This window comes from Streptococcus oralis, assembly GCF_022749195.1.
GTDB lineage: Bacteria > Bacillota > Bacilli > Lactobacillales > Streptococcaceae > Streptococcus > Streptococcus oralis_CI.
In genome coordinates this window covers 1,130,416-1,188,086 of the sequence record NZ_CP094226.1, presented here as the reverse complement: position 1 = coordinate 1,188,086, position 57,671 = coordinate 1,130,416, and the positions used below count along the sequence as shown (strand labels likewise).

At 40.3% G+C, this 57,671-nt stretch carries 53 protein-coding genes, 1 tRNA gene, 2 pseudogenes, 1 CRISPR repeat array and 2 other annotated features (1 of these 59 running past the window's edge); of the genes and pseudogenes, 48 read left to right on the top strand and 8 right to left on the bottom strand.

The window, feature by feature from the left end; all coding sequences use genetic code 11:
- Positions 1 to 148 precede the first annotated feature (148 nt).
- Positions 149 to 913, bottom strand: a complete 765-nt coding sequence (locus tag MP387_RS05810; RefSeq protein WP_242745711.1) for a lantibiotic ABC transporter permease — start codon at positions 911 to 913, stop codon at positions 149 to 151.
- 107 nt (positions 914 to 1,020) lie between these two features.
- On the bottom strand, positions 1,021 to 1,965 hold the full coding sequence (locus tag MP387_RS05805; RefSeq protein ID WP_242745709.1) for a DHH family phosphoesterase: 945 nt from the start codon (positions 1,963 to 1,965) through the stop codon (positions 1,021 to 1,023).
- A gap of 103 nt (positions 1,966 to 2,068) precedes the next feature.
- Here MP387_RS05805 and MP387_RS05800 point away from each other — a divergent pair, with 103 nt between their 5' ends.
- The 13 genes from MP387_RS05800 to MP387_RS05740 all read left to right on the top strand — a co-directional run bounded on the left by MP387_RS05800 (position 2,069) and on the right by MP387_RS05740 (position 12,604).
- Positions 2,069 to 2,512 (top strand): flavodoxin, encoded by a 444-nt coding sequence (locus MP387_RS05800; RefSeq protein WP_001162125.1) that lies wholly within the window; start codon positions 2,069 to 2,071, stop codon positions 2,510 to 2,512.
- A gap of 117 nt (positions 2,513 to 2,629) precedes the next feature.
- Complete coding sequence (locus MP387_RS05795) at positions 2,630 to 2,896, top strand: chorismate mutase (RefSeq protein ID WP_242745707.1); 267 nt, start codon at positions 2,630 to 2,632, stop codon at positions 2,894 to 2,896.
- Complete coding sequence (gene crcB / locus MP387_RS05790; protein WP_242745705.1) at positions 2,893 to 3,267, top strand: fluoride efflux transporter CrcB; 375 nt, start codon at positions 2,893 to 2,895, stop codon at positions 3,265 to 3,267. The genes MP387_RS05795 and crcB (MP387_RS05790) overlap by 4 nt, the downstream gene beginning before the upstream one ends.
- The gene (gene crcB / locus MP387_RS05785) at positions 3,261 to 3,590 is read left to right on the top strand and encodes a fluoride efflux transporter CrcB (protein WP_242745704.1); all 330 of its coding nucleotides are present in this window, start codon (positions 3,261 to 3,263) and stop codon (positions 3,588 to 3,590) included. Before crcB (MP387_RS05790) ends, crcB (MP387_RS05785) begins: the two co-directional genes overlap by 7 nt.
- 118 nt (positions 3,591 to 3,708) lie before the next feature.
- Positions 3,709 to 4,056 carry a 50S ribosomal protein L19 gene (rplS, locus tag MP387_RS05780; RefSeq protein WP_001068669.1) on the top strand — a complete coding sequence of 116 codons (348 nt, stop codon included), beginning with the start codon at positions 3,709 to 3,711 and terminating at the stop codon, positions 4,054 to 4,056.
- A 42-nt stretch (positions 4,057 to 4,098) separates the two neighbouring features.
- A tRNA-Arg gene (locus MP387_RS05775) sits at positions 4,099 to 4,170 on the top strand.
- Between the two features lie 218 nt (positions 4,171 to 4,388).
- A complete protein-coding gene (cas9, locus tag MP387_RS05770) occupies positions 4,389 to 7,811 on the top strand; it encodes a type II CRISPR RNA-guided endonuclease Cas9 (RefSeq protein WP_242745702.1) in 3,423 nt (1,140 codons plus the stop codon).
- Between the two features lie 177 nt (positions 7,812 to 7,988).
- Positions 7,989 to 8,897: a type II CRISPR-associated endonuclease Cas1 gene (gene cas1 / locus MP387_RS05765; protein WP_242745700.1), complete on the top strand. Its 909-nt coding sequence runs from the start codon at positions 7,989 to 7,991 to the stop codon at positions 8,895 to 8,897.
- A gap of 4 nt (positions 8,898 to 8,901) precedes the next feature.
- Positions 8,902 to 9,225: a CRISPR-associated endonuclease Cas2 gene (gene cas2 / locus MP387_RS05760; RefSeq protein ID WP_001268300.1), complete on the top strand. Its 324-nt coding sequence runs from the start codon at positions 8,902 to 8,904 to the stop codon at positions 9,223 to 9,225.
- Entirely contained in the window at positions 9,222 to 10,265 is a 1,044-nt protein-coding gene (gene csn2-St, locus MP387_RS05755) for a CRISPR-associated protein Csn2-St (protein WP_242745697.1), read from the top strand. Before cas2 ends, csn2-St begins: the two co-directional genes overlap by 4 nt.
- Positions 10,266 to 10,335: 70 nt before the next feature.
- Positions 10,336 to 11,096: a CRISPR direct-repeat array (repeat unit 36 nt; unit sequence GTTTTTGTACTCTCAAGATTTAAGTAACTGTACAAC).
- A gap of 120 nt (positions 11,097 to 11,216) precedes the next feature.
- Positions 11,217 to 11,546, top strand: a complete 330-nt coding sequence (locus MP387_RS05750) for a 50S ribosomal protein L7/L12 (protein WP_423218894.1) — start codon at positions 11,217 to 11,219, stop codon at positions 11,544 to 11,546.
- 56 nt (positions 11,547 to 11,602) lie between these two features.
- On the top strand, positions 11,603 to 12,097 hold the full coding sequence (locus tag MP387_RS05745) for an Imm6 family immunity protein (RefSeq protein WP_242745695.1): 495 nt from the start codon (positions 11,603 to 11,605) through the stop codon (positions 12,095 to 12,097).
- Positions 12,098 to 12,130: 33 nt separating this feature from the next.
- Positions 12,131 to 12,604, top strand: coding sequence for an Imm6 family immunity protein (locus MP387_RS05740; RefSeq protein WP_242745693.1), 474 nt, complete (start codon positions 12,131 to 12,133; stop codon positions 12,602 to 12,604).
- 91 nt (positions 12,605 to 12,695) lie between these two features.
- Here MP387_RS05740 and yidA read toward each other — a convergent pair whose 3' ends face one another.
- Positions 12,696 to 13,502: a sugar-phosphatase gene (gene yidA / locus MP387_RS05735; RefSeq protein ID WP_242745691.1), complete on the bottom strand. Its 807-nt coding sequence runs from the start codon at positions 13,500 to 13,502 to the stop codon at positions 12,696 to 12,698.
- 9 nt (positions 13,503 to 13,511) lie between these two features.
- Entirely contained in the window at positions 13,512 to 14,819 is a 1,308-nt protein-coding gene (locus MP387_RS05730; protein WP_242745689.1) for an HD domain-containing protein, read from the bottom strand.
- Positions 14,820 to 14,890: 71 nt separating this feature from the next.
- Here MP387_RS05730 and MP387_RS05725 point away from each other — a divergent pair, with 71 nt between their 5' ends.
- On the top strand, positions 14,891 to 15,268 hold the full coding sequence (locus MP387_RS05725; RefSeq protein WP_242745688.1) for a YwiB family protein: 378 nt from the start codon (positions 14,891 to 14,893) through the stop codon (positions 15,266 to 15,268).
- Between the two features lie 23 nt (positions 15,269 to 15,291).
- On the opposite strand, the gene MP387_RS05720 is transcribed toward MP387_RS05725, so the two are convergent.
- Complete coding sequence (locus MP387_RS05720; RefSeq protein ID WP_242745680.1) at positions 15,292 to 16,374, bottom strand: DEAD/DEAH box helicase; 1,083 nt, start codon at positions 16,372 to 16,374, stop codon at positions 15,292 to 15,294.
- Positions 16,371 to 17,348 carry a Gfo/Idh/MocA family protein gene (locus tag MP387_RS05715; protein WP_242745678.1) on the bottom strand — a complete coding sequence of 326 codons (978 nt, stop codon included), beginning with the start codon at positions 17,346 to 17,348 and terminating at the stop codon, positions 16,371 to 16,373. Before MP387_RS05715 ends, MP387_RS05720 begins: the two co-directional genes overlap by 4 nt.
- 155 nt (positions 17,349 to 17,503) lie before the next feature.
- On the opposite strand from MP387_RS05715, the gene MP387_RS05710 reads away from it, so the two are divergent.
- The 4 genes from MP387_RS05710 to rpmA all read left to right on the top strand — a co-directional run bounded on the left by MP387_RS05710 (position 17,504) and on the right by rpmA (position 19,394).
- Complete coding sequence (locus MP387_RS05710; RefSeq protein WP_242745676.1) at positions 17,504 to 18,190, top strand: YoaK family protein; 687 nt, start codon at positions 17,504 to 17,506, stop codon at positions 18,188 to 18,190.
- A 64-nt stretch (positions 18,191 to 18,254) separates the two neighbouring features.
- Positions 18,255 to 18,375, top strand: a sequence feature (ribosomal protein L21 leader region).
- Between the two features lie 34 nt (positions 18,376 to 18,409).
- The gene (rplU, locus tag MP387_RS05705) at positions 18,410 to 18,724 is read left to right on the top strand and encodes a 50S ribosomal protein L21 (RefSeq protein WP_000109141.1); all 315 of its coding nucleotides are present in this window, start codon (positions 18,410 to 18,412) and stop codon (positions 18,722 to 18,724) included.
- 15 nt (positions 18,725 to 18,739) lie between these two features.
- Positions 18,740 to 19,084, top strand: coding sequence for a ribosomal-processing cysteine protease Prp (locus tag MP387_RS05700; protein WP_000613705.1), 345 nt, complete (start codon positions 18,740 to 18,742; stop codon positions 19,082 to 19,084).
- A gap of 16 nt (positions 19,085 to 19,100) precedes the next feature.
- The gene (rpmA, locus tag MP387_RS05695; RefSeq protein WP_000916509.1) at positions 19,101 to 19,394 is read left to right on the top strand and encodes a 50S ribosomal protein L27; all 294 of its coding nucleotides are present in this window, start codon (positions 19,101 to 19,103) and stop codon (positions 19,392 to 19,394) included.
- 166 nt (positions 19,395 to 19,560) lie between these two features.
- On the opposite strand, the pseudogene MP387_RS05690 reads toward rpmA, so the two are convergent.
- Positions 19,561 to 19,635: pseudogene (locus MP387_RS05690) on the bottom strand (AraC family transcriptional regulator); the annotation flags it as partial.
- On the opposite strand from MP387_RS05690, the gene MP387_RS05685 reads away from it, so the two are divergent.
- From MP387_RS05685 to MP387_RS05585, 22 genes and pseudogenes are all read left to right on the top strand, one after another.
- Positions 19,628 to 20,536, top strand: coding sequence for a LysR family transcriptional regulator (locus MP387_RS05685; RefSeq protein ID WP_001025717.1), 909 nt, complete (start codon positions 19,628 to 19,630; stop codon positions 20,534 to 20,536). The pseudogene MP387_RS05690 and the gene MP387_RS05685 overlap by 8 nt on opposite strands.
- On the top strand, positions 20,533 to 21,000 hold the full coding sequence (lspA, locus tag MP387_RS05680; protein ID WP_242745675.1) for a signal peptidase II: 468 nt from the start codon (positions 20,533 to 20,535) through the stop codon (positions 20,998 to 21,000). The genes MP387_RS05685 and lspA overlap by 4 nt, the downstream gene beginning before the upstream one ends.
- The gene (locus tag MP387_RS05675; protein ID WP_242745673.1) at positions 20,984 to 21,883 is read left to right on the top strand and encodes an RluA family pseudouridine synthase; all 900 of its coding nucleotides are present in this window, start codon (positions 20,984 to 20,986) and stop codon (positions 21,881 to 21,883) included. The genes lspA and MP387_RS05675 overlap by 17 nt, the downstream gene beginning before the upstream one ends.
- Before the next feature lie 100 nt (positions 21,884 to 21,983).
- A complete protein-coding gene (gene proB / locus MP387_RS05670) occupies positions 21,984 to 23,093 on the top strand; it encodes a glutamate 5-kinase (protein WP_242745671.1) in 1,110 nt (369 codons plus the stop codon).
- A gap of 9 nt (positions 23,094 to 23,102) precedes the next feature.
- Positions 23,103 to 24,365: a glutamate-5-semialdehyde dehydrogenase gene (locus tag MP387_RS05665; RefSeq protein WP_242745669.1), complete on the top strand. Its 1,263-nt coding sequence runs from the start codon at positions 23,103 to 23,105 to the stop codon at positions 24,363 to 24,365.
- A 3-nt stretch (positions 24,366 to 24,368) separates the two neighbouring features.
- The gene (proC, locus tag MP387_RS05660; RefSeq protein ID WP_242745667.1) at positions 24,369 to 25,166 is read left to right on the top strand and encodes a pyrroline-5-carboxylate reductase; all 798 of its coding nucleotides are present in this window, start codon (positions 24,369 to 24,371) and stop codon (positions 25,164 to 25,166) included.
- Between the two features lie 120 nt (positions 25,167 to 25,286).
- Positions 25,287 to 25,925 (top strand): dTMP kinase, encoded by a 639-nt coding sequence (gene tmk / locus MP387_RS05655; RefSeq protein ID WP_070568849.1) that lies wholly within the window; start codon positions 25,287 to 25,289, stop codon positions 25,923 to 25,925.
- Positions 25,922 to 26,812: a DNA polymerase III subunit delta' gene (locus MP387_RS05650; RefSeq protein WP_242745665.1), complete on the top strand. Its 891-nt coding sequence runs from the start codon at positions 25,922 to 25,924 to the stop codon at positions 26,810 to 26,812. The genes tmk and MP387_RS05650 overlap by 4 nt, the downstream gene beginning before the upstream one ends.
- A gap of 39 nt (positions 26,813 to 26,851) precedes the next feature.
- The gene (yabA, locus tag MP387_RS05645; protein WP_000358229.1) at positions 26,852 to 27,169 is read left to right on the top strand and encodes a DNA replication initiation control protein YabA; all 318 of its coding nucleotides are present in this window, start codon (positions 26,852 to 26,854) and stop codon (positions 27,167 to 27,169) included.
- A 2-nt stretch (positions 27,170 to 27,171) separates the two neighbouring features.
- Positions 27,172 to 28,041 (top strand): 16S rRNA (cytidine(1402)-2'-O)-methyltransferase, encoded by an 870-nt coding sequence (gene rsmI / locus MP387_RS05640; RefSeq protein WP_242745664.1) that lies wholly within the window; start codon positions 27,172 to 27,174, stop codon positions 28,039 to 28,041.
- Positions 28,042 to 28,128: 87 nt separating this feature from the next.
- Positions 28,129 to 29,076 carry a hypothetical protein gene (locus tag MP387_RS05635; RefSeq protein WP_242745663.1) on the top strand — a complete coding sequence of 316 codons (948 nt, stop codon included), beginning with the start codon at positions 28,129 to 28,131 and terminating at the stop codon, positions 29,074 to 29,076.
- 157 nt (positions 29,077 to 29,233) lie between these two features.
- Entirely contained in the window at positions 29,234 to 30,568 is a 1,335-nt protein-coding gene (gene trmFO / locus MP387_RS05630; protein WP_242745661.1) for a methylenetetrahydrofolate--tRNA-(uracil(54)-C(5))-methyltransferase (FADH(2)-oxidizing) TrmFO, read from the top strand.
- An 83-nt stretch (positions 30,569 to 30,651) separates the two neighbouring features.
- Positions 30,652 to 31,389: a UMP kinase gene (pyrH, locus tag MP387_RS05625; protein ID WP_000002996.1), complete on the top strand. Its 738-nt coding sequence runs from the start codon at positions 30,652 to 30,654 to the stop codon at positions 31,387 to 31,389.
- 7 nt (positions 31,390 to 31,396) lie between these two features.
- Positions 31,397 to 31,954 (top strand): ribosome recycling factor, encoded by a 558-nt coding sequence (frr, locus tag MP387_RS05620; RefSeq protein ID WP_001262235.1) that lies wholly within the window; start codon positions 31,397 to 31,399, stop codon positions 31,952 to 31,954.
- 59 nt (positions 31,955 to 32,013) lie between these two features.
- On the top strand, positions 32,014 to 32,868 hold the full coding sequence (gene cvfB / locus MP387_RS05615; protein ID WP_125414489.1) for an RNA-binding virulence regulatory protein CvfB: 855 nt from the start codon (positions 32,014 to 32,016) through the stop codon (positions 32,866 to 32,868).
- 11 nt (positions 32,869 to 32,879) lie between these two features.
- Positions 32,880 to 33,485, top strand: a complete 606-nt coding sequence (locus tag MP387_RS05610; protein ID WP_125414488.1) for a GrpB family protein — start codon at positions 32,880 to 32,882, stop codon at positions 33,483 to 33,485.
- The gene (locus MP387_RS05605) at positions 33,482 to 33,697 is read left to right on the top strand and encodes a YozE family protein (RefSeq protein WP_001232084.1); all 216 of its coding nucleotides are present in this window, start codon (positions 33,482 to 33,484) and stop codon (positions 33,695 to 33,697) included. Before MP387_RS05610 ends, MP387_RS05605 begins: the two co-directional genes overlap by 4 nt.
- An 80-nt stretch (positions 33,698 to 33,777) precedes the next feature.
- Positions 33,778 to 34,764, top strand: a complete 987-nt coding sequence (locus tag MP387_RS05600) for a PhoH family protein (protein ID WP_125414487.1) — start codon at positions 33,778 to 33,780, stop codon at positions 34,762 to 34,764.
- 329 nt (positions 34,765 to 35,093) lie between these two features.
- Positions 35,094 to 35,681 carry a TlpA family protein disulfide reductase gene (locus MP387_RS05595; RefSeq protein WP_242745659.1) on the top strand — a complete coding sequence of 196 codons (588 nt, stop codon included), beginning with the start codon at positions 35,094 to 35,096 and terminating at the stop codon, positions 35,679 to 35,681.
- Positions 35,682 to 35,742: 61 nt separating this feature from the next.
- Positions 35,743 to 42,177 (top strand): annotated as a pseudogene (padA, locus tag MP387_RS05590) (LPXTG-anchored isopeptide-forming adhesin PadA); the annotation flags it as partial.
- A 36-nt stretch (positions 42,178 to 42,213) separates the two neighbouring features.
- A complete protein-coding gene (locus tag MP387_RS09165) occupies positions 42,214 to 44,835 on the top strand; it encodes an isopeptide-forming domain-containing fimbrial protein (protein WP_480988411.1) in 2,622 nt (873 codons plus the stop codon).
- Between the two features lie 75 nt (positions 44,836 to 44,910).
- On the top strand, positions 44,911 to 46,743 hold the full coding sequence (locus tag MP387_RS05585; protein ID WP_242745657.1) for a G5 domain-containing protein: 1,833 nt from the start codon (positions 44,911 to 44,913) through the stop codon (positions 46,741 to 46,743).
- Positions 46,744 to 46,931: 188 nt separating this feature from the next.
- Here the strand turns inward: MP387_RS05585 and ald are convergent, their stop codons facing one another.
- Positions 46,932 to 48,044, bottom strand: coding sequence for an alanine dehydrogenase (gene ald, locus MP387_RS05580; protein WP_242745655.1), 1,113 nt, complete (start codon positions 48,042 to 48,044; stop codon positions 46,932 to 46,934).
- Between the two features lie 175 nt (positions 48,045 to 48,219).
- Here ald and MP387_RS05575 point away from each other — a divergent pair, with 175 nt between their 5' ends.
- From MP387_RS05575 to MP387_RS05540, 8 genes are all read left to right on the top strand, one after another.
- Positions 48,220 to 48,789 carry a GNAT family N-acetyltransferase gene (locus MP387_RS05575; RefSeq protein WP_242745654.1) on the top strand — a complete coding sequence of 190 codons (570 nt, stop codon included), beginning with the start codon at positions 48,220 to 48,222 and terminating at the stop codon, positions 48,787 to 48,789.
- A gap of 66 nt (positions 48,790 to 48,855) precedes the next feature.
- The gene (locus tag MP387_RS05570) at positions 48,856 to 49,506 is read left to right on the top strand and encodes a helix-hairpin-helix domain-containing protein (RefSeq protein WP_242745652.1); all 651 of its coding nucleotides are present in this window, start codon (positions 48,856 to 48,858) and stop codon (positions 49,504 to 49,506) included.
- On the top strand, positions 49,490 to 51,730 hold the full coding sequence (locus MP387_RS05565) for a DNA internalization-related competence protein ComEC/Rec2 (RefSeq protein WP_242745650.1): 2,241 nt from the start codon (positions 49,490 to 49,492) through the stop codon (positions 51,728 to 51,730). The genes MP387_RS05570 and MP387_RS05565 overlap by 17 nt, the downstream gene beginning before the upstream one ends.
- 72 nt (positions 51,731 to 51,802) lie before the next feature.
- Positions 51,803 to 51,934: a sequence feature (ribosomal protein L20 leader region), on the top strand.
- A 15-nt stretch (positions 51,935 to 51,949) separates the two neighbouring features.
- Positions 51,950 to 52,480, top strand: coding sequence for a translation initiation factor IF-3 (gene infC / locus MP387_RS05560; protein WP_007521573.1), 531 nt, complete (start codon positions 51,950 to 51,952; stop codon positions 52,478 to 52,480).
- A 32-nt stretch (positions 52,481 to 52,512) separates the two neighbouring features.
- Positions 52,513 to 52,713 carry a 50S ribosomal protein L35 gene (rpmI, locus tag MP387_RS05555; protein WP_001125942.1) on the top strand — a complete coding sequence of 67 codons (201 nt, stop codon included), beginning with the start codon at positions 52,513 to 52,515 and terminating at the stop codon, positions 52,711 to 52,713.
- 51 nt (positions 52,714 to 52,764) lie between these two features.
- Positions 52,765 to 53,124: a 50S ribosomal protein L20 gene (gene rplT / locus MP387_RS05550; protein WP_000124830.1), complete on the top strand. Its 360-nt coding sequence runs from the start codon at positions 52,765 to 52,767 to the stop codon at positions 53,122 to 53,124.
- Between the two features lie 175 nt (positions 53,125 to 53,299).
- Positions 53,300 to 54,964, top strand: a complete 1,665-nt coding sequence (locus MP387_RS05545; protein WP_242745648.1) for a molecular chaperone HscC — start codon at positions 53,300 to 53,302, stop codon at positions 54,962 to 54,964.
- Positions 54,965 to 54,977: 13 nt separating this feature from the next.
- Positions 54,978 to 57,671: the 5' portion of a J domain-containing protein gene (locus MP387_RS05540; protein WP_242745646.1), read on the top strand. It continues 312 nt past the right edge of the window; only the first 2,694 of its 3,006 coding nucleotides appear in the window; it begins with the start codon at positions 54,978 to 54,980; its stop codon lies beyond the right edge, outside the window.

Genomic DNA, 57,671 nt, shown 5'->3' with positions numbered 1-57,671 from the left:
TTCTGCCATGGTCTCTTTGCGAGCCATAGATTGTTACCATACTAGTCTATCAGATTCTGATAAGTTTGGCAAGTCTTTTCCCTGATTTTATTAAAAATCTTGATAAAAAATCACTCCAGTGTTTACTGGAGTGAGGGTAGAAGAATGATTAGCTCTCTTGGATTGGAGCTTTTTCTTCTTGTTGATTTTTTACTTCTGTTTCTTTTACTGGTTCTGTGTTTTCTGCTACAGTTTCAACTTCTTTTTTAGTTTCAGTAGTTTCTTCTTTTACTGGTTCTGCATTTTCTTCTGCTGATTCAGCTTCTACATTGGCTGGTTCCTTAGCTTCTTCTTTTTGCTCGATTTCCTCTTTAACAGTCTCTGTTTTTTCAGCTGTAGTCTCTTCTTTTTTATGTTCTTGAGATTCTTTTTTAATTTCTTCTACTGCAGTTTTAACGGTAGAGCTTGTTACACGTCCGACAGTTTGAGCAAAATCTTTACCAGACTCAGCTAATTCAGTAAATGATTCTTTTGTAATTTTACCACCTGACATCGCCAAGAGACCAGTTACAACTAGTGCAATGCTAGCAAGAAGAGCCAAAATCAAACCAAAGCCGATTGAAACGCCATATCCACCAAAGTTAGACACGTACTTGTTTACACTAAAAAGATTAATTAGTGTGACGAGAGATGCAATTGCACCCGCAACAATGACACCAATTGAGAAACCTTTAGGCATTGCTTTATTCATATTATTCAAGCACGCAAGAACAATAGACACAATAGCAGCGATAATGATAAACCACCCATCTCCTTGGTAACCATTCACACTATAGGACCCAAAAGCACCTGCATTTAAACTAGCCCATGGCAATAGTGAACCAAGAATGGCTACTCCAGCAGAAATGAGGATAAACAAACGATTTTTTTCCATTATTAAGTCTCCTTTTATTCAGTTTGATTTATTATACCATAAACTGAGGTACAAAGAAACCGTATATTTTAAGAATCTAGCATATAAAAGGCCAAGAAAATTCTTTCTTAGCCTTGGTGAATCTGTAGAGCCTCTTTCAGTTCTTTATATATTTGTTCGTTTTCTTCTAGACTATAGGAATTGGCACCACTGGCTAATGGATGCCCTCCCCCGTCGTGTTCTTTGGCTATCTCATTGATAGGAGTGATTTTACTACGCATTCGCACACGGAAGTGGCCATCAGCTTGTTCAACAAAGATAGCCCAAGCCTTAACAGTATCAACTCGACCAGGTGCCCCAACAATCGCTGCTGTTTCAGCATCCGTAACCTTATACTTTTCCAAGATGTCTTGAGTAAGCAGAACGCGTGCAGCTCCATTCTCATCAACTTCCAAATGATCATAGACAAAGCCTTGCAGTTTTGCAATCTTGAAGCTCATGGTATCCATTTGACGAGACAATCCAGCAAAGTCAAAATCAACTTCTCGGAGCTGGCTAGCTATTCTAAAGGTACGGGCACTAGTTGAAGGGTAGAGAAAACGCCCTGTGTCTCCAACAATTCCTGCATAGAGAAGTTGTGCGGCTTCACTAGACAAAGTTAGCTGATTTTCTTGAGCAAATAATGCAATCATCTCACTGGCGCTGCTTGAACTTGTATCCACCCAAGATAGGTCACCATAGATATCATCATTTGGATGGTGATCGATTTTGATGGTGAAAGCAGCTTGTTCGTAGCGTTTATCATCGATACGAGGACGATTCGCTGTATCACAAATAATAGCAAGAGCTCCTTGGTAGTCACTGTCTTGGACAGTATCCATTTCCGCCATCCAGGTTAGAGTTGGTTCGTTATAACCGACTGCTTTGATGGTCTTTTCTGGAAAATGGTGTGTGAGAAGAGCTTTCAAGCCCACTTGACTCCCTAAGGCATCTGGATCTGGTTTCATATGACGGTGAATGATAATCGTGTCGTATTCTTTGATTTTCTCTAATATTTGCTGGCAAATTTCCATAAATAACCTCAATTCTTTCTCATTTCATTGTAGCACAAGAATTTTTATTTTTAAAATGAAAAAGATATGATATAATGGAGAAAGATAAATTGAGGAGGACGATATGGCATTAGCAAAAATTGTATTTGCCAGTATGACCGGTAATACCGAAGAAATTGCAGATATTGTAGCAGATAAATTGCGTGACTTGGGCTTGGATGTCGATGTGGATGAATGTACGACTGTTGACGCTTCAGACTTCTTGGAGGCGGACATCGCAATCGTTGCGACTTATACTTACGGTGATGGAGAATTGCCAGATGAGATGATGGACTTCTACGAAGACCTAGCAGATCTCAACTTGAATGGCAAAATCTACGGAGTGGTCGGTTCAGGAGATACCTTCTACGACGAATTCTGTAAGGCTGTTGATGACTTTGATCGCGTTTTTGTAGCGACAGGAGCAGAAAAAGGTTCGGAGTGTGTTAAAGTAGACCTTTCTGCCGAAGAAGAAGACATCGAACGTTTGGAACAATTCGCAGAAGAATTGGCTGCAAAAGTAGGATAAGAATCAAACTGCGCTGACTGGAAGGAGTCAGTGCGTTTTTTTATTAGTTTTTTTGGGATTTTACTAGCCTATTTAGAGGCTTTTTGATACAATAATTCAAATAAAGGAGGAGATGCCATGGATTTAGATATTATTCGGCAAGAAATTGATCAAATCGACGACCAAATCGTCAAGCTCCTAGAAGAACGGATGCATTTGGTTGAGGGAGTAGTTGCCTATAAGAAAGCATCTGGTAAGCCAATCTTAGATACCAAGCGAGAAGCAATCATTTTTGAAAAAGTCAGAAATCGAGTAGAAGATAAGCGCTATCAGGAGACCATTGTTGCGACTTTTTCAGACATTCTCAAACGTTCGCGTGATTATCAGGATCAAAATATCAAATGAAAAAAGAACAATTCTATCCGCTCGGAATTTTTCTGGCTGCAATGGTGGGAGGCCTTATCCGCTATCTCATTTCCATTTGGTTACCAGCTAGCCCAGACTTTCCTTTGGGAACCCTTCTCGTCAATTATCTGGGAATATTCTGCCTGGTCTATCTGGTGAAAGGCTATCTGGTCTATAAGGGAACTAGTAAAGGCTTGGTTTTGGCGCTGGGGACGGGTTTTTGCGGAGGTTTAACAACCTTTTCTAGTCTACTCTTGGATGCTGTGAAATTGCTCGATACTGGGCGTTATCTTAGCTTAGGCATCTACTTATTTTTGAGCATTGGTGGAGGTCTACTCTTGGCTTATGTTCTAGGGAGGAAGAAATGGTAATCGTCTATCTTGCAATCGCCTGCGGGCTTGGAGCCCTGGTGCGTTATTTCTTTTCCCGCTATAATCAAGCTTCTAAATTGCCATTGGGCACTCTCATTGCCAATCTTCTAGGATGTTTTTTGATCGGCCTACTCTACAATCATGTGGAGTCCAAGGAAGTCTATGCTATCCTAGCGACAGGTTTTTGTGGAGGGTTGACGACCTTTTCAACCTTGAATGATGAGCTACAAAGACTGTTAAGTGACAATAAGGTATTTTATAGCTATTTTCTCTTAACTTACATAGGCGGTTTTCTAGCGATTTTTTTAGGAATTCTGCTATAAATTTCTTTACTTTTAGGTGGAAATTTGGTAAACTGTATCTTGTGTGTAATGGACGCACAAAAATACAGTTTATCCGCTGAGGAAGGTTCCTCAAGATTGACAAAGATAGGAGAATAAAATGAATCCATTAATCCAAAGCTTGACTGAAGGTCAACTTCGTACAGATATCCCATCATTCCGTCCTGGTGACACTGTTCGTGTACACGCGAAAGTTGTCGAAGGTAACCGTGAACGTATCCAGATTTTTGAAGGTGTTGTTATCGCACGTAAAGGTGCTGGCATCTCAGAAAACTACACAGTTCGTAAAATCTCTAACGGTGTAGGTGTTGAGCGTATCTTCCCAATCCACACTCCACGTGTTGAAAAGATTGAAGTTGTTCGTTACGGTAAAGTACGTCGTGCGAAATTGTACTACTTGCGTGCTCTTCAAGGTAAAGCAGCTCGTATCAAAGAAATCCGTCGTTAATTCGACTAAAAAACTCTGCTCATCCAGCAGAGTTTTTCTCTAGCTCCCTTAGTTCAATGGATATAACAACTCCCTCCTAAGGAGTAGTTGCAGGTTCGATTCCTGCAGGGGGCAGTAAACGAGTAATTTTAAACAGAAATTACTCAAGTTAAAATAGAACTCCAAAAGCGTGAGATCACGCTTTTTTGTTTGTGATGAATGATTTAAGTGGGAGAATTTGCATATAATTATAAAAAGACAGGATATTTTAGTTAATTGCATATAATGATTTGATTTTTTAGGTAGTAAGGAGTAAAATTTAATTAATATTATAATGAGTTAGGAGCTTGACTATGAACGGTTTAGTTTTAGGATTGGATATTGGTATTGCATCCGTAGGAGTGGGAATTCTAGAAAAAAATTCTGGAAAGATTATTCATGCGAATTCACGACTTTTTCCAGCTGCAACAGCTGATAATAATGTTGAAAGAAGAAAAAATAGACAGGCTAGACGATTAAATCGTCGGAAAAAACATCGTGGTGTTCGCTTTCAAGATTTATTTGAAGACTATGGTTTGTTAACTGATTTTTCTAAGGTATCCATTAATCTTAATCCATATCGACTTCGTGTAGATGGCTTGAATCAGCAACTAACGAATGAAGAGCTGTTCATAGCTTTAAAGAACATTGTTAAGAGACGTGGTATTAGCTATTTAGATGATGCTTCTGAGGATGGTGGTGCAGTATCTTCAGATTATGGCAAGGCTGTTGAGGGAAATAGAAAATTACTTGCTGAACAAACACCAGGTCAAATCCAACTAGAGCGTTTTGAAAAATATGGTCAATTAAGGGGAGATTTTACTGTTGAAGAAAATGGTGAGAAATGCCGATTAATCAATGTTTTTTCAACATCTGCATATAAAAAGGAAGCTGAAAGAATTTTAAGAAAACAGCAAGAATTTAATAATCAGATTACGGATGAGTTTATAGCCGATTATTTAACAATTCTTACCGGTAAAAGAAAATACTATCATGGACCAGGTAATGAAAAATCTCGGACGGATTATGGACGGTATACTTCTCATAGAGATTCTAAAGGGGAGTACGTAACATTAGATAATATTTTTGGTATTTTAATCGGTAAATGTACATTTTATCCTGAGGAATACAGAGCTTCTAAAGCTTCCTATACTGCTCAAGAGTTTAACTTACTAAATGATTTAAATAATTTAACAGTTCCTACAGAAACAAAGAAACTTAGTGAGGAACAAAAGAAAACAATCATTGAATATGCGAAATCGGCTAAAACATTAGGAGCCTCAACCTTATTGAAGTACATTGCCAAAATGATTGATGCTTCAGTAGATCAGATACGTGGTTATCGAGTTGATGTAAACAATAAACCTGAAATGCATAGTTTTGAAGTCTATCGAAAGATGCAATCTTTAGAAACGATAAAGGTTGAAGAATTGCCTAGAAATGTTCTAGATGAGCTTGCCCATATTTTAACTCTAAATACTGAACGAGAAGGTATAGAAGAAGCAATTAACTCGAAGTTAATGGGTGTATTTAGTCGAGATCAAGTACTTGAATTAGTTCAATTTAGAAAAAATAATAGTAGTCTATTTAGTAAGGGATGGCATAATTTTTCTCTTAAACTCATGATGGAGTTGATACCAGAACTTTATGAAACTTCAGAAGAGCAAATGACAATTCTCACACGATTGGGAAAACAAAGATCTAAAGAGACATCAAAACGAACTAAGTATATTGATGAAAAAGAATTAACAGAAGAAATCTATAACCCTGTAGTAGCAAAATCTGTCAGACAAGCTATAAAAATAATCAACGAAGCAACTAAAAAACATGGTATCTTTGATAATATCGTTATCGAAATGGCGCGTGAAAATAACGAAGAAGACGCTAAGAAAGATTATATAAAACGTCAAAAGGCAAACCAAGATGAGAAAAATGCAGCTATGGAAAAGGCTGCATTCCAATACAATGGGAAAAAAGAGTTACCAGATAGTATTTTTCATGGGCATAAGGAATTGGCTACTAAGATTCGTTTATGGCACCAGCAGGGAGAGAAGTGTCTCTATACTGGGAAGAATATTCCAATTTCAGATTTAATTCACAATCAGTACAAGTACGAAATTGACCATATTTTACCTCTATCTTTATCGTTTGACGATAGTCTATCTAATAAAGTATTGGTTCTTGCCACAGCAAACCAAGAAAAAGGCCAACGTACTCCGTTTCAGGCTTTAGATAGTATGGATGATGCCTGGTCCTACCGTGAGTTTAAATCTTATGTAAAAGATTCGAAATTACTAAGTAATAAAAAGAAAGATTATCTTTTAACAGAAGAAGACATTAGTAAAATTGAAGTAAAACAGAAATTTATCGAACGAAATTTGGTTGATACTCGATATTCCTCTCGCGTTGTTTTAAATGCTCTACAAGATTTTTATAAAGCTCATAAATTCGATACAACTATTTCGGTGGTACGTGGACAATTTACTTCTCAGCTAAGAAGAAAGTGGGGGCTTGAAAAGTCTCGTGAGACTTACCATCATCATGCTGTTGATGCCTTAATTATTGCCGCTTCGAGTCAATTAAGATTATGGAAAAAACAGAATAATCCTCTGATTACTTATAAAGAAGGACAATTCGTTGATTCAGAGACTGGAGAAATTATTTCATTAACTGATGATGAATATAAAGAGTTAGTGTTTAAAGCGCCTTATGACCATTTTGTTGACACATTGCGTAGCAAGACATTTGAGGATAGTATACTATTTTCTTATCAAGTAGATTCAAAATTTAATCGAAAAATTTCAGATGCTACAATTTATGCAACAAGAAAAGCGAAATTGGATAAAGAGAAAAAAGAATACACTTATACTTTGGGAAAAATTAAAGATATCTATTCTTTAGGGACTAAAACCCCTTCTAAAACTGGGTTCTATAAGTTTTTAGATTTATACAATAAGGATAAATCCCAATTCTTAATGTTTCAGAAAGATAGAAAAACTTGGGATGAAGTAATCGAGAAGATAATGGAACAATATCGACCATTTAAAGAATACGACAAAACTGGAAAATTAGTCGATTTTAATCCATTTGAGAAATATAGACAAGAAAATGGGCCAATCTGTAAGTACAGTAAAAAAGGCAATGGTCCAGAAATTAAAAGTCTGAAATATTACGATATTTTATTAGGTAAACACAAAAATATAACTCCTGAAGGGAGTCGAAATACTGTAGCTTTGTTATCTTTAAATCCTTGGAGAACAGATGTGTATTACAATATGGAAACTAAAAAATATGAATTTTTAGGATTAAAGTATGCAGATTTGCCTTTTGAAAAAGGTGGTGCTTATGGTATTTCTACAGAGACGTATAGTAAATTAAGAGAGAAAGAGGGAATTGGCAAAAATTCTGAATTTAAGTTTACTCTATATAAAAATGATTTAATTTTAATTAAAGATACTGAAACGAATTGTCAACAAATTTTTAGATTTTGGTCTCGTACTGGGAAAGATAATCCAAAAAGTTTTGAAAAACATAAAATAGAATTGAAACCTTATGAAAAAGCAAGATTTGAGAAAGGTGAAGAACTGGAGGTATTAGGAAAGGTACCACCTTCCTCTAATCAATTCCAAAAAAATATGCAAATAGAAAATCTTTCTATTTACAAAGTTAAAACAGATGTTTTGGGTAAAAAACATATCATTAAAAAAGAGGGTGACGAACCAAAACTCAAATTTTAAAAAATATTTAAAAAAGAGTTGCAAACGCTTGTACAATGTATTATAATAGTAACCGTAAGGGACGCCTTACACAGTTACTTAAATCTTGCAGAAGCTACAAAGATAAGGCTTCATGCCGAATTCAACACCCTGTCATTTATGGCTGGGTGTTTTCGTTTTGTGAAAGAGGAAAATACGATGACTTGGAGAATTGTGCATGTCTGTCAGAGTGAAAAAATGCAATTGAAGTTAGATAATCTTCTGATTAAGAAAATGGGTCAAGACTATGTTATCCCACTGAGTGATATTTCGATAATTGTAGCAGAAGGAGGGGAGACTGTTGTAACTTTAAGGTTATTAAGTGCTTTAAGTAAGTATAATATTGCTTTAATTGTCTGTGATAATGAGCACTTGCCTACAGGAATTTATCATTCTCAAAATGGCCATTTTAGAGCCTATAAAAAATTACAGGAGCAATTATTGTGGACGCAGGAACAGAAAGATAAATTATGGCAGATAGTTACTTATTTCAAAATAAACAATCAGCAAGATGTTCTTGCAATGTTTGAGAAGAATATTGATTGCATTCAATTATTAGCAGACTATAAAGATCATATTGAATATGGAGATAAAACCAACCGCGAAGGTCATGCTGCAAAAGTCTATTTTAACGAACTCTTTGGAAAAAAATTCGTACGTCTTACACAACAGGAAACGGATGTCATCAATGCTGGTCTAAATTATGGTTATGCAATCATGAGAGCGCAAATGGCACGTATTATTTCTGGGTATGGTTTGAATCCCTTAATAGGAATTTTTCATAAGAATGAATATAACCAATTTAACCTGGTTGATGATCTAATGGAACCTTTTCGGCAGATTATCGATGTCTGGGTTTATCAAAATTTACGAGATGAAGAGTATTTGAAATATGAATTTCGTCTTGCGTTGACGGATACACTGAACGCAAAGATTCGTTATGGGAAAGAAACGTGTTCTGTAACGGTAGCAATGGATAAATATGTCAAGGGTTTTCTAAAATGTATCTCTGATAAGGATTCCAGTAAATTTTACTGTCCAATGGTGTCGAGTGTAGAATGGAGCTAAAGAAATGAGGTATGAAGCATTGAGATTATTGTGTTTTTTTGATCTACCAATGGAAACAAATCAAGAAAAAAGAGTCTATCGTAATTTTCGAAAAGACTTAATAGCAAATGGTTTTGAGATGTTACAGTTTTCTGTCTATTATCGAACCTGTCCTAATCGAAGTTTTGCGAGCAAATTCTATAAAAAATTAAGTCAAAGTAATTTACCAAGTGGGAATGTCCGTTTGCTAGCAGTGACTGAAAAACAATTTTCTGAAATGGTTTTGATTATAGGTGGAAAAACAAAGCAAGAAGAAGTAGTCAGTGATAATAAGTTGGTAGTTATATGAAAATGAACATTAGTCATCCGTATAAGGATAATATTTCATTAAGTTTTGGTCAATTTACTCAAATTGTAGGTCAAGATCAGCAATTAAAATACTATATTTGGCAGATACTATTGTGGTATTTTGGAGGAAAAAAATATAGTGAGGAAGATTTAGTTCTATTTGAACAAAATGAGCCTAAAATACTAATAGACGATACAATGGTTTCACGGTCAGAATTTAGTGTAATTCAAGTGTCCAATATCAATGATTTGATTGAACAAATGGAATATAAAAAAGGGACAGTAGCTTATGATTATATAAAGAAAAAGATTACTTCTATAGAGATAATGGAGCAAATTGAAAATATCAATGATAACTTGGATAGGATTTCATTATTACTGAATCTGAAGTTGAATCTTCAACTAGATGACATTATCTATCATACCGAAGCAAAATATTTTAATACGGATCAATTGATTCAAAAGAATTTTTTACCATACTTTGGGAAAAATAATAAAAATATATCCTTTGAATTTGTAGACAATAAGACAAAGTTTTTATTATTTCTTTCCATGATAGAAGTTATGGCGACGAACAGTTCTGAAAAGTTTTTGCTTGTCTTACGAAATTTGGATGATTTTCTATCCTTTAATGATTTTGTTGAATGTTGCGAGAAAATGGAGTTTTTGACTAATCATAGTGATTCATTATATATTGTTTCATTTCCTTCCAATGAAGGTTATCTTCATGTCAAGAAAGAAGTTTTAGAGGAAATCAATATTGTTTCCGATTATGTTGATCATTTTTATTCGCTAGAATTTATGTATGATCGCTTTACCAATCAGTATCCAATAAATCAAATACCTGATGAACGAGAATTTTTAACTTCTTTAAGAAAAATTGGATCCTATTTATTTAGCTCGGACATTCTCTATATGAGTTTATCTGTAGAAGATCAAGTAGCATTAAAAATTTTGAATAATTTGTATCAGTACAAAATGAAAACAAAATTCCGTATTGAATCAATCAATCCAATGTTATTGAAATATTTGGAAGAATAGTATTGACGAGTGAGATTCAAGGCTTTATAATGTTTTTGAGGGAACAAAAATCAAAATTGACGAATTTGAGTTTTTTGTACTCTCAAGATTTAAGTAACTGTACAACATGCAAAATGGCGCGAGGGCCACGAGGTCGGTTTTTGTACTCTCAAGATTTAAGTAACTGTACAACTTTGTGTAAGTTCCTTTAGCTGTTCCATAGTTTTTGTACTCTCAAGATTTAAGTAACTGTACAACATCTTAAATTTGATATTCTGTTTGCACGTTGTTTTTGTACTCTCAAGATTTAAGTAACTGTACAACCGGAAAAACTTGTAGAACGCTTCGAAAATGGTTTTTGTACTCTCAAGATTTAAGTAACTGTACAACTACATATCACCATCCCAATCCCAACCGCCAGTTTTTGTACTCTCAAGATTTAAGTAACTGTACAACGTCGAAAAGACTAAAGCATTTAAACCGGATGTTTTTGTACTCTCAAGATTTAAGTAACTGTACAACTCTGAGCCAGTACAATATCACGCTAGCTTGGTTTTTGTACTCTCAAGATTTAAGTAACTGTACAACGGTACTATGTAGACAATATGGTCTATATCGGTTTTTGTACTCTCAAGATTTAAGTAACTGTACAACTCTCCCGACCTAACTCAGAATTTATGAATTGTTTTTGTACTCTCAAGATTTAAGTAACTGTACAACCATTTGACGCAAGCGGAACAGCATCGGCTAGTTTTTGTACTCTCAAGATTTAAGTAACTGTACAACCACCTGTACGCTATATCACAAGTAAGAATAGTTTTTGTACTCTCAAGGTTTAAGTAACTGTACAACGGGCTGAATTAGATCTAACTCTGCAATCGGAACGGAAACGCCCTCTTTAGTTTCTTAAGAATCAGCTCACCTGTATGGTATAATGTCATATAGTAGCGACCAGAGAGGAAGGGAGCGGAAATGATGCTAGCTATTTGTATTGATTCTATAGATGACAAGACAGGGACCTATAAGTTGTTAAGAAACCATTCATCCTTGCCTTTTTCTTTAATCCAATCCAGAATCAAAGATCATGACACGGTGATAGAAGTAGACATGTTAGATTTGGATGAATTGAAAAAGGTTAGAGAACTCATCCGTGAGTTGAGTGCTATTGGGACCAAGGTTACGATGAGGGATTCGACTGGTATTATCACCTTAGAAATAGTAAATAATCTTATTTCTACTTTTGAAGAGATTGCGGCAGAGAGAGAAGAACTGGATGCTCTGATGTTTGAAGAGGAAGAGTGATGGCCACGTTTTTCAGTGGATCACCAAGTTAGTTTTTAGTAATAAAAGGAAAATCAATGAAAGATAATAAAAATTTGTTGCTCTTTCTACAGGAGTTGATATACGGTCTTGTAGATTTTATCAGTGAGAAAGAATATAAGGAGTTTGTCCTTGATTCCTTAAAACTTTCAAAACAGGAGCTTGATAAAGAGAGTGGGTTTTGTCCATATGATTTATACAATCGATTGGAAAATATGGATGAGCAGGATATCTTGACATTTCAGATGCTAGATAAGAAAACTAATCCACTAGTTTGGAACTGTATCGCTAATTTCTTTGTCCTGATTTGTCATTATTCTTATATGGCTTCGGAGGAAGTCTACCTGCCACAAACGATTGAAAGTGTCGACGAGGACACACTGGCTGCTCTTGCCTTAAGTTACAAACAAATCCTATCTGAAAATAGGGAACTCATTTCACAAATATCTGAAACTGAAATAGAAGGATATTTAAAGGACGAACTCGTTAAAAACTACTTTGGTCCACTATTTTTATCAGATGAGAATAGATAGGCTATTTCGTTCAAGTATAGATTAGGAGAGGATATGCAGACTAGTTATTTTATGTTGATTTTTACTGAGGCAATTGCGAATCGTATGGAAACGCAATATATTTCACACATTCGAACCGCCTTGGATGCATGTTGGAATTTTTTGGAGAATAGAGATAAAAGGGGAGAGGAACTTTATCGTTTATTAGATGATGGGACAGACTTCAGTGGAATTTTTATCTACATGCAACTGGATGAAAATGAAGCGAATACTCTTTTGTGGGACAACATCAGTTATGCAATAGGTGTAACTGCAAAAGAAGCTTTTGAGTTTGAAAACAAGAAGGAGCTTCCTTCTCCCCTAGAGAACATTGAACCAGGTCTGCTTGATGACTTTATTGAAAATTTAAAAGAAATCAGCATGAATCTTTATCATCACGTTGAAGCAGTTAAACTTTTTATAAAAAGAAATCCATATCCATCAAGAAAGTCTGCTTTAAAAGAACTAGATAAGATGAGCATACTCTGATGATTTGGTGAAAATTTAAAAAGAACACCCCATAAGTTAGAATTTTATCTCTAATTTATGGGGTGTAGTTCATTTTTTAAGCTTAAGCATTTTACAACACCCATGTACGTATAGCATGGGCAACGCCAGATTCGTCATTTGTTTTGGTGATGTATTTGGCGATTTTTTTGAGCTCTGGATTTCCATTTTCCATAACAACGGGATTACCCACGACTTCCAGCATGGCGCGATCATTTTCTTCGTCCCCGATCGCCATGGTTTCATATTTGGTCAATCCTAGTTTTTCAGCTAAGTGGGTAATAGCTGAACCCTTGTCTACATTCTTTTTAAGGAGTTCTAGGTAGAAAGGAGCAGATTTGTTGATAGAGTAGCGTTCGTAAAATTCTGCTGGAATTTTTTCAATCGCAGCATCGAGAATTTCTGGTTCGTCGATGAACATACATTTGACGATTTCCTTGCCAGCCATTTCTTCAGGAGTACGGTAGAAGATGGGCATGCTGACGAGGGTTGATTCGTGCACCGTGTATTTTCCGATATTGCGATTGGCAGTGTAGATACCATCCTTGGTAATAGCATGCATGTGGACACCGAGCTTGCGACTGAGGAATTCCATATCCTGATAATCCTCATAGGTCAAGGATTCACTGATAATCTCATGTCCAGTCGCAGTTTCTTGGACAAGGGCACCGTTGAAGGTTACAACATAGTCCCCCTCGTCTCTCAACTTTAAGTCGTCCAGAAGTTTGGCAACACCTGCGATGGGACGACCCGTTGCAATCACGATTTTGACACCGGCTTGTTTGGCGTCTTGAATGGCAGAAAAGACTTCAGGAGAAATCTCCTTTTGGCTATTGACTAGGGTTCCGTCGATATCGACGGCGATTAGTTTAATACTCATATAGTTCCTCTATTCGTTCTTATTTGGGGTAAAATGATCATTCTCAATCAAGTTTAAAAATTGCTGGGTGATACTTGCGAAGATGCTGTTTTGATCTAACATTTCTTTTGGGAAATAGAAACGATTATCTCCGTGGCGACTGCCAGCAAGGGATTGGACGATAGGGGACAGGCTAGAGAGTTCTGCCAGTTCTCCATTTTTTTGTAAAATTTCAATCTGTGTCCGTGGATTTTCAGATTCGGGACGATAGATATCATAAGGGAGGTCAAAGTTCTTATGAATGGCTGTATAGTAGTCGGGATCAAAACCGATTTCTTCAACCAGTTGTCTCATGGTTGCGAGTTGGTCTTGATCTTCTTGAGAAAAAGTAATGGATTTAAAGACCTTGCGGTTGACAAAACGTTGCGACAAGTCGGCTAGTATCTTGTCAGGACTGGTCATCCAGAGTTGGAAGTAGGTATTCATCACGCCATCATCCAGAGCCAGATAGTCAGATAGAGTAACTTTCTTTTCAAAAAAAGGTAGCAAATGAGGAGAAGTGCGTGCAAAGAAATCTTTGTCTTCAGGATAGAGTTCCTTAGCGCGTTTGAGGAGATTCTGTAGAAGAACCTCCATGGCGCGTGTTGCTGGGTGGAAATAAACCTGCATATACATCTGGTAGCGACTGAGGACATAGTCTTCGATGGCGTGCATGCCATTGCGCTGAAAGGCGATACCATTTTCAACAGGACGAATCACTCGGAGGATACGAGTTAGGTCAAATTCCCCATAAGATGCTCCTGTAAAATAGGAGTCGCGCAAGAGATAGTCCATACGGTCCGCATCAATCTGACTGGAAATGAGCTGTACGACCTGCTTGTTAGGATAGGTGTGGTCAATGACACTGGCTACCTTTTCCGGAAAATCGGGTGCCACTTGTAGCAGAACTTGGTGAATCTCTGTCTCAGGACTTTGGATGATTTCCTGGGTAATGGCCTCATGATCTGTATCAAAGAGATGTTCAAAAGTATGAGAGTAGGCACCATGCCCGAGGTCATGAAGGAGCGCAGCAGTCATGGTCAAAAGAGACTCAGCAGGATCCCATTCTTCAGGATATTTTTCTTCAAAAATCTCCGTGATACGACGAGCAATCTCATAGACTCCTAGACAGTGGGAAAAGCGACTGTGCTCCCCACCATGGAAAGTATAGCTGGAAGTTCCTAGCTGTTTGATACGGCGCAGACGTTGAAATTCCTTTGTATTGATCAAGTCATAGATGACCTGATTATTGACATGGATATAGTTGTGAACTGGGTCACGGAATACTTTTTCGTTCATATGACCATTATAGCAAAATCCTGCTCTTTTTGGTAAAATAGTAGGACAAGAGACAAGAAAGAGGATTTGATGTGAAGATTCGGATGCGAAATAGGATTCAGTTTGATGAACAGTTGGAAGTCGTTGACCAACTCTATGACGTGGAAGTGCATAAAAAGGGCGATTATAGCTATCTGCTTTTCTACAATGAGGAAAAGGAAAAAGTGGTCATTAAATTCCATGGTCAAGAACTAGTGATGACCCGTTTTTCCAATCCGAAGACCATTATGCGTTTTCTCAAGGATAGTGATAGTTTAGCCTATATTCCGACTCCAATGGGGATGCAGGAGTTTATCATTCAAACGAGTCACTACAAACTGGATGGGCAAAAGATTGAGCTAGCCTATCAACTGCAAAATCAAGAGGGCCACCCCTTTGCCAGCTATCAATTAGAAATTACTTGGGGATAAGAAAAGGTTGGCAAGAGCCAACCTTATTTGATATAGAGTTCTTGATTTTTTAGGACAATTTCACGAACACTTGCGAATTTCTTGAGTTTTTTCAGTTCTTCAGGATGGGTTACCAGAGTGATAACATAGCCCTCTTTGCCCATGCGACCTGTACGGCCAGCACGGTGAGTGTAGGTTTCGATATCTCTAGGGACGTCGAAGTTTACGACACATTCTAGGCTATCGATATCAATTCCACGAGCCAAAAGATCAGTTGCAAGGAGCAGGGTTAGTTGCTTATCTTTAAACTTTTCTAAGATGACTTTTCGAAATTTAACATTGACATCGCTAGCGAGTGAAACAGCCAAGATATCGCGATACTGTAATTTTTCTTCTGCACTTCCAAGATCTGATAGGCTATTAAAGAAGACTAGTCCGCGGAAATCCTCTACATGAGCCAGTTTTCGTAGCATATCCACTCGGTGACGTTGGTCTACCTGCATGTAGAAATGTTGAATGTTGTCCAGTTTTTGATCAGAGAGATCAATGGTACGTGTGTTTGGTGCAATCTTCTCTTGATTAAACTTGGTCGTCGCACTCATATAGATGAGTTGGTGGTCACGAGGTGCGTAGTGGGTTATTTTCTCGACAAAGTGAATTTGAGAATCATCGAGCAATTGGTCAAATTCATCCAGGATGATGGCTTCCACATTCATCATCTTGATTTTTTTCAATTTAATCAGCTCAAAGATACGGCCAGGAGTTCCAATCAGAATTTCTGGTCCTTTTTTGAGGCGTTCAATCTGGCGTTTTTGACTGGAACCTGATAAGAAGAGCTGAGCAGTCAAACCGATGGCTTCTGCCCACGTTTTACACACGTCAAAAATCTGTCCAGCTAGTTCTGTATTTGGTGCTAGAATCAAGAGTTGCTGGGCTTTTTTCTTTTGTAGTTTGAGAAGACTTGGGAGTAAATAAGCTAGGGTCTTGCCAGTTCCTGTTGGGCTCACTCCTAGGAGGTTTTCTCCAGCAAGTATAGGCTCAAATAGTTGAGTTTGAATGGGGGTGAATTCTTGGAAACTGAGCTGATCGCTCAGTTCCTGCCATTCAGTCGGTAGTTTGGTTTTCATTTTTCTGCCTCAAATCTAATGCCAGCAGTCTGGCGCATGGTATATAATAGGTCATGAACAGAACCTGCATCATCCAGCCAGTTCTGGTAAAGCGTCTGGTCTGGTTGCTTGATCATGTGTGCAAATGCAGCAACTTCCTCAGTCATCGTATGAGGAGCTTGTTGGATAGGGAGTTGAACTTGATTTCCTTGGTGGTGGCTAAAAATAGCTGAGCGGACATGTTCAATCGTGTTAAGGGTCAAGGTTCCATCTGCTGTGTAAATCTCACAAGGAAGATTGGAAGTGATGTTTTTCCCAGCCTTGATATGAACTTGAAAGTTAGGGTAGAAGAGGATACCATCTCCATTTAGGTCAATGCTATTGTTAAGCTGTTTAGCCTGATAAGTCGCGTCCTGAGCCTTTCCAAAGAGGCGAATAGCAGCATAGAGAGGATAAATCCCCAAATCCATAAGGGCTCCACCAGCAAAACGATCTGAAAAGACATTTGGCGTCTGTCCAGCCAATAAGTCAGGCATCTTGGAAGAATACTTGGCATAGTTGAAATCTGCTCCCCAAATTTGCTTGTCTGCCAAAAAATTCTTGATAGTGGTAAAGGCTTCCTCGTGGTAATTACGAGCTGCCTCAAAGATAAAACAGTGATTTTTCTCAGCTGTCAGCCTCAAATTCAGCCATTCTTGTGGCTGAGTGACAGCTGGTTTTTCAAGAATGACGTGCTTACCAGCAGATAAGGCAGCCTTGGCTTGAACAAAATGCAAGGAGTTTGGACTGGCGATATAGACCACACCAAAGGAAGACTTAAAGAAGTCTTCTAATTGATCAAAGAGTTGGATATTTTCATAGCGAGAAGCAAAGGTTGCGGCAGTTTTTAGTTTTCTAGAATAGACTGCAACCAGCTGGTATTCTCCGCTAGCATGGGCTGCTTCTATGAAATGATGGCTGATAGCGCCTGTTCCGATAACACCTAATTTAAGCATAAATACTCCTTTTCCGACTTCAAATCCTTCCTTCATTATAACATAGAAAAGAAGGACTATCCAACAGATGGTAAAAATTTTCAAATGGGCTACGAATTTCTTGGAGAAAGTGGTACAATATTTAGATAAGTAGATGAAATGAGAAGGGGGAGAAAATGAGATTATTACCAATAAGGAAAATATCACGTCAGTCTAAGCGACTAGCGCTTTTTTTGACTTTTTGTGCAGGATATGTCGATGCTTATACTTTTATAGTGCGAGGGAATACCCTTGTCGCTGGACAGACTGGGAATGTGGTTTTTCTTTCTGTAGGACTCATTCAACAAAATGTATCGGATACTAGTGCTAAAGTAATGACCTTGCTTTTCTTTATGATGGGTGTCTTTTTTCTGACATTGTATAAGGAAAAACTACGAATTGTTAAAAAGCCGATTTTGTCCTTGATTCCTCTTGCAGTCCTGTCCCTAATTATAGGCTTTGTGCCGCAAACGGTTGATAATATCTATCTCGTACCGCCCTTGGCCTTTTGTATGGGTCTGGTGACAACTGCTTTTGGAGAAGTGTCAGGTATTGCCTATAATAATGCTTTTATGACAGGGAATATCAAACGTACTATGTTAGCTTTTGGAGATTATTTCCGGACCAAGCATACGCCTTTCCTACGAGAGGGCTTGATTTTTGTTAGCTTGCTTAGCAGTTTTGTTTTCGGAGTTGTTTTTTCAGCTTATTTGACGATTTATTATCAGGAGAAGACAATTCTAGGTGTTCCTCTTATGATGAGTATCTTTTACTTCAGTATGCTTTTTGCTTCTTGGAGAAAAAAAGGGAAAGAAAAAGCTTAAATTTGATTGATTTCGCTTGTAAGAAAAAAGAAGATATGCTATACTTGAAGAGTTGACTATGCACAATCCTGTGCAACCGCACGAACATCGTTTGCTCGTCGTATACAAAATTTAAACTTTGTTATACTTAGAGCTCTTCTTTTAAGTGGTTCGTCCCACGATGCTAGGCGAGTCTTCACAAAAATACGGGGAAACCCTAAAAATCATAGGAGGTGCATAATGAGCACATACGCAATTATCAAAACTGGCGGAAAACAAGTTAAAGTTGAAGTTGGTCAAGCAGTTTACGTTGAAAAATTGAACGTTGAAGCTGGTCAAGAAGTTACTTTTAACGAAGTTGTTCTTGTTGGTGGTGAAAACACTGTTGTCGGAACTCCACTTGTTGCTGGAGCTACTGTAGTTGGAACTGTTGAAAAACAAGGAAAACAAAAGAAAGTTGTTACTTACAAGTACAAACCTAAAAAAGGTAGCCACCGCAAACAAGGTCACCGTCAACCATATACAAAAGTTGTCATCAACGCGATCAACGCTTAATTTTAAGGAGAACACATGATACAAGCAGTCTTTGAGAGAGCCGAAGATGGCGAGCTGAGGAGTGCGGAAATTACTGGACACGCCGAAAGTGGCGAATACGGCTTAGATGTCGTGTGTGCATCGGTTTCTACGCTTGCCATTAACTTTGTCAATTCCATTGAGAAATTTGCAGGCTATGAACCAATCTTAGAATTAAACGAAGATGAAGGTGGCTATCTAAAGGTTGAAATACCAGCGGATCTTCCTTCGCACCAGAGAGAAATGACCCAGTTATTCTTCGAATCATTTTTCTTAGGTATGGCAAACTTATCGGAGAACTCATCTGAGTTCGTCCAAACCAGAGTTATCACAGAAAACTAACACGGAGGAAAACATTATGTTAAAAATGACTCTTAACAACTTGCAACTTTTCGCCCACAAAAAAGGTGGAGGTTCTACATCAAACGGACGTGATTCACAAGCGAAACGTCTTGGAGCTAAAGCAGCTGACGGACAAACTGTAACAGGTGGATCAATCCTTTACCGTCAACGTGGTACACACATCTACCCAGGTGTGAACGTTGGACGTGGTGGAGATGATACTTTGTTCGCTAAAGTTGAAGGCGTAGTACGCTTTGAACGTAAAGGACGCGATAAAAAACAAGTTTCTGTTTACCCAATCGCAAAATAAAAAGGTCCAGTGAACCTTTTTATCCCGAGCCTTGAAATGAAAAGGCGAGGAAGCTAGAAGTAGCATAAAATAAGGCTTTCCGAGTTTTCGGAGAGCCTATTTTTTTGTTTTGATACCCATTTTGAATTTAATAGAGAATAGTTAGATTTAAACTTGCGATGGGTACTTTTTTCTTTTTTGGAAAAATTCTGAAATATGGTATAATGAACAGATAGAGAAGTTGGGGGTAAAAGATGAACATTCAACAATTACGCTATGTTGTGGCCATTGCCAATAGTGGTACTTTCCGTGAAGCTGCTGAAAAGATGTATGTAAGCCAGCCAAGTCTGTCTATTTCTGTGCGCGATTTGGAAAAAGAGCTAGGCTTTAAGATTTTTCGTCGGACGAGTTCGGGAACGTTTTTGACCCGTCGTGGTATGGAATTTTATGAGAAAGCACAAGAGTTAGTCAAAGGCTTCGATGTTTTTCAAAATCAGTATGCCAATCCTGAGGAAGAAAAAGATGAATTTTCCATTGCCAGCCAGCACTATGACTTCTTGCCACCAACCATTACGGCCTTTTCAGAACGTTATCCTGATTATAAGAACTTTCGTATTTTTGAGTCTACTACAGTTCAGATATTAGACGAAGTAGCCCAAGGACATAGTGAGATTGGGATTATCTACCTCAACAACCAAAATAAAAAGGGCATCATGCAACGGGTTGAAAAGCTTGGTTTAGAAGTTATTGAACTAATTCCTTTCCAGACTCACATTTATCTTCGTGAAGGGCATCCTTTAGCACAGAAAGAGGAATTGGTCATGGAGGATTTAGCGGATTTACCAACGGTTCGTTTTACTCAAGAAAAGGACGAGTACCTTTACTATTCAGAGAACTTTGTCGACACCAGCGCGAGCTCCCAGATGTTCAATGTGACCGACCGTGCTACTTTGAATGGTATTTTGGAGCGAACGGATGCCTATGCGACTGGATCTGGATTTTTAGATAGTGACAGTGTTAATGGGATTACAGTCATTCGTCTCAAGGACAATCTAGATAACCGCATGGTCTATGTCAAACGGGAAGAAGTGGAGCTTAGCCAAGCTGGTACTCTTTTCGTAGAAGTCATGCAAGAATATTTTGATCAAAAGAGGAAATCATGAAAAAAAGAGGAATAGTAGCAGTCATTGTACTGCTTTTGATTGGGCTGGATCAGTTGGTTAAAAATTATGTTGTCCAGCAGATTCCACTGGGTGAAGTGCGTTCGTGGATACCTAATCTCGTTAGCTTGACCTATCTGCAAAATAGAGGAGCAGCCTTCTCCATGTTACAAGATCAGCAGTGGTTATTTGCTATCATTACACTGGTCGTCATGGTAGGAGCCATTTGGTATCTACATAAACACATGGAGGATTCTCTCTGGTTGGTTTTTGGACTGAGTTTGATAATCGCGGGAGGTCTGGGCAACTTTATCGACAGAATGAGTCAAGGTTTTGTGGTGGATATGTTTCACCTAGACTTTATCAACTTTGCGATTTTCAATGTTGCTGACAGCTATTTGACAGTTGGGGTGATTGTTTTATTGATTGCAATGCTTAAAGAGGAAGTAAATGGAAATAAAAATTGAAACTGGTGGGCAACGTCTAGACAAGTCTCTGTCAGATCTGACAGAATTGTCACGCAGTCTCGCGAATGAACAAATCAAGGCTGGACAAGTCTTGGTTAATGGGCAAGTCAAGAAAGCCAAATACACTGTCCAAGAGGGCGATGTGGTCACTTACCATGTGCCAGAACCGGAGGTTTTGGAGTATGTAGCTGAGAATCTTCCGCTAGAAATCATTTACCAAGATGAGGATGTGGCCGTTGTTAACAAACCTCAGGGAATGGTGGTGCATCCGAGTGCTGGTCATACTAGCGGAACCTTGGTCAATGCCCTCATGTACCATATCAAGGACTTGTCAGGTATCAATGGTGTTCTCCGGCCGGGTATCGTTCACCGCATTGACAAGGACACGTCGGGTCTCCTCATGATTGCTAAGAATGATGAGGCCCACTTAGCACTCGCGCAAGAACTCAAGGACAAGAAGTCTCTCCGTAAATACTGGGCAATTGTTCACGGTAATCTGCCAAATGATCGTGGTGTGATTGAAGCTCCGATTGGTCGTAGTGAAAAAGATCGTAAGAAACAGGCAGTGACTGCTAAAGGGAAGCCAGCAGTGACTCGTTTTCAAGTCTTGGAACGCTTTGGAGATTATAGTTTGCTAGAGTTGCAACTGGAAACAGGACGTACCCACCAAATCCGTGTTCATATGGCTTATATTGGCCATCCAGTCGCTGGTGATGAAGTCTATGGTCCTCGTAAGACACTGAAGGGACATGGGCAATTTCTCCATGCTAAGACTCTAGGCTTTACCCATCCGAGAACAGGTGAAACCTTGGAGTTCACAGCAGATATTCCAGAGATTTTTAAAGAAACGCTGGAAAGATTGCGAAAAAATGAGAATAGATAAAAGAGTTGAGATGCCTTGTCTCAACCTTTTTATTTCAAGTCTTTTCTATTTTAAAGCATTCATGTTATAATGGATAAATATGAAGAATCGGAGTGAGAATATGAAGTACAAACGAATCGTCTTTAAGGTGGGGACCTCCTCCTTGACAAATGAAGACGGGAGTTTATCAAGAAGTAAAGTAAAGGCAATTACCCAGCAATTGGCTATGCTGCATGAGGCTGGACATGAGTTGATTTTAGTGTCATCTGGGGCAGTAGCCGCTGGATTTGGAGCTTTGGGTTTTAAAAAACGTCCGACCAAGATTGCAGATAAACAAGCTTCGGCTGCAGTTGGTCAGGGACTTTTGTTGGAGGAATACACAACCAACCTCCTCATGCGCCAGATCGTTTCTGCGCAAATCTTACTGACACAGGACGACTTTGTGGATAAGCGCCGTTATAAAAATGCCCATCAGGCTTTGTTAGTTCTACTTAGCCGTGGTGCAATTCCCATCATAAATGAAAATGACAGTGTCGTCATTGACGAACTCAAGGTGGGTGATAATGACACTCTGAGTGCCCAGGTAGCGGCTATGGTGCAGGCAGACCTTTTGGTTCTCTTGACGGATGTGGACGGTCTCTATACTGGAAATCCCAACTCAGATCCAACAGCTAAACGTCTTGAGAAAATCGAGACTATCAATCGTGAGATTATTGATATGGCTGGTGGAGCAGGTTCGTCTAATGGTACTGGGGGGATGCTGACAAAAATCAAAGCTACAACTATTGCAACGGAGTCAGGTGTGCCAGTCTATATTTGCTCCTCCCTGAAATCGGATGCACTGATTGAGGCAGCTGAGGAGACCAAGGATGGTTCCTTCTTTGTTGCGCAAGAGAAGGGACTTCGTACCCAGAAACAATGGCTGGCATTCTATGCTCAAAGTCAGGGAACGATTTGGGTAGATGGTGGAGCTGCAGAGGCACTTTCAAAAAACGGGAAAAGTCTCCTTTTATCAGGCGTTGTAGAAGTGGAAGGAAGCTTCTCTTACCACGATATTGTAACAGTGGCTGATAAAGAAACAGGTCAATCTCTTGGAAAGGGACGTGTCCAATTTGGCGTCTCAGCTCTAGAAGATATGCTCCGTTCTCAAAAAGCTAAGGGAGTCTTGATTCACCGTGATGACTGGATTTCCATCACTCCTGAAATCCAGCTGCTCTTTACAGAATTTTAGAGGTGAACGATGGTAAGTACACAAGAACAATTTGAACAGGTACAGGCTGTTAAGAAATCAATCAATACTGCTAGTGAAGCAGTGAAAAACCAAGCCTTGCTAGCTATGGCTGATTACTTAGTGGCTGCTACTGAGGAGATTCTAGAGGCCAATGCCCTCGATATGGCAGCGGCCAAGGGGAAAATCTCAGATGTCATGCTAGACCGTCTTTATTTGGATGAGGGACGTATAGAAGCGATGGCAAGAGGGATTCGTGAAGTGGTTGCTTTACCAGATCCTATTGGTGAAGTCCTAGAAACAAGTCAGCTTGAAAATGGCTTGGTTATTACTAAGAAGCGTGTGGCCATGGGGGTTATTGGGATTATCTATGAAAGCCGTCCAAATGTGACGTCTGACGCGGCTGCCTTGGCTCTCAAGAGTGGAAATGCGGTCGTTCTTCGTAGTGGCAAGGATGCCTATCAAACAGCTCATGCTATTGTCACAGCCTTAAAGAAGGGCTTGGAGACAACGACCATTCATCCAGATGTGATTCAACTAGTGGAAGATACCAGTCGTGAAAGTAGCTATGCCATGATGAAGGCCAAGGGTTATCTAGACCTTCTCATACCTCGTGGAGGCGCTGGTTTGATCAATGCTGTGGTTGAAAATGCTATCGTGCCCGTTATCGAGACAGGAACTGGGATTGTCCATGTCTATGTGGATAAGGATGCAGATGAAGACAAGGCTCTATCTATCATCAACAATGCCAAAACCAGTCGTCCTTCTGTTTGTAATGCCATGGAGGTTTTGCTGATTCATGAAGACAAGGCAGCAAGCTTCCTTCCTCGTTTGGAACAAGTTCTGGTTACAAGTCGGAAAGAAGCTGGACTGGAACCAATTCAATTTCGTTTGGATAGCAAAGCAAGTCAGTTTGTTTCAGGTCGAGTAGCCGAGGCCCAAGACTTTGATACCGAGTTTTTAGACTATGTCTTAGCAGTTAAGGTTGTGAGTAGTTTAGAAGAAGCAGTTGAGCATATTGAAGCTCACAGTACCCATCATTCGGATGCCATTGTGACGGAAAATGCTGAAGCTGCAGCTTACTTTACAGATCAAGTGGACTCTGCCGCGGTTTATGTCAATGCCTCAACGCGTTTCACTGATGGTGGGCAATTTGGTCTTGGATGTGAGATGGGGATTTCTACTCAGAAACTGCATGCGCGTGGGCCTATGGGCTTGAAAGAGTTGACCAGCTACAAGTATGTGGTTACTGGTAACGGACAGATAAGGGAGTAAGAGATGAAGATTGGATTTATCGGCTTGGGGAATATGGGAGCTAGCTTGGCCAAGGCTGTCTGGCAGGCCAAGATGGGTGCTCAGATTCTCCTTGCCAATCGTAGTCAAGCAAAAGTAGATGCTTTCATCGCCAACTTCGGCGGTCAGGCTTCCAGCAATGAAGAAATTTTTGCAGAAGCAGATGTGATTTTTCTAGGTGTTAAGCCTGCTCAGTTCTCAGACTTGCTTTCTCAATACCAGACCATCCTTGGAAAAAGAGAGAGTCTTCTTTTGATTTCCATGGCAGCTGGATTGACCTTGGAAAAACTGGCTAGACTTCTTCCCAGTCACCACCGAATCATTCGCATCATGCCCAATACTCCAGTGGCTATCGGGCAAGGAGTGATTAGTTATGCCATGTCAGCAAATTGTCGTGCTGAGGACAGTGAACTCTTTTGTCAATTATTAGCCAAGGCTGGTCTCTTGGTTGAGCTGAGAGATAGTTTAATCGATGCGGCGACAGGTCTCGCAGGTTGTGGACCAGCTTTTGTCTATCTCTTTATCGAGGCTTTGGCAGATGCGGGTGTACAGACAGGATTGCCACGAGAAATGGCTTTGAAAATGGCAGCCCAGACAGTAGTCGGCGCTGGACAAATGGTCCTCGAAAGTCAGCAACATCCTGGAGTCTTGAAAGACCAAGTTTGTAGCCCAGGAGGTTCGACTATCGCTGGTGTAGCAAGTCTGGAAGAACATGCCTTTAGAGGAACAGTCATGGACGCAGTTCATCAAGCCTATAAACGAACACAAGAACTAGGTAAATAAGAGGTTGGTTGACTCCCAACCTCTTTTATGATCGATTGAATGGAGAAGACGCAAAAAGATTGTCACAAAAACCTATTTTTTTGATAGAATAGAAGGTAGAAAAAAAGAAATGAGTTAGACATGTCAAAAGGATTTTTAGTCTCTCTTGAGGGACCAGAGGGAGCAGGCAAGACCAGTGTTTTAGAGGCTCTACTCCCAATTTTAGAGGAAAACGGAGTAGAGGTGCTGACGACCCGTGAGCCAGGCGGAGTCTTGATTGGGGAGAAGATTCGGGAAGTGATTTTAGATCCAAGTCATACTCAGATGGATGCTAAGACAGAACTCCTTCTCTATATCGCCAGTCGCAGACAGCATTTGGTGGAAAAAGTTCTTCCAGCCCTTGAAGCTGGCAAGTTGGTCATTATGGACCGCTTCATCGATAGTTCTGTTGCTTATCAGGGATTTGGTCGTGGCTTGGACATTGAAGCCATTGACTGGCTCAATCATTTTGCTACAGATGGCCTCAAACCCGATTTGACACTTTATTTTGACATTGAGGTGGAAGAGGGACTGGCTCGCATTGCTGCTAATAGTGACCGGGAGGTCAATCGTTTGGACTTGGAAGGGTTGGACTTGCATAAAAAAGTCCGTCAAGGCTACCTTTCTCTTCTGGACAAAGAAGGAAATCGCATTGTCAAGATTGATGCTAGTCTCCCTTTGGAACAAGTTGTGGAAACTACCAAGGCTGTCTTGTTTGATAGAATGGGCTTGGCTAAATGAAACAAGAAGAATTAAAGGCTTGGCAGCCAGACCAGTTTGACCGCTTTGTCCGTATCCTAGAACAAGACCAGCTCAATCACGCCTATCTCTTTTCAGGTTTCTTTGGAAGCTTGGAAATGGCGCAGTTTTTGGCTAAGAGCCTCTTTTGTACGGATAAAGTAGGCGTTTTACCATGTGAGAAATGCCGAAACTGCAAGCTGATTGAACAGGAAGAGTTTCCAGATGTTACCTTGATTAAGCCAGTCAATCAGGTCATCAAGACAGAACGTATTCGGGAATTGGTGGGCCAGTTTTCTCAAGCAGGGATTGAAAGCCAACAACAGATTTTTATTATCGAGCAAGCTGAGAAAATGCATCCAAACGCAGCTAATTCTCTGCTCAAGGTCATCGAAGAACCCCAGAGTGAAGTTTATATTTTCTTCTTGACCAGCGATGAGGAAAAAATCTTGCCAACTATCCGAAGTCGGACCCAGATTTTCCATTTTAAAAAGCAAGAAGAAAAGCTCATCCATCAATTAGAACAAGCAGGTCTGGTCAAGAAAAAAGCAACTCTTTTAGCTCAGTTTAGTCAATCGCGTGCTGAAGCTGAAAAGTTGGTCAATCAGGCTAGTTTTTGGACCTTGGTGGATGAGAGTGAACGCTTGCTGACCTGGTTATTAGCTGAGAAAAAAGAAAGTTATCTCCAAGTTGCTAAATTAGCCAGCTTGGCAGATGACAAGGAAAAACAAGATCAGGTTTTGCGAATCCTCGAAGTGCTCTGTGGGCAGGATCTCTTGCAAGCAAGGATTCGACAGATTTTACAAGATTTGCTAGAAGCCAGAAAAATGTGGCAAGCCAATGTTAGCTTTCAAAATGCCATGGAATATCTGGTCTTGAAAGAAATATAAACTCAAAAATGAACGATAAAGAAAGGAAAGAGCTGGTTTATGGACAAGAAAGAATTATTTGACGCGCTGGATGATTTTTCCCAACAGTTACTGGTGACCTTGGCCGATGTGGAAGCCATCAAGAAAAATCTCAAGAGCCTGGTAGAGGAAAATACAGCTCTTCGCTTGGAAAATAGTAAGTTGCGCGAACGCTTGGGCGAGGTGGAAGCAGATACTCCCGTCAAGGCTAAGCATGTTCGTGAAAGCGTCCGTCGAATCTATAAGGACGGTTTTCACGTATGTAATGATTTTTATGGACAACGCCGAGAGCAGGACGAGGAATGTATGTTCTGTGACGAGTTGTTGTACAGGGAGTAGGCATGCAGATTCAAAAAAGTTTTAAGGGACAATCTCCATATGGCAAACTTTATCTAGTGGCAACACCGATTGGCAATCTAGATGACATGACCTTTCGTGCCATTCAGACCTTGAAAGAAGTGGACTGGATTGCAGCTGAGGACACGCGCAATACAGGACTTTTGCTCAAGCATTTTGACATTTCCACCAAGCAGATTAGTTTTCACGAGCACAATGCCAAGGAAAAAATTCCTGATTTGATTGGTTTCTTGAAAGCAGGACAAAGTATCGCTCAGGTATCCGATGCGGGTCTGCCTAGTATCTCGGACCCTGGTCATGATTTGGTTAAGGCAGCTATTGAGGAAGAAATTGCAGTAGTGACAGTTCCGGGTGCCTCTGCAGGGATTTCTGCTTTGATTGCCAGTGGTTTAGCTCCACAACCACATATCTTTCACGGTTTCTTACCGAGAAAATCAGGCCAGCAAAAGCAATTTTTCGACTTAAAAAAAGATTACCCAGAAACTCAGATTTTCTACGAATCGCCCCACCGTGTATCAGATACATTGGAAAATATGCTAGAAGTCTACGGTGACCGCTCGGTAGTCTTGGTCAGGGAATTGACCAAAATCTATGAAGAATACCAACGAGGAAAGATTTCAGAGCTACTAGAAAGCATAGCTGAAACGCCACTCAAGGGCGAATGCCTTCTCATCGTTGAAGGTGCCAGTCAGGATGTGGAGGAAAAGGACGAGGAGGACTTGTTTTCAGAAATCCAAGCTCGTATCCAGCAAGGCATGAAGAAAAATCAAGCCATTAAGGAAGTTGCGAAACTCTACCAGTGGAATAAAAGCCAACTTTACGCTGCCTACCACGAATGGGAAGAAAATCAATAAAATGACTAAACAGGGAAGTTTGCCTTCTTCCCGAAGTGAATATAGCAATCATAAGTATTTTACTACGAATGCTTATTTGGAGGGGAAATGAAAAGCAAAGTGATTAAGAAGGTAATTGGTTTACTGTTTCCTATTCTCACATTATTTATGTTGTCTGCATGTAACAACAGAGTCGATCGTGATTTAGCTAAGACAGCTATTTCAAACATTCGTTCTGTAGTAGAAGCTGCAGGGTTAGAAGCAGAAGGATACTCGACAGCTGATACCTTTGGTTATCAGGGATCTCCAATTTACATTAAAGGAAATAAGAAATTTGTTGATGTCTATGTGGATTTTGAAAAAGATTATGTTGATAGCACTCCAGTCCTTAAATACAATCCGAGACTTAAAGAAGTTGAAAAGAAAATTTTCTTTGGTTTTTCCAAGAAAACAGTCTACCGTTTAGAAATGGAGTATGTTTCTGGTGATGAGAACTATGACCGACTTGAGGAAGCTTATAATATATTACTTCAAAGTGGTAGCTTGACTTCAACATATTTAAGCGATGATGCAATTAGGAAGCTTTATATTAAAAACTCAGTTGAATTGGACTCCTTTGACTCCTATTATTCTTTGAAACCGAAAGAAGAATATAGCGGCAACCCTAAAACCCGTCTTGAAGAGAGAGATAAAAGAGAAGCAATTTTGAAAACGGATATAGAAGAACTTACTCCCTTAATTGAGGACCTAGACCCAAGTAGAGTCAACAATCTTTATGAAGAGACGCTTGTTCGTAATCGTGATCTACTTTTGAAAAGGGTTGCTGACAATCGTTCTACCTTTGGTATTGACATAGACATTGATATAAAAGAGGTACGAAAACAAAACCTTCAATTAACTGATGAGGATATTGACAATTGGACTGATTCTGATTTTCAATACGTACTTGCTCAAATAGTTGAAATTGAAAAATTACCTAAGAATACTGAAGTACGTTTTAGTATAAAATATGAAAGAAAACTGGGTCGGAAGATATTCAGTTTCAATAAAGAATAATTTTTGAAAGACATTCAGGAATTCTCCTGTCTGTCTTTTTACTTAGTTTTTTGGTATAATGGACCAAGTATGAATTTAGAAAGATTTGTGGGTGTCAAATAGTCTAGTAGCTTGTTTTGATATGAACTTAGGTTCCACCCAAAGAGGTATTAGTGTCATGTCTCAATCTTATATCAATGTTATCGGTGCTGGTTTGGCAGGTTCTGAAGCAGCTTACCAAATCGCAGAACGCGGTATTCCAGTTAAACTCTATGAAATGCGTGGGGTCAAGTCAACACCTCAGCACAAAACAGACAATTTTGCTGAATTGGTTTGTTCCAATTCCTTGCGTGGGGATGCTTTGACCAATGCTGTTGGACTTCTCAAGGAAGAAATGCGTCGCCTGGGTTCTGTCATTTTGGAATCTGCTGAAGCTACACGTGTTCCTGCAGGCGGGGCGCTTGCGGTGGACCGCGATGGTTTCTCTCAAATGGTGACCGAAAAAGTAGCCAATCATCCCTTGATTGAAGTGGTTCGTGATGAAATTACAGAATTACCGACTGATGTTATTACAGTGGTTGCTACTGGTCCTTTGACCAGCGATGCTCTAGCTGAGAAGATTCATGCCCTTAATGACGGCGATGGATTCTATTTCTACGACGCAGCGGCGCCTATTGTCGATGTCAATACTATCGATATGAGCAAGGTCTATCTCAAGTCTCGTTATGACAAGGGAGAAGCAGCCTATCTCAACGCTCCAATGACTAAACAAGAATTTATGGATTTTCATGAAGCCTTGGTCAATGCTGAAGAAGCACCGCTGAATTCGTTTGAAAAAGAAAAGTACTTTGAAGGTTGTATGCCTATCGAAGTCATGGCCAAGCGTGGCATTAAAACCATGCTTTATGGTCCGATGAAGCCAGTCGGTTTGGAGTATCCAGACGATTATACAGGCCCTCGTGACGGGGAGTTCAAAACACCGTATGCAGTTGTCCAGCTTCGTCAGGACAATGCGGCTGGTAGCCTCTACAATATCGTCGGTTTCCAAACCCACCTCAAATGGGGAGAACAAAAGCGTGTCTTCCAAATGATTCCAGGTCTTGAAAATGCTGAGTTTGTCCGTTATGGGGTCATGCATCGCAATTCTTATATGGATTCACCAAATCTTCTTGAGCAAACCTATCGTTCTAAGAAACAACCCAACCTCTTCTTTGCTGGTCAGATGACGGGTGTGGAAGGCTATGTTGAGTCAGCAGCTTCAGGATTAGTTGCGGGGATTAACGCGGCTCGTCTCTTCAAGGGTGAAAGTGAAGCAATCTTCCCAGAGACCACAGCGATCGGAAGTCTAGCTCATTACATCACTCATGCGGACAGCAAACATTTCCAACCGATGAATGTCAATTTTGGGATTATCAAGGAGTTGGAAGGCGAGCGTATCCGTGATAAAAAAGCTCGTTATGAAAAAATTGCAGAGCGTGCTCTTACCGACTTAGAGGAATTTTTAACGGTTTAATTTTTTTGAAAGAATTGCTCATGATACTATAAAAATCTTAGAAATTGTGATAAAATAGGTAGGATAAAAAAAGGAGAGTAAAAATGGCGAATCCCAAGTATAAACGTATTTTAATCAAGTTATCAGGTGAAGCCCTTGCCGGTGAACGTGGCGTAGGGATTGATATCCAAACAGTTCAAACAATCGCAAAAGAGATTCAAGAAGTTCATAGCTTAGGTATCGAAATTGCCCTTGTTATTGGTGGAGGAAATCTCTGGCGCGGGGAACCTGCTGCAGAAGCAGGAATGGACCGTGTTCAGGCAGATTACACTGGAATGCTTGGGACCGTGATGAATGCTCTTGTGATGGCAGATTCATTGCAACAAGTTGGTGTCGATACGCGTGTGCAAACTGCCATTGCGATGCAACAAGTGGCAGAACCTTATGTACGTGGACGTGCCCTTCGCCACCTTGAAAAGGGTCGTATCGTTATCTTTGGTGCTGGGATTGGTTCACCTTACTTCTCAACAGATACAACAGCAGCCCTTCGTGCAGCTGAAATCGAAGCGGATGCCATCCTTATGGCTAAAAATGGCGTAGACGGTGTTTACAATGCCGATCCTAAGAAAGACAAAACTGCCGTTAAGTTTGAAGAATTGACCCACCGTGATGTTATCAATAAAGGTCTTCGTATCATGGACTCAACTGCTTCAACCCTCTCTATGGACAACGACATTGACTTGGTTGTCTTCAATATGAACCAACCAGGCAACATCAAACGTGTCGTATTTGGTGAAAATATCGGAACAACAGTTTCAAACAATATCGAAGAAAAGGAATAAGAAAATTATGGCTAATGCAATTGTAGAAAAAGCTAAAGAGAGAATGACCCAGTCTCACCAATCACTTGCTCGTGAATTTGGTGGAATCCGTGCCGGTCGTGCCAATGCAAGCTTGCTAGACCGAATCCACGTAGAATACTATGGAGTAGAAACTCCTCTTAACCAAATCGCTTCTATTACTATTCCAGAAGCACGTGTTTTGTTGGTAACACCATTTGACAAGTCTTCATTGAAAGACATCGAACGTGCCTTGAACGCTTCTGATCTTGGTATTACACCAGCTAATGACGGTTCTGTGATCCGCTTGGTTATCCCTGCTCTTACAGAAGAGACTCGTCGTGACCTTGCCAAAGAAGTGAAGAAGGTCGGTGAAAATGCTAAAGTGGCTGTCCGCAATATCCGCCGTGATGCTATGGATGAAGCTAAGAAACAAGAAAAAGCAAAAGAAATCACTGAAGACGAATTGAAGACTCTTGAAAAAGATATTCAAAAAGTAACAGACGATGCTGTGAAACACATCGACGACATGACTGCCAATAAAGAAAAAGAAATCTTGGAAGTCTAAAAATAAACAGAAAAACTCAGTTGGCATTGCTGGCTGAGTTTTATTCGAAAGAAGGAAATATGAATACAAATCTTGCAAGTTTTATCGTTGGACTCATCATCGATGAAAATGACCGTTTTTACTTTGTGCAAAAGGATGGTCAGACTTACGCCCTTGCCAAGGAAGAAGGCCAACATACAGTAGGGGATACGGTCAAAGGTTTTGCCTACACGGATATGAAGCAAAAGCTCCGTCTGACAACCATAGAAGTGACTGCCACTCAGGACCAATTTGGTTGGGGAACCGTAACAGAAGTTCGAAAGGACTTGGGTGTCTTTGTCGATACCGGTCTACCTGATAAGGAAATCGTTGTGTCACTCGATATCCTCCCTGAGCTCAAGGAACTCTGGCCTAAGAAAGGTGATAAACTTTACATCCGTCTTGAAGTGGACAAGAAAGACCGAATCTGGGGACTTTTGGCGTATCAGGAAGACTTCCAACGTCTGGCTCGTCCTGCCTACAACAACATGCAGAACCAAAACTGGCCAGCCATTGTTTACCGTCTCAAGCTGTCAGGAACTTTTGTATACCTACCAGAGAATAACATGCTTGGTTTCATTCACCCAAGTGAGCGCTACGCAGAGCCACGTTTGGGGCAAGTGCTAGATGCGCGTGTCATCGGTTTCCGTGAAGTGGATCGTACCTTGAACCTATCCCTCAAACCACGTTCCTTTGAAATGTTGGAAAATGATGCTCAGATGATTTTGACCTACTTGGAAAGCAATGGCGGTTTCATGACCTTGAATGATAAGTCGTCTCCTGAGGATATCAAGGCAACCTTTGGTATCTCTAAAGGTCAGTTCAAGAAAGCACTCGGTGGCTTGATGAAGGCTGGTAAAATCAAGCAAGACCAGTTTGGTACAGAGTTGATTTAAACCTTATAGACATGATAAAGAAACTTGAAGAAATGAGTTTAGAGGAACTCTGGCAACTTTTTCCTATTTTTCTAGTAGAGCACAAGTCAGAGTGGAAAGACTGGTATGAATCGGAAAAAACAAGTCTGAAAAAAATATTGGGTGCAAATGTTATTAAAAGAATAGAACATATCGGTAGCACTGCTATCCCTAATATTTGGGCCAAAAATATCGTTGATATTCTGTTAGAAGTAGGTAGAATAGAGGATTTAGCAAGAGTTAGGGATTTATTGGTGAAGAATGGTTGGCTAGTAATGTCGGAGAGTCCTAACAGGATTTCGCTAAATAAAGGATATACAGAGCAGGGATTTGCTGAGAAAGTTTTTCATCTACATTTGCGAATAACGGGAGATCATGACGAGATTTATTTTAGAGATTATCTCTGCCAGCATCCAGATATTGCCCAAGCGTATCAGGAATTAAAACTAAGTTTGTGGAAAAAATTTGAACACAATCGAGACGCCTATACTGATGCTAAAACAGATTTTATAAACCACTACGTATCAAAGGCTAAGTCCAGTAATTTTCAAGAATCAGAAAAGTGTCATCAAAAAACTCTTGATAGGAGAAAGAATTGAGAAAATCATTTTACACTTGGCTCATGACCGAGCGCAATCCTAAAAGTAACAGTCCCAAAGCCATCTTGGCAGACCTCGCTTTTGAGGAGTCAGCCTTTCCAAAACACACGGATGATTTTGATGAGGTGAGTCGCTTTTTGGAGGAGCATGCCAGCTTCTCTTTTAACCTAGGAGACTTTGACGCCATCTGGCAAGAATACTTAGAACACTAGAGACAATGAGATGAGGCTAGTATTTTATTGTTCTCTTTGCTATAATAAAAAGAAATAAACGGATTAGAGAGGTTCTTTATTTGAAGGAACATTCAATAGACATTCAACTAAGTCACCCAGATGACTTGTTCCATCTTTTTGGTTCCAATGAGCGCCATCTTCGTTTGATGGAAGAAGAGCTCGATGTGGTGATTCATGCTCGTACGGAGATTGTGCAGGTTATCGGAGAAGAGTCTACCTGTGAGGAAGCCCGTCAGGTTATTCAGGCTTTGATGGTCTTGGTAAATCGTGGAATGACCGTTGGCACGCCAGATGTGGTGACTGCGATTAGCATGGTCAAAAACGATGAAATTGACAAGTTTGTCGCCCTTTACGAAGAAGAAATTATTAAAGACAATACTGGGAAACCCATCCGTGTCAAAACCTTGGGTCAAAAACTTTATGTGGATAGTGTCAAACAGCATGATGTGACCTTTGGAATTGGGCCAGCAGGGACAGGGAAGACCTTTCTTGCAGTGACCTTGGCAGTAACGGCCCTTAAACGTGGGCAGGTCAAGCGAATTATCCTGACTCGTCCAGCAGTGGAAGCAGGTGAGAGTCTAGGATTTCTTCCAGGTGATCTCAAGGAGAAGGTGGATCCTTATCTTCGACCAGTTTACGATGCCTTGTATCAGATTCTCGGCAAAGATCAGACGACCCGTCTCATGGAGCGTGAAATTATCGAAATCGCGCCCCTTGCCTACATGCGTGGGCGGACCTTGGATGATGCCTTTGTCATTTTAGATGAGGCACAAAATACGACCATCATGCAGATGAAGATGTTCCTGACTCGTTTAGGCTTTAATTCGAAGATGATTGTCAATGGAGATATCAGCCAGATTGACCTACCACGCAATGTTAAGTCCGGTTTGATTGATGCTCAAGAAAAGCTTAAGAATATTCACCAAATCGACTTTGTTCATTTTTCAGCCAAAGATGTGGTTCGCCATCCAGTTGTCGCTCAAATCATACGAGCTTATGAACCAGCTTCAGTTAAAAATGAAGAAAAGAAGGAAGGGACAGAATAGCAAAAAAGCAGTTCAGATGTGAACTGCTTTTTAAGTTGTCCTGTATAAAAAGTTGTATGGCTAATTTATTATAGACAGAATAATGATGATTCTAATCTGATGTTGGTAAAAATCTAGAAATATTAGTGCTGAAACCACCACATTTAAGTTAATTTATTATAAATTTTATTTTTTCTTAATTTTCTTAGTAATTAATAGGAAAAATTACGATAAAATTTATTGAAATAAAGATTTCAAAATGATAAAATGATATTTGGGTTAGAGTGGGCTTAAGTCCAAAATTTGAAAGTACCTAACTCGCTTTCACATCTTAATAGAAAGGAGATATTATGAAAAAAGACAAGTGGTGGCTTCCATTTTTAGCAGTAGGAGTCATCATAGCTTTAGTGGTGGGTTTAATTTATTTCACTAGACCCACTAAGGATGGAGATATAGGAACGTCTTCAGTTTCGCAATCGACTTCAAGTGATGAGAACAATTCAGCTTTGAGTTTAAAAGGTCAACAACTTCCAGAATTTAAAATGACCTCTCAAGATGGAAAATTGATTGCTATCTCGGAACTGTATGATAAACCTATATTAGTTGTCGAATGGGCTAGTTGGTGTCCGCATTGCCAGAAACAACTACCCATTGTTCAGCAGATGTATGAAAAGTATGGAGATCAAATTCATTTTGTTCTTCTGAATATGAACGAACCAGGAAAAGAAACAAAGGAAACTGCTGATCAGTATATCAAAGAAAAAGGATATACTTTCCCGTATTATTATGACGAAGATCAGTCCGCAGCCGATCTTTTACAGGTTCAAACCATACCAAGTATGTATCTTGTGACAAAACAGCAACAGGTAAAGAATGTATTAGTAAATCATACCACTGCTGAAAATTTCTCGAAAGAGTTACAAGAACTGCTAAACTAACATACATCTATTTCAGAAAAAAGGAGGAAGAAGAAATCGCAATAGGATTTCAGAGAAAATTATGAGAGATTTCATTAAAAAGGTCTCCATTCTGTTTACGATTCTGTTTCTCTCTGTGCCATTAGGATTAGCTAGTTTACGTTTCGGTCGTGGTGCGGCTGATGAAACTGAGGTAATTCGAGTAGGAGATAATACGGAAATTATCCAGAATGGATGTTATCGTAAGATAAAGAAATCGGACAAAACAAAGTGGACAGTTCCACGTAAACCGGTCGACTTAGTTATCCTTCAGGATGCGAGTGGATCGTTCAAGAACACCATTCCTAATGTCCAAAATGCCTTAAAAACATTGACAACATTTGTCAGTGAAGAAAATTATGATGAGAATAATCCTCGTTTGGTTAAGACTGATAACCCGGATACATCAGACCGAGTTATGATGGCAACCTTCCAAGGTGCTGATGGATACAACTATTACTACAATAATGATTTTACAGGTCGTAAAGATACTTATGGTAGTTGGGGAGCTGATTATGATTACAAATACAAGTCTAGCAACTTGTCTTCAGATCAAAATGATATCCATCAATTCATTAATAATATTAAGGTAGCAGGAGGAACCCCTACAGTTCCAGCTATTGACGATGTCATCGCTCAATATAATCAAAGAAAAGGGAATATGGCTAACGGTCGTAAGACCATCTTCCTTTTGATTACGGATGGAGTTGCCAACGGGAAACGTGACCCGGATGGTAAGGTTCGTCTAGAGTACAGCGACTATCGTAACAATATTCTTACACGTGCTTGGAATTTTGATGAGCTAACTGAAGCAGCCCAAAACGTTTTAGGGCGTGTGAAAGAGGTTAAGGAAGCATCTACAAGACTTCAAAATGTTGTTGGTTCTGAAGGGACTGTAGTAGTAGGTTTCTGGGAAGACGTATCAATCTTTGCAAACTCTAAAGCTCAGTATTATGACACATATAAAGAAGGTTATTCAAAATACTTTGATATCGGTGACAACCGTTCAGTTCAAGATATCTTCCATGAAGCATTAGAGGGGATGGCTTCTCCAGCTAAAAATATTAATGGTAAGAATGTTTCTTTCTATGTTAATGAACAAAGCGATATCAATAAGTTCTCAAGTCGAGTTCTAGAATCTGTTGGAGCTGCGTTGATCAAGGAAGACATCAAGGGCGAGTTCACTGTTACACCTGGGTATAAGGTTGATGCTGTTCGAATCAATGGTAAAACAGTTGTTGAAAAAGTCACAGATCCATCAAAACAAATTCGTGGTCGAATCAATCAAGAAGGTGACAATGTCACAATCTATGTACCTGATAGTGTCTTCAATCCAGGTAATAACAATTTCGACTATGATTTGAGTAAGGAAGCTCGTGCTCCTGAAACGAATGAAGAAGATGAAGTTGATCCGCCAGCTGACTATAAACCTGTAAACGAAGAAGTTACAGTTCCTGAATTGACGGGTGTCTTCAAGACAGGTGAATTTTCAACTCAAAAAATCGGTGGACGTAATGAAAAAGTTGAAGTTCAAAAACTCGAGTACTGTTACCCAAGTGTCACGAAGAGAATTACCGACGCAGATAAGAGTAATGACTTGGGAGAAATTGATGACCCACTTGGTTTGACAAAGAAAAAAGCCTATTCTGCACAATTGTCAGACAAGGCAGAGGAGTTCACCTATACTCTTGATTACAACTTCAATAACGTAGCCTACGAATTTGAAAAGAACGTCATGTTGACAGACCCACTTGACTACCGTTTGGAAGTGGTTGAAAGTTCAGCTACTGGACCAAATGGAGAAAAATGGACCACTCGTGTAGTTAGTCAAGATGATTCAGAAGGCAACCCTCAAAGTGTCGTGGTTGCGGATGTTCCTGCTAAAGGATCCAACTATAATTACTTGGTATTGAAGAAAGCTCAAATGACCATTAAGGTTCGTTTGAAAGAACAATACCGCAATAATCAATCAAGTAAAGAATTCATGGCTCTCCTTCAGGAAAGTAATGGATTTGGTCTCCTAAACCAAGGGAACATCATGTGGAATGGTGATGACAATCAACCAAACCAAGATGCGCATGCCAAGACAGATACCAAACCAAGTACCATTCGCCGTTCAAATCCAGTTTACGTGAAACCGCCAGTAGTAACAGAGATTACGAAGAAGGTTAATGACAAAGAACATGAAGATTTGAAGGCAGAAGAGGAACTCTTTGAGTACAAGGTGACTGCTCCATGGCCAGGTATTGCGGACAACTTTACGCTGACAGATACAGTTGTTCCAGAGTTAGAAGTTCAAGCAGATAGTTTGAATGTAAAACTCGGTGGAAAAGATAACGCTGATTTGAAAGGTGCGACAACCGTTTCAGGTCAAACCGTTTCGTTGACACTAGACAAAACTAATCTTGAAAAAATCACTCGTAAAGTGAATCGCCGTAAGGTGAAAGACATTCAATATGTAGAATTAACCTTTAAGGCGAAAATCCGTAAAGGTGCTGATCTTTCTAAATACAAGAAAGATGGTCAAGTAAAAGTACCAAATACAGCGGATGTGATCTTGAACGATGTGAAACAAACATCTAACGAAGTAACGGTTACCCCACCAAAACCAAAAGAACCAACGATTGATAAGAAAATCAATGAAAACTTGGATAGCTTCCAAACGTTTGATGGGCAACCATACAACTACAATATTACAACAGCAGTACCAAGTGATGTTGCTAATTACAAGAAATTTGTGATTCGTGATACACTGGATGCTAATTTGGAACTTGCAGGAGACGTAAGTATTAAAGGTTCTGCAGCGGCCCTCTTTGATATCCACACCAATGGCCAAGAGATTACGGCAACGGTGAAGGATGGTCAGTTTGGTGAACTTGCAAAATACTCAACTGTTGAACTAGTCATTCCTGCAAAAGTTAAAAATGGTGTGACAGGCACAACCATTGAAAACAAGGCTTCTATTTCCTTTACAAATGAGAATAATGTAGAGAAAGAAGTTGAATAGAAACCTGTCACCGTAACGCCACCTCCTGTAACGAAGAAGATCAATGAAACTCTTGATCACTTAGATATCGCGACAGGTCAAGCGTATAACTACAACATTAAGACAAAACTTCCAACCGATATTACAGATTACAAGAAATTTGTGATTACAGATACACTTGAAGGAGATTTGTCAGTTATCAATGAAACTTCAAGCAAACCAGTTATCAAAGGAGCAGCTGCCGCCTTCTTCGATGTAACAGTTGAGGGTCAAACCGTGACTGCAACGATGAAGGACTTTGCGAACGCTACAGACCTTGCTGGTCAAGAAGTGGAATTGATTATTCCAGCTAAGATCAATGATGGAGTGACTCGTATCAACATTCCAAATACTGCGAAGTTCAGCTTCACAGATAAGAACGATCATAGCGGAGAAAAAGAAACAAAACCTGTAACCGTAACTCCTCCATCAGAACCAGGTGTTGATAAGAAAATCAACGAAACACTGACAGAGGCAACAATCGGTGCGGAAACCGACTTTACTTATAATATCAAAGCGAAATTGCCAAATGATATTACAACGTACAAGTCCTTCGTTGTAACGGATACCTTGGATGAGAACTTGACTCCAGGTCAAGCTGAAATCAAGGGAGCGGCAGCGAAATTCTTCGATGTAACAGTTCAAGGTCAAACCGTGACTGCAACGATGAAAGATTTTGCGAATGCGGGTGACTACGGTAACCAAGAAGTAGAGCTCGTGATTCATGCCAAAGTGAAGAAAGGCTCAACTGTTCCATCTATTGAGAACAAAGCTAAGATTACTTACACCAACAAGAATGACCAACAAGGTGAGAAAGAAACCAAGCCGGTCACTGTTACACCACCACCAATCACGAAGAAGGTGAATGGTCAGGAACACGCAGATCTTGGTAAGTTATCAGAAATCTTTACTTATACGATTGACTCAACGGTTCCACATGTGGCAGATAGCTTCACCATTTCAGATGATATCGTCAAAGAATTGGCATTTGAAGGAGAAGCAACGGTCACTGTTGATGGCCAAGCTGTTCAAGACCTCACTGTAACAACAGAAGGTCAACGTTTGACGGTCACATTTGGTAAAGAGCAAGTGAAACAATATGCTGGTAAAGCTGTACAAGTTTCATTTAAGGCTAAGGTGAAGGAAGGCATTACCTTTGATGCACTCTTAGCGGCTTATCCAAATGAATCAAAAGACAAGCCGGTAGTACCAAATACTGCTAGCTACATCATTAATGATAATCCTGATTCTAAGAAAGAATCAAAACCAGTTACCGTTACACCACCACCAACCACTACTCCAGAGCTTAAGAAGGAAGTAAACGGAGCAGAACGTTATGATCTTGCAAAACGTAATGAAGAATTTACTTATACTTTGAAAACAACAATGCCTGCCAGCGCAACTGTGTTTGAGATGACAGACGAGTTGAAAGAAGTTCTAGAATTTGTTGGTGAGAATGCTTCAGCCACTGTTAAACTTGATGGTGAGGATGCAGGATCGAAGGCGACAGTGACACTTTCTGGTCAAGTCATCAAAGTTGCCTTTACAGAAGCTTCTGTAAAAGCAGATGCCGGTAAGACTATTGAAGTGAATTTCAAGGCTAAGATTAGAGATAATGCCAACTTATCAGCTTATGTGAATAAAGATGGTAAGACAGAGATTCCGAATAAGGCTTCTTATGATATTGATCATAATCCAAAATACCACAAGGACTCTAACGAAGTCCCAGTAACGCCTCCAACACCAGACGAGCCAGAGATCAAGAAAGATGTGAACGGCAAGGCAGAAGAAACCCTCGCAAAACGTGATGAAGTCTTCACTTATAATGTGAAAACAAGTGTAGCGCAAGATGCGACAGCCTTCAGCGTAACCGATAAGATCGAAGATGTTCTTGAGTTCGCAGGAACTTCAAGTGCTAAATTGAATGGTCAAGCTCTTGATGCTAGCCAAATCAAGGTAGAAGGTCAAACGATTACCTTGACCCTTACAGAAGACCAAGTGAAAGCCAATGGCGGTCAAGCAGTTGAATTAACATTCGACGCCAAGATCAAAGCCGGCGCGAACTTGTCTGCATATGTGAAGGAAGACGGCCGTACACAGATTCCGAATAAGGCTTCTTATGACGCAAGCTTCCCACACAAACCAGGTGTGCACAAGGACTCTAACGAAGTCCCAGTAACACCTCCAACACCAGACGAGCCAGAAATCAAGAAAGATGTGAACGGCAAAGAAGCTGAAACTCTCGCAAAACGTGATGAAGTCTTCACATACAATGTGAAAACAAGTGTAGCGCAAGATGCGACAGCTTTCTCAGTCACAGATACCCTAGTGGACGTTCTTGAATTCGCAGGAACTTCAAGTGCTAAATTGAATGGTCAAGCTCTTGATGCTAGCCAAATCAAGGTAGAAGGTCAAACGATTACCTTGACCCTTACAGAAGACCAAGTGAAAGCCAATGGCGGTCAAGCAGTTGAATTAACATTCGACGCCAAGATCAAAGCCGGCGCGAACTTGTCTGCATATGTGAAGGAAGACGGCCGTACACAGATTCCGAATAAGGCTTCTTATGACGCAAGCTTCCCACACAAACCAGGTGTGCACAAGGACTCTAACGAAGTCCCAGTAACACCTCCAACACCAGACGAGCCAGAAATCAAGAAAGATGTGAACGGCAAAGAAGCTGAAACTCTCGCAAAACGTGATGAAGTCTTCACATACAATGTGAAAACAACAGTAGCGCAAGATGCGACAGCCTTCAGCGTAACCGATAAGATCGAAGATGTTCTTGAATTCGCAGGAACTTCAAGTGCTAAATTGAATGGTCAAGCTCTTGATGCTAGCCAAATCAAGGTAGAAGGTCAAACGATTACCTTGACCCTTACAGAAGACCAAGTGAAAGCCAATGGCGGTCAAGCAGTTGAATTAACATTCGACGCCAAGATCAAAGCCGGCGCGAACTTGTCTGCATATGTGAAGGAAGACGGCCGTACACAGATTCCGAATAAGGCTTCTTATGACGCAAGCTTCCCACACAAACCAGGTGTGCACAAGGACTCTAACGAAGTCCCAGTAACACCTCCAACACCAGACGAGCCAGAAATCAAGAAAGATGTGAACGGCAAAGAAGCTGAAACTCTCGCAAAACGTGATGAAGTCTTCACATACAATGTGAAAACAACAGTAGCGCAAGATGCGACAGCCTTCAGCGTAACCGATAAGATCGAAGATGTTCTTGAGTTCGCAGGAACTTCAAGTGCTAAATTGAATGGTCAAGCTCTTGATGCTAGCCAAATCAAGGTAGAAGGTCAAACGATTACCTTGACCCTTACAGAAGACCAAGTGAAAGCCAATGGCGGTCAAGCAGTTGAATTAACATTCGACGCCAAGATCAAAGCCGGCGCGAACTTGTCTGCATATGTGAAGGAAGACGGCCGTACACAGATTCCGAATAAGGCTTCTTATGACGCAAGCTTCCCACACAAACCAGGTGTGCACAAGGACTCTAACGAAGTCCCAGTAACACCTCCAACACCAGACGAGCCAGAAATCAAGAAAGATGTGAACGGCAAAGAAGCTGAAACTCTCGCAAAACGTGATGAAGTCTTCACATACAATGTGAAAACAAGTGTAGCGCAAGATGCGACAGCTTTCTCAGTCACAGATACCCTAGTGGACGTTCTTGAATTCGCAGGAACTTCAAGTGCTAAATTGAATGGTCAAGCTCTTGATGCAAGTCAAATCAAGGTAGAAGGTCAAACGATTACCTTGACCCTTACAGAGGAACAAGTGAAAGCCAATGGCGGTCAAGCAGTTGAATTAACATTCGACGCCAAGATCAAAGCCGGCGCGAACTTGTCTGCATATGTGAAGGAAGACGGCCGTACACAGATTCCGAATAAGGCTTCTTATGACGCAAGCTTCCCACACAAACCAGGTGTGCACAAGGACTCTAACGAAGTTCCAGTAACGCCACCAACACCAGACGAGCCAGAAATCAAGAAAGATGTGAATACTAAAGCTGAAGAAACACTTGCTGATCGTGACCAAATTTTCACATACAACGTGAAAACAAGTGTCCCAACAGATGTATCATCCTTCAGTGTAAGTGATACACTTGAGTCTGTTCTTGATTATGCAGGTTCAGCAAGTGCAATCTTGAATGGTCAAGCTCTTAATGCAAGTCAAATCAAGGTAGAAGGTCAAACGATTACCTTGACCCTTACAGAGGAACAAGTGAAAGCCAATGGCGGTCAAGCAGTTGAATTAACATTCGACGCCAAGATCAAAGCCGGCGCGAACTTGTCTGCATATGTGAAGGAAGACGGCCGTACACAGATTCCGAATAAGGCTTCTTATGATGCAAACATTCCAAATAGACCAGGGCTACACAAAGATTCGAATAAAGTTCCGGTTATCGTTCCAAAAGAACCAGAACCAGAAATTACGAAGAAAATCAACCGTACCTTGGATCACTTGGATGTCGAATACGATGCACCTTACATGTACAATGTCAATACAGCTTTACCAAAAGATATTGATAAGTACAAAGAGTTTATCGTAACGGATACACTTGAATCTGTTTTGGCAATCGCTGATACACCAGTAGCCTATGTGGACGGTCGTGATGCAAATGGAGCTCTTGAAACAAGTGTTGAAGGAAACACTGTCACTGTGAAAGTGAAAGATTTCGCTCGACTAAAAGGCTTCAAAGAGATTCAATTGTACATCCCAGCTAAACTCAAAGCGAATAGCGATTTGACTCCTTATAAGGATCAATTGGTACCAAACAAAGCAACTGTTAACTTCAAGGATGCCAATGGTCAATCTGGCAGCAAGGAATCAAAACCGGTAACGGTGAAACCGCGTGACCCAGAAAAACCAACAGATCCAACACCAGGTGAACCAGCTAAGTCTGTTGGACCAGAAGATGGATCTAAACCTGATAAAGAATACCACTTGCCAAACGCTTTAGATACCTTCCGATTCGATATTACTACACCGGTTCCAACAGATCCTGTAGATGAAAACGGAAATGCTAAGAAGGATCAATATGGTCGTCTTATCAAGACAGACTTGACTAGTTTTACAATCACGGATGAAATCAATTCAGTCTTGAAAGTCAACAAAGACCGTATCGCTCTTAAAGTTGAAAATGCTCAGTTTGACAAGATCAAAGCAACTCTTCAAGCTCAACTTGAACAGTCTGAGAAAGAACTCAAAGCTTTGACAGGCAAGTCAACTGATGAGACTTCAACAGAGACTGGTAAGAAGGAAGAACTCAAGGCAGCGGAAGCTAAAGTAGCTGAATTGAAAGCGAAGTTGGAAGCAGCTAAGGCAGCGCAGCCAGCTAAACCAGCTGAAACTACAACACCAGCTACTCCAGCAACAGCTACTGAAGAAACAACTCCAGCTACATCTGATTCTTCTGCAACAGAAGATAAGAAACCTGCAACTAGCGAGCCAAGTCAAGATCTTGTAAGCTTGGAAGCAGAGTTGAAAGCAGCTGAAGAAAACTTGGCTAAACTTCAAGCACCAGCTGAGAAAGAAGCAGAATTGGCACCAGCTGATAAGAAACAACAACAAGAGAAACTTGAAAATGAAATCAAGAAACTAAAAGAAGCTCAAACTAAGCTTCAAGCAGCTATTGATAAATTGAGTAAGGCTTCAAATGATCGTGGTGAATTAGTAGGTAAAGAGTTGGAAGCAATTGCCACTGTTACTTACGATGAAGCTAAAAACATTGTAACTCTTGAAATCAGCGATAAGGATGTTCTTGAAGCCTTGAAGGGAAGTACCGTACGTCTTGTACTTTACACTAACTTCAAAGAAGGAACAGATTTTACACAATTCGCTGCTGGTGTTCCTAATACAGCTACAGTAAGCTTTAACCATAATCCAAAGCCTACCAACAAGGTTGTAGTGTTCCCGCCAACACCACCAACACCAGAAAAACCACAAACTCCGCCACCAGGTGGAACCGTTCCTCCTGCAGAACCTAAGAAAACATTGCCAAATACAGGTTCTGAAGCATCTTCAATCTTTGGAGTACTTGCTGCCCTAGCTCTAGGACTTGCTGGACTTCTAGTTTGGAAGCGTAAAGCTGAACGTTAGTATCATATAGTAAAAGGAGAGTAGAAATATTTCCTCTCTTCCTTACTATATATTAAATGAATTAAGGGAAAAAGAATGAGTAGAAAAAAATTATTAAAGTTAGGGATTTCAATACTTGCTTTAAACGCTCTTGGAGTAGCAACTTATCATGTAGCTCCAGATCTATATCAAATTCCAACAGTGCATGCAGAAGAAACACCGGCGGAAGATGAAGAAATTCCAGATGGCCAAGAGAGAGTCGTGGCATTCCGATTTAGAGATAAACTGAATGATCTAGAGGCTTTCATCGCTGACTATAAAGCTAATCCTAATGATGAAGACAACAAAGCTGGATTAGAAGATAGTTTGGCGGAAGCTACTAACTACCTTCCTACCGCAAAGAAGGCAATGAAGAGTCCAGAAGCTCAAAAAGGTTTTGTGGCATATGAAGCTCGCTACAATGAGTTGAAAGCCAAGGCTGAAGCTTTGTTGGCTGGTAAGACAGAACAACCAACGGAACCAAAAGTTGAGCATCAAGAAATCACTACGACAGAAGAGATTCCTTATGCATCTCGTACCGAAAACAATGCTGATCTTGCAGAAGGTACTCGCAATGTGAAACAAGCGGGTGTTAAAGGTACTAAGACCATTACTTGGGATATCACACTGACAGATGGTAAAGAAACAGCTCGTACTAAGAAAAGCGAGAAAGTTACCAAAGAACCAGTAGAAGAAATCATCGAAGTTGGAACTAAGAAAACAGGTGTAGAAACCAAAGAAACAGTGACTGTAGAGGAAAAAGTTGCTTTCAAAGAAGAAACGAAAGTAGACCCAGCACTGGATAAAGGTCAAACGCGTGTTGAAGAAGGTGAAGAAGGTATCGATGAAGTCACTTATGAAGTGACAAAAGTGGATGGTGTTGAAAAATCTCGTAAAGAAGTTTCACGCAAGACCAAGAAAGCAGCCAAAAACAAGATTACTTATACCGGTTCAAAAGCAGTTGTAACCACTAAGGAAGTAACCAAAACTGAAGAAGTTGCCTTCCAGACTCGTGAGGTTGAAAATGCACTCTTAGCTGAAGGTGTTCGCCGAGTGAAGACAGCTGGTCAAAAGGGTGTTCGTACGATTGTTGAAACTGTCACTTACACAGACGGCGTTGAAACAGGTCGTGTTGAGAAATCAAACACAATCACTACTCCAGCAGTAGACGAAGTTGTCGAAGTTGGAACTAAGAAAGCAGCGGTTGTAACGACTAAGGAAGAGACCAAGACAGAAGAAGTTGCTTTCCAAACTAAGGAAGTAACAAATCCAAATCTTCCAGAAGGCAGTCGTCAAGTGAAGACAGCTGGTAAGAAGGGTGTTCGCACCATTGTTTATACAGTGACTTACACAGACGGTGTTGAAACAGGTCGTGTTGAGAAATCCAATACAATCACTACTCCAGCAGTAGACGAAGTTGTCGAAGTTGGAACTAAGAAAGTAGTAGCCCCAGTTGTAACGACTAAGGAAGAAACGAAGACAGAAGAAGTTGCTTTCCAAGTCAAAGAAGTGCAGAACGCAGACCTTCCAGAAGGAAGTCGTCGAGTGAAAGCTACTGGTAAGAAGGGTGTTCGCACCATTGTTTATACAGTGACTTACACAGATGGCGTTGAAACAGGTCGAGTTGAGAAATCAAACACAATCACTACTCCAGCAGTAGATGAGATTGTCGAAGTTGGAACTAAGAAAGTAGCTTCTACAACAACCAACGGTAATAAGAATGGTACTGCAACAACAGGGAACCAAGCTGAAAACACTAAGAAAGAAGAAACTGCAAGCCAAGATAAGAAAGCTCTACCAAGCACAGGTACAGCTTCTACCAGTCTTCTTTCAATGATTGGTTTATTTATCGCCGGTCTAGTAGGCTTTGTCGTTCGTAAGAAGGACTAAGGCTCTCTAATTGTACAAAAGCATCTTTTGTACGAGAAATACTAAAAAGAACCCAGAATTTATTCTTGGGTTCTTTCTTTATAAATTAAAACGAATTACTATGGGTAAGTTGTTAGAAACAATATCTTGTTATGGAATTTGTAGAGTAGTATGAGTCTATTCTAGCTTGAAAGAATGGTCAACCAATTTTAAATCAATTCATTGATAGAAGTGAAATCTCTACCCAGGCCTTGGGCAACTGGGAGGCTGGTCAAGTAACCTTGATAAGTGGTCACACCTTGACGCAAGCCCTCATCTTCAGAGATTGCATGTGCAAAACCTTTGTCAGCCAATGCTTCGATATAAGGATGAGTGACATTGGTTAGGGCGATTGTTGAAGTACGAGCAACCGCACCAGGGATATTGGCAACGGCATAGTGGAGAACACCGTGTTTTTCATAGACTGGTTCATCGTGCGTTGTCACACGGTCAGCTGTTTCAATAACACCACCTTGGTCAACGGCAACGTCAACGATGACAGAGCCTGGACGCATCTGTTTGACCATCTCATCTGTCACCAATTTCGGTGCTTTGGCACCAGGGATGAGAACTGCACCAATCACCACATCAGCATCTCTCACACTTGCTTCGATGTTGAATGAATTAGACATAAGAGTTTGAATTTGATTTCCAAAGACTTCTTCTAGAGCTGAGAGACGCTTAGCGCTGATATCTAAAATAGTTACTTGAGCTCCAAGACCAAGGGCAATGCGGGCAGCATGTGTACCGACGACACCACCACCGATGATGGTTACTTTTCCTTTTGGAACACCTGGTACACCACCAAGTAAAACACCAGAGCCACCAGCTTGCTTAGTAAGGAAGTGAGCTCCGATTTGAACAGCCATACGACCTGCAACCTCACTCATAGGAACGAGGAGCGGTAGTTGTCCTTGATTGTCACGAACAGTTTCATAGGCAATTCCTGTTGTTTTGGCTGCTAACATAGCATCTGCTAATTCTGGTGCAGCGGCCATGTGCAAGTAGGTGAAGAGGAGAAGATCGTCGCGCAAATAACCGTATTCAGAAGCTAGTGGTTCTTTTACTTTCACGACTAACTCGGCATCCCATGCTTCTGCAGCAGTAGCGACAATCTCAGCTCCTTGCTTTTGATAGTCCGCATCAGTAAATCCTGAACCGAGACCAGCATTTGTTTCGATGAGGACACGATGTCCACGGCTGACTAAACTATGGACGCCAGCAGGAGTTAGGGCAACGCGGTTTTCGTTATTTTTAATTTCTTTTGGGATTCCGATTAACATAGAGATAACCTACCTTTCAATTGTTGGATTGTTTTAGTTGTCACATTCCATTCCATAAATCAAAAATGTGATGGTTTTATTGTATATGAAACCGCTTCAAAAATCAAGAAAAACTTGTCATTCAAATTTTTTTATGCTATTCTAGTGAGAATCAAGCTCTAATGGAGGGAAAAGTATGGAATCAATATTTGTTAAATTTTCCAAGTATCCAACTATAGAAACGAAGCGTTTATTGCTCCGACCTGTAACCTTGGATGATGCAGAAGCTATGTTTGAGTATGCTTCAGACAGTGAAAATACACGCTACACTTTTCCAACAAATCAAAGCTTAGAAGAAACTAAGAACAACATTGCTCAGTTTTACTTGGCCAGTCCCTTGGGACGGTGGGGAATCGAACTAAAAAGCAATGGTCAGTTTATTGGTACCATTGACTTGCACAAGATCGATACTGTTCTTAAGAAGGCAGCCATTGGCTACATTATCAATAAAAAGTATTGGAATCAAGGATTGACGACAGAAGCCAATCGTGCCGTGATTGAGCTGGCTTTTGAGAAGATTGGAATGAACAAGTTGACAGCTCTTCACGATAAAGATAATCCCGCATCTGGAAGAGTCATGGAGAAATCAGGTATGCGCTTTTCTCACGAAGAACCCTATGCCAGAATGGATAATAAAGAACAAGGTCGAATGATCACAAGGGTTCATTATGTCTTGACTAAGGAAGACTATTTTGCAAATAAATAAGCAGTTGAAAAGAAATTTTCAACTGTTTTTTCTTTCACTTACGAATAATTTAAGAGAGGAGAAAATATGAAAGCAATTATCGAGAAAATCAAAGAGTATAAAATCCTTGTCATTTGTGCTGGTTTAGGTTTGGCCTTGGGCGGATTTTTCCTACTAAAGCCAACTTCACAAACATCTGTAAAAGAATCAAATTTGCAGGCTGAAGTCGCAGCTGTTTCAAAGGATTCATCGTCTGAAAAAGAAGTGAAGAAGGAAGAAAAGGACGAGTCTCCTGAACAAGATTTGATTACGGTAGATGTCAAAGGTGCTGTTAAATCGCCAGGGATTTATGATTTACCAGTAGGGAGTCGTGTTCATGATGCCGTTCAGAAGGCGGGTGGATTGACAGAGGAAGCAGATAGTAAGTCGCTCAATCTAGCACAGAAAGTCAGTGACGAGGCTCTTGTCTATGTTCCAACTAAGGGAGAAGAAGCAGTGAGTCAGCAGACTGCCTCTGGAACGACTTCTTCGACAAGTAAAGATAAGAAGGTCAACCTAAATAAAGCTAGTCTGGAAGAACTCAAGCAGGTCAAAGGCTTGGGAGGAAAACGAGCCCAGGATATTATCGATCATCGTGAGGCAAATGGCAAGTTCAAGTCGGTTGATGAATTAAAGAAGGTCTCTGGTATTGGCGCTAAGACCATAGAAAAGCTAAAAGACTATGTTACAGTGGATTAAGAATTTCCCTATTCCTCTAATCTATCTGAGCTTTCTGTTGCTCTGGCTTTACTATGCCATTTTTGGAGCGTCCTATCTCGCACTGCTAGGTTTTGTTTTTTTGCTCGTCTGTCTCTTTTTTCAATTTTCTTGGAAATCTGCTGGAAAAGTTCTAGCGATTTGTGGAGTTTTTGGATTTTGGTTTCTGTTTCAAACTTGGCAACAGACACAAGCTAGTCAAAACCTAGTGGATTCTGTTGAAAGGGTACGGATTTTACCAGATACCATCAAAGTCAATGGAGACAGTCTGTCCTTTCGGGGCAAGGCTGAGGGCCGCACCTTCCAAGTTTACTATAAACTCCAGTCCGAGGAGGAGAAAGAGCAATTTCAAACCTTGACAGACCTTCATGAGATAGAACTAGAAGGAAAACTTTCCGAGCCAGAAGGCCAGAGAAATTTTGGTGGCTTTGACTACCAAGCCTATCTGAAAACTCAGGGGATTTACCAAACTTTGACTATCAAGAGTATCCAGTCAATGAAAAAGATTAGCAGTTGGGATATAGGAGAAAATCTGTCCAGTTTACGTCGAAAGGCTGTCGTTTGGATCAAGATGCACTTTCCAGATTCTATGCGCAATTATATGACAGGTCTTCTTTTAGGACATTTGGACACGGACTTTGAGGAGATGAATGAGCTTTATTCCAGTCTTGGAATTATCCATCTCTTTGCCTTGTCGGGTATGCAAGTGGGCTTCTTTATGGATGCCTTTAAGAAACTCCTCTTACGATTGGGCTTGACCCAAGAAAAGTTGAAGTGGCTGACCTATCCCTTTTCCCTTATCTATGCAGGTCTGACAGGATTTTCAGCTTCGGTCATTCGCAGTCTCTTGCAAAAGTTACTATCCCAACATGGTGTTAAAGGTTTGGATAATTTTGCCTTGACGATCCTTGTCCTTTTTATCATTATGCCCAACTTTTTCCTAACTGCAGGAGGAGTCTTGTCCTGCGCTTATGCTTTTATCTTGACCATGACTAGCAAAGAAGGCGATGGGCTCAAGGCTGTTGCCAGAGAAAGTTTGGTCATTTCTTTGGGAATATTGCCCATTCTATCCTTCTATTTTGCAGAATTTCAGCCTTGGTCTATTCTTTTGACCTTTGTTTTTTCCTTTCTGTTTGATGTGGTATTCTTACCGCTTTTGTCCATCTTATTCATTCTGTCTTTTATTTACCCAGTCACTCAGTTTAACTTTGTCTTTGAGTGGTTAGAGGGCGTCATTCGCTTGGTATCGCAGCTGGCAAGTAGGCCCCTGGTCCTTGGTCAACCCACCACATGGCTGTTGATTCTCCTCTTAGTTTCATTAGCCTTGGTCTATGATATGAGGAAAAACATTAAAAGACTAGCAGTATTCAGTCTCTTTATTGTGGGGCTCTTTATCTTGACCAAGCATCCACTGGAAAATGAAATCACCATGCTGGATGTGGGGCAAGGAGAAAGTATTTTCCTACGGGATGTGACTGGGAAAACTATTCTCATAGATGTAGGTGGTAAGGCAGAATCTGATAAGAAAATCGAGGCTTGGCAAGAAAAGTCGACGACCAGCAATGCCCAGAGAACCTTGATTCCCTATCTTAAAAGTCGAGGAGTAGACAAGATTGACCAGCTGATTTTGACAAATACAGATAAGGAGCATGTTGGTGATTTACTGGAGGTGACCAAGGCTTTCCATGTCGGGGAGATTTTAGTATCAAAAGGAAGTCTGACACAGAAGGAATTTGTAGCGGGACTAGAAGCAAGTCAAAACAAGGTACGTAGTGTGACAGCTGGGGAGTATTTCCCGATTTTTGGCAGTTACTTAGAACTTCTATCTCCAAGGCAGATTGGAGATGGGGACCGTGATGATTCTCTGGTTCTTTATGGAAAACTTTTGGATAAGCACTTTCTCTTCACAGGAAATTTGAAAGAGAAGGGAGAGAAGGATCTTCTAAAGCAATACCCTGACTTAGAGGTGGATGTCCTGAAAGCAGGCCAACATGGTGCTAAAACATCATCCAATTCAGCTTTCCTAGAACAGCTCAAACCTGAGTTCACTCTCATTTCAGTTGGAAAGAGCAATCGAGCAAAACTCCCTCATCAGGAAACCTTGACACAACTGGAAAATATCAAGAGTAAGATTTACAGAACTGACCAGCAAGGGGCTATCCGCTTTAAAGGATGGAATAGTTGGAGAATTGAAACGGTTCGATAAAATAGACAAACTTTTCGAAAAATTGACTTTTTATCTTGACAAGGGATAGAAAACTTGGTATCATATAAAAGTTGAGAAAAGCAGAAGTGAGAGCTTCTCGCCTTGTGACATCAAGTTGCCTGGCCCTACGGATGAAAAGTTTCTAAGAAACGCTATCATAACGTGCGGGCTTGTATCATTACGAGTCCGCTCTTGTTTTTCTCTAATAATAAAAAAGAGGTGAAAACCATAGCAAAGCAAGACTTATTCATCAATGATGAAATTCGTGTACGTGAAGTTCGCTTGATCGGTCTTGAGGGAGAACAGCTAGGCATTAAGCCACTCAGCGAAGCGCAAGCATTGGCTGATAGTGCAAATGTTGACTTAGTATTGATTCAACCCCAAGCAAAACCGCCTGTTGCTAAAATTATGGACTACGGTAAGTTCAAATTTGAGTACCAGAAAAAGCAAAAAGAACAACGCAAAAAACAAAGCGTTGTGACCGTGAAAGAAGTTCGTTTGAGCCCAGTTATCGATAAGGGTGATTTCGAAACGAAACTTCGCAATGCACGCAAGTTCCTTGAAAAAGGAAATAAAGTTAAGGTATCCATTCGCTTTAAAGGGCGTATGATCACCCATAAAGAGATTGGTGCAAAAGTTTTAGCCGAGTTTGCTGAAGCAACACAAGATATTGCGATCATCGAACAACGAGCTAAGATGGATGGACGCCAAATGTTCATGCAGTTGGCGCCAGCAACTGACAAAAAATAATTGTCAGAAAGTTAAATAAAGGAGAAAAAATCATGCCAAAACAAAAAACACACCGCGCATCAGCTAAACGTTTCAAACGTACAGGTTCTGGTGGACTTAAACGTTTCCGTGCTTACACTTCTCACCGTTTCCACGGAAAAACTAAGAAACAACGTCGTCATCTTCGTAAAGCATCTATGGTGCATTCAGGAGATTTCAAACGTATCAAAGCAATGCTTACTCGCTTGAAATAATAGCCTAACAGTAAGTAAACAATTCTAGGAAATATTTGGAGGAAATAAAACATGGCACGTGTTAAAGGTGGCGTTGTATCACGCAAACGTCGTAAACGTATTCTTAAATTAGCAAAAGGTTACTATGGAGCTAAACACATCTTGTTCCGTACTGCAAAAGAACAAGTAATGAACTCTTACTACTATGCATACCGTGACCGTCGTCAGAAAAAACGTGACTTCCGTAAATTGTGGATCACTCGTATCAATGCGGCAGCTCGTTTGAACGGACTTTCATACTCACAATTGATGCATGGTTTGAAATTGGCTGAAATCGAAGTTAACCGTAAAATGCTTGCTGACTTAGCTGTTAACGATGCAGCAGCTTTCACAGCTCTTGCAGATGCAGCGAAAGCAAAACTTGGTAAATAATGACAAACTGTTTCATTCTTACTCTCGTGGTTTTTACCGCAAGAGTAGGGTGAAACTTTTTTATTTTCCTTAAACGATTTTCTATTTTAAAGAGTAAATGACAGATTTTTTCAAAGAAAATAGGATATTTCCTGTATAATAGGAATATCTAAAAAAGATTTGGAGTTAGAAGAAGATGATAGTAGGTATTGATTTAGGAACGACTAATTCTTTAGTAGGGGTATACCAAGATGGCCAGGTCAAGTTGATTCCCAATGCTTTTGGTGAGTATTTGACTCCTTCTGTTGTGGCTTTAGATGACAATGATGAGATTATTGTTGGAAAAATTGCCAAGGAACGCTTGGTGACTTACCCAGATAAGACGGTTTCACAGTTCAAGCGTTTTATGGGGACCAAGCATGAGTTGACACTAGGAAATCGAGCATATAAGGCTGAAGAATTGAGCTCTTTTATCATTCGAAAGTTGGTAGACGATGCAGAGACTTATCTTGGAGAAAAGGTTGAGGAAGTGATTGTCAGTGTTCCAGCCTATTTCAACGATGCTCAACGCTATGCGACCAAACTAGCAGGGAAATTTGCAGGAGTTCAGATTGATCGGATTATCAATGAACCTTCCGCAGCTGCACTTGCTAAAAGATCCATGGCAAATCAAGAAGATCAATCTTTTATTGTAGTCGATTTTGGTGGTGGCACTCTGGATATTTCAGTTGTAGAGCTATTTGATAACATCGTCGAAATCGTCTCGATCGCAGGGGACAATCGCTTGGGGGGAGAAGACTTCACTGCGGCTATTGCAGAGGAATTTTTAGCCTCCAATCAATTAACTAAAGATACTATTTCCCGTGAATTTTATAGTAAAATTTTGGTACAGGCTGAAAAGACAAAGCTGGAACTGAATGATAAAGAAGAAGTGAAGATGACAGTGATGGACCAAGATCAGGAATACTCTTTAGACTTGAGCTACCAGCGCTTTTATGAGCTTTGTCAACCGCTGCTCGCTCGTGTTAAAGCTGTTTTGGACCGTGCCTTGATGGATGCACGCTATAGCTATGTGTCATCTGATAATTTTGTTCTTGTTGGTGGGACTTCGAAACTCCGCTTGGTTCAGGACTTTTTATCCTACTGCATCAATCAAATGGTTCAGGTATCTGATGATCCCGATCGGATGATAGCGAGAGGTTGTGCTCTCCTAGCAGGAATCAAAGAACGTCAGGGTGAGATACGAGATTTGTTGCTGTCTGATATTTGTCCTTTTACTCTGGGGATTGAGATAGTTGGAGACCGTTTTTCGCCGATTATTGAGCGAAATTCTACCCTCCCTGCCTCACGTATTGAGCAGTACTATACGGCTGAATTGGGACAGAGCCAAGTCAAGATAAAGGTCTATCAAGGTGAGATGATGAAGGCATCACAAAACCTGTTTCTAGGAGAATTAGAAGTTCCCGTCCCTGTGAATACTAGAGTAAATGAAAGTTTCACAGTTCGATTTACCTATGATTTAAATGGGATTTTGGATGTCGAAGTGAAAATTGATTCAACACAGGAAGTCTTTAGTCATGTTATTCTCCAAGATAGTGTTACTCTGACAGAAAAGGAAATCAAGGCTAAGCAAGCAGAGTTGACTCGCTATAAGATCAATGCTCAAGAAACAGAGGTTTATCGTTTCTTGATTGAAAAAGCGAATCGTGTGTACAGTATGCTCTTGGGGAGAAGAAGAGATGAGCTAATGGCTGAAACTAGACGATTTGAAGAAGAGGTCAGTCAAGCATCTGTTTATCATTTGCCAAAACTCTATCAATCATTTTCAAACTATTTAGACTTCTTAGAGCGAGGACTGTAAAAGAGGAGACCTTATGAATATATGGGAAACTTTAGGGATAGAGCCAACGACTGACGTCAAGCTTATTAGAAGGCGTTATGCTGAACTGGTTCGGCTCTATCACCCAGAAGACCAACCAGAAATTTACCAAGAAATTGTTGAAGCTTACCAAAAAGCCTTGACTTATGCGAGGTCTAGAAAAACGAGACCAGAAAATAGTCTAAGAAAAGCGAGTGACTCCCAAGAAGCTACTGAACTTGAAGAAGAGACGAATGGAAAGCCTAACTCTAGTCTCAACTTTGAAAACTTGACTGAAGAAACAAAGACTGAGAACGAAGAGTCTGAAAGATCTAGTCTTGATTTCAGTGATTATCAGCAATCAACTGATAAAACCAGCGATTCCTTTAACTTTGAAACCTATAAAGCAGAAGAGGATAAGCAAAAGTCCACCCTTGACTTTAGTGACTATGACGAGGAAGTTCAGCTAAATGGAGATTCTGAAGAAAGAGCTGCGAGTCCCCTCAACTTTGAAACGTTTAAAGCAGAAGAGGATGAGCCAAAGTCCACCCTTGACTTTAGTGACTATGACGAGGAAGTTCAGCTAAATGGAGATTCTGAAGAAAGAGCTGCGAGTCCCCTCAACTTTGAAACGTTTAAAGCAGAAGAGGATGAGCCAAAGTCCACCCTTGACTTTAGTGACTATGACGAGGAAGTTCAGCTAAATGGAGATTCTGAAGAAAGAGCTGCGAGTCCCCTCAACTTTGAAACGTTTGGTGATGAAGAGAACCGTGGGCAAGAAGGAACAACAAGGTCTACTCTTGACTTTAGCGGTTATAATGAAGGAACCTATCTAATCCGAAATGCGGTTGAAAGCATTGTTGGAAATGACGGTTATAACCAAGAGGAACAAGAGCATCTGTGGCGTCAGTTCTTTCATCAGTATCAATATGATATGGACATTGTTCAATCCGTTTTAGAGGAAATGGATGTTTATATTTTTAACAAACCAGAGCAATTCTCTATCCTCATTCCCTTGCTGGAAGATTATATACCTGACTTTAAGTACTGGGGCTATTACTATAAACTGAAGTATTGGAAGGTTAAAAGAGCTATAGCAGAAGAGGAAGGCAGTTCGCTTGAAAGCGCCCATGAAGCCACTGAAGAATTCTATTATTCTTATCAACTTTGCCAAGAAATTCTCCAGGATTCTAACAAAGCAAATCAATTGAGCTCTTGGATAGAGTTTTTCAAGCACCCCTATCTGAGCTTTATGGTCTTAGATCAAGTAAATCAAAATCGTCAGATAATCAAGAGCGTGCCCGTTTTAACCTATATTCTTGAAAAAAACCGACAAGTCATATTTGAAGAGGATTATCCACTCTTGAATGACTTGGCTGATTACTTAGACAAAGTAAAAGGGGAGCTGGGAGAAAACGTTGACTTTAGTCACTACTCTCTAGATAATCCAGATGAAGTTGAGGCAGCCTTCTATGAGTTGCTTCATGCTCACTATGAAGACGAGTACAAACTGTTACGTGATTGGCAATACCTTTTTGAATCAGTCAAAGATCACACGCACCTACTTGATTTGTTAGAAAAGGTGGACGTCTATCCTTTAACCAATGCGAAAGTGTTAGCCCTTGTTTTCCAATTTGTGGAGTGTTACAGTGATGAGGAATCAAATCCTTACCTGAAAAAACTCCATTTCTGGAAGAGTATCCATTCCTATCCTTCAGTGGTAGAGGAGTATGAACTAGACAAAAAGGAAAATTTTGATTACTGGTACAATGAAGGTTATCTTTATATAGATAAGCTCACTAAGTGCGATGAAGATATCAATGATTGGGAGAAGTGGAGAAGCTACTTTAAAGGAAGACCACGCATTCTAACGGTTTTGCTTCAACAGATCTATAAGGAGTACCATCGGTTTACAGACGGCGAGCTCTTGAGATATGTTTTAACTCCTTTTTCGACCTCTAAAATGGCTAGCCAAATGATGACGGAAGAGACAGACCAGAAACTAGAAGAGATGACAGCCTATGCCTATGAACTTAGTCATCCAAAGGCTAAGCACTCTTACTTGGATTGGAAAAAAAGACAGGTCTTTAAAAATAAGTTTCTACAGATATTCTTTAGCCTCTTTACGATTGTAAGTTTGCTACTCAGTATTATAGAGCGACCTGGTTATAATTCATGGGTCCATGCTGGTATGTTGTCTCTCTTTTACGTCTATATGCTAAAATTAAGGAAAACACCGATTGAGGAAGGAGTGACTGCTAGGGGGGAAAAACGAAAATTCTACTACAGCCCCCATCCATGGTTCCTACTAATCTTGTTATTAACCCTGGTCCTTCCATCCTTACCGTTTGGCCTCATCGGTGCCCTTATGTTCATTACATTTTTCTGTCTCATCGATGGCTTCCAAGTGAGTCAGGGGCTGAAGTGGGATTATTCTTTGGATAAGCTGATTCCTATCGGTATCTTTCTTTCTGCTGGTTTTCTTTCTGCTTTGGTAAATCGAAGCCAGACTATTTCAGGAGTTGCCATAGCTTACTTCCATATTTTTGCAATCCTTGTGATTTGCTTGTCTTTTACAAGATTTAGTCCTGGATTTCCACCATCTCTGAAGAAAATTTTCATACCAGCAATCTTGGGAATTCTACTCTTTCAAACGTTGCCATATATTCACAGCCGTTTAGACATCTTTGATCCAACTATTCTACGAAAT

Coding starts and splice junctions, on each gene's coding strand:
- MP387_RS05650 (WP_242745665.1), top strand. CDS start 25,922: ATGAAACAAGAAGAATTAAAGGCTTGGCAGCCAGACCAGTTTGACCGC.
- MP387_RS05570 (WP_242745652.1), top strand. CDS start 48,856: ATGAAAGCAATTATCGAGAAAATCAAAGAGTATAAAATCCTTGTCATT.
- tmk (WP_070568849.1), top strand. CDS start 25,287: ATGTCAAAAGGATTTTTAGTCTCTCTTGAGGGACCAGAGGGAGCAGGC.
- ald (WP_242745655.1), bottom strand. CDS start 48,044: ATGTTAATCGGAATCCCAAAAGAAATTAAAAATAACGAAAACCGCGTT.
- MP387_RS05720 (WP_242745680.1), bottom strand. CDS start 16,374: ATGAAAACCAAACTACCGACTGAATGGCAGGAACTGAGCGATCAGCTC.
- rplU (WP_000109141.1), top strand. CDS start 18,410: ATGAGCACATACGCAATTATCAAAACTGGCGGAAAACAAGTTAAAGTT.
- frr (WP_001262235.1), top strand. CDS start 31,397: ATGGCTAATGCAATTGTAGAAAAAGCTAAAGAGAGAATGACCCAGTCT.
- proB (WP_242745671.1), top strand. CDS start 21,984: ATGAAGTACAAACGAATCGTCTTTAAGGTGGGGACCTCCTCCTTGACA.
- MP387_RS05545 (WP_242745648.1), top strand. CDS start 53,300: ATGATAGTAGGTATTGATTTAGGAACGACTAATTCTTTAGTAGGGGTA.
- MP387_RS05635 (WP_242745663.1), top strand. CDS start 28,129: ATGAAAAGCAAAGTGATTAAGAAGGTAATTGGTTTACTGTTTCCTATT.
- rplT (WP_000124830.1), top strand. CDS start 52,765: ATGGCACGTGTTAAAGGTGGCGTTGTATCACGCAAACGTCGTAAACGT.
- MP387_RS05730 (WP_242745689.1), bottom strand. CDS start 14,819: ATGAACGAAAAAGTATTCCGTGACCCAGTTCACAACTATATCCATGTC.
- crcB (WP_242745705.1), top strand. CDS start 2,893: ATGAAAAAAGAACAATTCTATCCGCTCGGAATTTTTCTGGCTGCAATG.
- cvfB (WP_125414489.1), top strand. CDS start 32,014: ATGAATACAAATCTTGCAAGTTTTATCGTTGGACTCATCATCGATGAA.
- MP387_RS05575 (WP_242745654.1), top strand. CDS start 48,220: ATGGAATCAATATTTGTTAAATTTTCCAAGTATCCAACTATAGAAACG.
- MP387_RS05810 (WP_242745711.1), bottom strand. CDS start 913: ATGGAAAAAAATCGTTTGTTTATCCTCATTTCTGCTGGAGTAGCCATT.
- yabA (WP_000358229.1), top strand. CDS start 26,852: ATGGACAAGAAAGAATTATTTGACGCGCTGGATGATTTTTCCCAACAG.
- MP387_RS05795 (WP_242745707.1), top strand. CDS start 2,630: ATGGATTTAGATATTATTCGGCAAGAAATTGATCAAATCGACGACCAA.
- crcB (WP_242745704.1), top strand. CDS start 3,261: ATGGTAATCGTCTATCTTGCAATCGCCTGCGGGCTTGGAGCCCTGGTG.
- MP387_RS05585 (WP_242745657.1), top strand. CDS start 44,911: ATGAGTAGAAAAAAATTATTAAAGTTAGGGATTTCAATACTTGCTTTA.
- MP387_RS05710 (WP_242745676.1), top strand. CDS start 17,504: ATGAGATTATTACCAATAAGGAAAATATCACGTCAGTCTAAGCGACTA.
- MP387_RS05685 (WP_001025717.1), top strand. CDS start 19,628: ATGAACATTCAACAATTACGCTATGTTGTGGCCATTGCCAATAGTGGT.
- rpmA (WP_000916509.1), top strand. CDS start 19,101: ATGTTAAAAATGACTCTTAACAACTTGCAACTTTTCGCCCACAAAAAA.
- lspA (WP_242745675.1), top strand. CDS start 20,533: ATGAAAAAAAGAGGAATAGTAGCAGTCATTGTACTGCTTTTGATTGGG.
- csn2-St (WP_242745697.1), top strand. CDS start 9,222: ATGAAAATGAACATTAGTCATCCGTATAAGGATAATATTTCATTAAGT.
- MP387_RS05595 (WP_242745659.1), top strand. CDS start 35,094: ATGAAAAAAGACAAGTGGTGGCTTCCATTTTTAGCAGTAGGAGTCATC.
- MP387_RS05805 (WP_242745709.1), bottom strand. CDS start 1,965: ATGGAAATTTGCCAGCAAATATTAGAGAAAATCAAAGAATACGACACG.
- yidA (WP_242745691.1), bottom strand. CDS start 13,502: ATGAGTATTAAACTAATCGCCGTCGATATCGACGGAACCCTAGTCAAT.
- proC (WP_242745667.1), top strand. CDS start 24,369: ATGAAGATTGGATTTATCGGCTTGGGGAATATGGGAGCTAGCTTGGCC.
- MP387_RS05565 (WP_242745650.1), top strand. CDS start 49,490: ATGTTACAGTGGATTAAGAATTTCCCTATTCCTCTAATCTATCTGAGC.
- MP387_RS05740 (WP_242745693.1), top strand. CDS start 12,131: ATGCAGACTAGTTATTTTATGTTGATTTTTACTGAGGCAATTGCGAAT.
- cas2 (WP_001268300.1), top strand. CDS start 8,902: ATGAGGTATGAAGCATTGAGATTATTGTGTTTTTTTGATCTACCAATG.
- MP387_RS05700 (WP_000613705.1), top strand. CDS start 18,740: ATGATACAAGCAGTCTTTGAGAGAGCCGAAGATGGCGAGCTGAGGAGT.
- cas1 (WP_242745700.1), top strand. CDS start 7,989: ATGACTTGGAGAATTGTGCATGTCTGTCAGAGTGAAAAAATGCAATTG.
- rsmI (WP_242745664.1), top strand. CDS start 27,172: ATGCAGATTCAAAAAAGTTTTAAGGGACAATCTCCATATGGCAAACTT.
- MP387_RS05665 (WP_242745669.1), top strand. CDS start 23,103: ATGGTAAGTACACAAGAACAATTTGAACAGGTACAGGCTGTTAAGAAA.
- rplS (WP_001068669.1), top strand. CDS start 3,709: ATGAATCCATTAATCCAAAGCTTGACTGAAGGTCAACTTCGTACAGAT.
- cas9 (WP_242745702.1), top strand. CDS start 4,389: ATGAACGGTTTAGTTTTAGGATTGGATATTGGTATTGCATCCGTAGGA.
- pyrH (WP_000002996.1), top strand. CDS start 30,652: ATGGCGAATCCCAAGTATAAACGTATTTTAATCAAGTTATCAGGTGAA.
- MP387_RS05610 (WP_125414488.1), top strand. CDS start 32,880: ATGATAAAGAAACTTGAAGAAATGAGTTTAGAGGAACTCTGGCAACTT.
- MP387_RS05715 (WP_242745678.1), bottom strand. CDS start 17,348: ATGCTTAAATTAGGTGTTATCGGAACAGGCGCTATCAGCCATCATTTC.
- MP387_RS05800 (WP_001162125.1), top strand. CDS start 2,069: ATGGCATTAGCAAAAATTGTATTTGCCAGTATGACCGGTAATACCGAA.
- MP387_RS05675 (WP_242745673.1), top strand. CDS start 20,984: ATGGAAATAAAAATTGAAACTGGTGGGCAACGTCTAGACAAGTCTCTG.
- rpmI (WP_001125942.1), top strand. CDS start 52,513: ATGCCAAAACAAAAAACACACCGCGCATCAGCTAAACGTTTCAAACGT.
- MP387_RS05745 (WP_242745695.1), top strand. CDS start 11,603: ATGAAAGATAATAAAAATTTGTTGCTCTTTCTACAGGAGTTGATATAC.
- trmFO (WP_242745661.1), top strand. CDS start 29,234: ATGTCTCAATCTTATATCAATGTTATCGGTGCTGGTTTGGCAGGTTCT.
- MP387_RS05750 (WP_423218894.1), top strand. CDS start 11,217: ATGATGCTAGCTATTTGTATTGATTCTATAGATGACAAGACAGGGACC.